Source organism: Streptomyces bugieae (genome assembly GCF_036352915.1).
GTDB classification, from domain to species: Bacteria; Actinomycetota; Actinomycetes; order Streptomycetales; family Streptomycetaceae; genus Streptomyces; species Streptomyces endophytica.
The window spans coordinates 1-57,671 of record NZ_JAZBJP010000005.1; the positions used below are offsets into that span (position 1 = coordinate 1).

The 57,671-nt window shown below is 73.4% G+C and carries 40 protein-coding genes (1 of these 40 running past the window's edge); 23 read left to right on the plus strand and 17 right to left on the minus strand.

Annotated features, from left to right (window positions below; all coding sequences use genetic code 11):
- From V2J85_RS13140 to V2J85_RS13150, 3 genes are all read right to left on the minus strand, one after another.
- Positions 1–3,011: WXG100-like domain-containing protein (locus V2J85_RS13140; RefSeq protein WP_474064961.1), on the minus strand; the 3,011-nt coding region annotated here is incomplete at its 3' end.
- A gap of 170 nt (positions 3,012–3,181) precedes the next feature.
- A complete protein-coding gene (locus tag V2J85_RS13145) occupies positions 3,182–3,565 on the minus strand; it encodes a WXG100 family type VII secretion target (protein WP_261951326.1) in 384 nt (127 codons plus the stop codon).
- A 96-nt stretch (positions 3,566–3,661) separates the two neighbouring features.
- Complete coding sequence (locus V2J85_RS13150) at positions 3,662–5,449, minus strand: PucR family transcriptional regulator (RefSeq protein WP_330821679.1); 1,788 nt, start codon at positions 5,447–5,449, stop codon at positions 3,662–3,664.
- Between the two features lie 242 nt (positions 5,450–5,691).
- Here V2J85_RS13150 and V2J85_RS13155 point away from each other — a divergent pair, with 242 nt between their 5' ends.
- Both V2J85_RS13155 and V2J85_RS13160 read left to right on the plus strand, forming a co-directional pair.
- Positions 5,692–7,125, plus strand: a complete 1,434-nt coding sequence (locus tag V2J85_RS13155) for a sodium:solute symporter family protein (RefSeq protein ID WP_261951328.1) — start codon at positions 5,692–5,694, stop codon at positions 7,123–7,125.
- A 79-nt stretch (positions 7,126–7,204) separates the two neighbouring features.
- Positions 7,205–8,905: a thiamine pyrophosphate-binding protein gene (locus tag V2J85_RS13160; RefSeq protein ID WP_261951329.1), complete on the plus strand. Its 1,701-nt coding sequence runs from the start codon at positions 7,205–7,207 to the stop codon at positions 8,903–8,905.
- Positions 8,906–8,983: 78 nt separating this feature from the next.
- Here V2J85_RS13160 and V2J85_RS13165 read toward each other — a convergent pair whose 3' ends face one another.
- Both V2J85_RS13165 and V2J85_RS13170 read right to left on the minus strand, forming a co-directional pair.
- Positions 8,984–11,101: a YhgE/Pip domain-containing protein gene (locus V2J85_RS13165; protein WP_330821680.1), complete on the minus strand. Its 2,118-nt coding sequence runs from the start codon at positions 11,099–11,101 to the stop codon at positions 8,984–8,986.
- The gene (locus V2J85_RS13170; protein ID WP_261951331.1) at positions 11,073–11,882 is read right to left on the minus strand and encodes an ATP-binding cassette domain-containing protein; all 810 of its coding nucleotides are present in this window, start codon (positions 11,880–11,882) and stop codon (positions 11,073–11,075) included. The genes V2J85_RS13165 and V2J85_RS13170 overlap by 29 nt, the downstream gene beginning before the upstream one ends.
- A gap of 230 nt (positions 11,883–12,112) precedes the next feature.
- Here V2J85_RS13170 and V2J85_RS13175 point away from each other — a divergent pair, with 230 nt between their 5' ends.
- From V2J85_RS13175 to V2J85_RS13185, 3 genes are all read left to right on the plus strand, one after another.
- Positions 12,113–14,947 (plus strand): discoidin domain-containing protein, encoded by a 2,835-nt coding sequence (locus V2J85_RS13175; RefSeq protein WP_330821681.1) that lies wholly within the window; start codon positions 12,113–12,115, stop codon positions 14,945–14,947.
- A 179-nt stretch (positions 14,948–15,126) separates the two neighbouring features.
- Positions 15,127–18,978, plus strand: coding sequence for an ABC transporter ATP-binding protein (locus tag V2J85_RS13180; protein WP_330821682.1), 3,852 nt, complete (start codon positions 15,127–15,129; stop codon positions 18,976–18,978).
- A 177-nt stretch (positions 18,979–19,155) separates the two neighbouring features.
- Complete coding sequence (locus tag V2J85_RS13185; RefSeq protein WP_261951334.1) at positions 19,156–20,577, plus strand: S28 family serine protease; 1,422 nt, start codon at positions 19,156–19,158, stop codon at positions 20,575–20,577.
- A gap of 82 nt (positions 20,578–20,659) precedes the next feature.
- On the opposite strand, the gene V2J85_RS13190 is transcribed toward V2J85_RS13185, so the two are convergent.
- The 4 genes from V2J85_RS13190 to V2J85_RS13205 form a co-directional block, all read right to left on the minus strand.
- On the minus strand, positions 20,660–22,486 hold the full coding sequence (locus V2J85_RS13190) for a glycoside hydrolase family 3 protein (RefSeq protein WP_261951335.1): 1,827 nt from the start codon (positions 22,484–22,486) through the stop codon (positions 20,660–20,662).
- A 93-nt stretch (positions 22,487–22,579) separates the two neighbouring features.
- Positions 22,580–23,530, minus strand: coding sequence for a sugar phosphate isomerase/epimerase family protein (locus tag V2J85_RS13195; protein WP_330821756.1), 951 nt, complete (start codon positions 23,528–23,530; stop codon positions 22,580–22,582).
- 125 nt (positions 23,531–23,655) lie between these two features.
- Complete coding sequence (locus V2J85_RS13200; RefSeq protein ID WP_261951336.1) at positions 23,656–24,684, minus strand: bifunctional helix-turn-helix transcriptional regulator/GNAT family N-acetyltransferase; 1,029 nt, start codon at positions 24,682–24,684, stop codon at positions 23,656–23,658.
- A gap of 26 nt (positions 24,685–24,710) precedes the next feature.
- Complete coding sequence (locus V2J85_RS13205; protein WP_330821683.1) at positions 24,711–25,793, minus strand: LacI family DNA-binding transcriptional regulator; 1,083 nt, start codon at positions 25,791–25,793, stop codon at positions 24,711–24,713.
- A 268-nt stretch (positions 25,794–26,061) separates the two neighbouring features.
- On the opposite strand from V2J85_RS13205, the gene V2J85_RS13210 reads away from it, so the two are divergent.
- From V2J85_RS13210 to V2J85_RS13230, 5 genes are all read left to right on the plus strand, one after another.
- Positions 26,062–27,213 (plus strand): Gfo/Idh/MocA family protein, encoded by a 1,152-nt coding sequence (locus tag V2J85_RS13210; protein WP_261951338.1) that lies wholly within the window; start codon positions 26,062–26,064, stop codon positions 27,211–27,213.
- Between the two features lie 47 nt (positions 27,214–27,260).
- A complete protein-coding gene (locus tag V2J85_RS13215; RefSeq protein WP_261957116.1) occupies positions 27,261–28,409 on the plus strand; it encodes a dihydrodipicolinate synthase family protein in 1,149 nt (382 codons plus the stop codon).
- Complete coding sequence (locus V2J85_RS13220) at positions 28,406–29,347, plus strand: sugar phosphate isomerase/epimerase family protein (protein WP_330821684.1); 942 nt, start codon at positions 28,406–28,408, stop codon at positions 29,345–29,347. Before V2J85_RS13215 ends, V2J85_RS13220 begins: the two co-directional genes overlap by 4 nt.
- A gap of 256 nt (positions 29,348–29,603) precedes the next feature.
- Complete coding sequence (gene recD2, locus V2J85_RS13225) at positions 29,604–31,814, plus strand: SF1B family DNA helicase RecD2 (protein WP_261951340.1); 2,211 nt, start codon at positions 29,604–29,606, stop codon at positions 31,812–31,814.
- 177 nt (positions 31,815–31,991) lie between these two features.
- On the plus strand, positions 31,992–33,281 hold the full coding sequence (locus V2J85_RS13230; protein ID WP_261951341.1) for a citrate synthase: 1,290 nt from the start codon (positions 31,992–31,994) through the stop codon (positions 33,279–33,281).
- Between the two features lie 563 nt (positions 33,282–33,844).
- Here the strand turns inward: V2J85_RS13230 and V2J85_RS13235 are convergent.
- On the minus strand, positions 33,845–34,132 hold the full coding sequence (locus tag V2J85_RS13235; protein ID WP_261951342.1) for a heavy-metal-associated domain-containing protein: 288 nt from the start codon (positions 34,130–34,132) through the stop codon (positions 33,845–33,847).
- A 196-nt stretch (positions 34,133–34,328) separates the two neighbouring features.
- Between V2J85_RS13235 and V2J85_RS13240 the strand changes: the two genes are divergently transcribed.
- Positions 34,329–34,952, plus strand: coding sequence for a DedA family protein (locus V2J85_RS13240; protein WP_261951343.1), 624 nt, complete (start codon positions 34,329–34,331; stop codon positions 34,950–34,952).
- Here V2J85_RS13240 and V2J85_RS13245 read toward each other — a convergent pair.
- Positions 34,888–35,952, minus strand: a complete 1,065-nt coding sequence (locus V2J85_RS13245) for a Gfo/Idh/MocA family protein (protein WP_330821685.1) — start codon at positions 35,950–35,952, stop codon at positions 34,888–34,890. The two genes, V2J85_RS13240 and V2J85_RS13245, sit on opposite strands and share 65 nt — an antisense overlap.
- 209 nt (positions 35,953–36,161) lie before the next feature.
- Here V2J85_RS13245 and V2J85_RS13250 point away from each other — a divergent pair, with 209 nt between their 5' ends.
- Positions 36,162–37,223 (plus strand): LacI family DNA-binding transcriptional regulator, encoded by a 1,062-nt coding sequence (locus tag V2J85_RS13250; protein ID WP_330821686.1) that lies wholly within the window; start codon positions 36,162–36,164, stop codon positions 37,221–37,223.
- 42 nt (positions 37,224–37,265) lie between these two features.
- On the opposite strand, the gene V2J85_RS13255 is transcribed toward V2J85_RS13250, so the two are convergent.
- The 5 genes from V2J85_RS13255 to V2J85_RS13275 all read right to left on the minus strand — a co-directional run bounded on the left by V2J85_RS13255 (position 37,266) and on the right by V2J85_RS13275 (position 42,430).
- Positions 37,266–38,216: a 2-dehydropantoate 2-reductase gene (locus V2J85_RS13255; RefSeq protein ID WP_261951346.1), complete on the minus strand. Its 951-nt coding sequence runs from the start codon at positions 38,214–38,216 to the stop codon at positions 37,266–37,268.
- 57 nt (positions 38,217–38,273) lie between these two features.
- Positions 38,274–38,465, minus strand: a complete 192-nt coding sequence (locus V2J85_RS13260) for a helix-turn-helix transcriptional regulator (protein WP_030415392.1) — start codon at positions 38,463–38,465, stop codon at positions 38,274–38,276.
- A gap of 258 nt (positions 38,466–38,723) precedes the next feature.
- Positions 38,724–40,136: a sugar porter family MFS transporter gene (locus tag V2J85_RS13265; protein WP_261951347.1), complete on the minus strand. Its 1,413-nt coding sequence runs from the start codon at positions 40,134–40,136 to the stop codon at positions 38,724–38,726.
- 266 nt (positions 40,137–40,402) lie between these two features.
- Positions 40,403–41,440, minus strand: coding sequence for a Gfo/Idh/MocA family protein (locus tag V2J85_RS13270; RefSeq protein WP_261957117.1), 1,038 nt, complete (start codon positions 41,438–41,440; stop codon positions 40,403–40,405).
- A gap of 69 nt (positions 41,441–41,509) precedes the next feature.
- A complete protein-coding gene (locus V2J85_RS13275; protein ID WP_261951348.1) occupies positions 41,510–42,430 on the minus strand; it encodes a sugar phosphate isomerase/epimerase family protein in 921 nt (306 codons plus the stop codon).
- A 350-nt stretch (positions 42,431–42,780) separates the two neighbouring features.
- Here V2J85_RS13275 and iolC point away from each other — a divergent pair, with 350 nt between their 5' ends.
- The 10 genes from iolC to V2J85_RS13325 all read left to right on the plus strand — a co-directional run bounded on the left by iolC (position 42,781) and on the right by V2J85_RS13325 (position 55,241).
- Positions 42,781–43,773, plus strand: coding sequence for a 5-dehydro-2-deoxygluconokinase (gene iolC / locus V2J85_RS13280; protein ID WP_330821687.1), 993 nt, complete (start codon positions 42,781–42,783; stop codon positions 43,771–43,773).
- Between the two features lie 114 nt (positions 43,774–43,887).
- Positions 43,888–44,775, plus strand: coding sequence for a Cgl0159 family (beta/alpha)8-fold protein (locus tag V2J85_RS13285; RefSeq protein ID WP_261951350.1), 888 nt, complete (start codon positions 43,888–43,890; stop codon positions 44,773–44,775).
- 30 nt (positions 44,776–44,805) lie between these two features.
- Positions 44,806–45,822 carry a 5-deoxy-glucuronate isomerase gene (gene iolB / locus V2J85_RS13290; protein ID WP_330821688.1) on the plus strand — a complete coding sequence of 339 codons (1,017 nt, stop codon included), beginning with the start codon at positions 44,806–44,808 and terminating at the stop codon, positions 45,820–45,822.
- Entirely contained in the window at positions 45,822–47,708 is a 1,887-nt protein-coding gene (gene iolD, locus V2J85_RS13295; RefSeq protein ID WP_330821689.1) for a 3D-(3,5/4)-trihydroxycyclohexane-1,2-dione acylhydrolase (decyclizing), read from the plus strand. Before iolB ends, iolD begins: the two co-directional genes overlap by 1 nt.
- A gap of 66 nt (positions 47,709–47,774) precedes the next feature.
- Positions 47,775–49,268, plus strand: coding sequence for a CoA-acylating methylmalonate-semialdehyde dehydrogenase (locus V2J85_RS13300; RefSeq protein ID WP_261951353.1), 1,494 nt, complete (start codon positions 47,775–47,777; stop codon positions 49,266–49,268).
- Between the two features lie 158 nt (positions 49,269–49,426).
- Positions 49,427–50,557: a hypothetical protein gene (locus V2J85_RS13305; protein WP_261951354.1), complete on the plus strand. Its 1,131-nt coding sequence runs from the start codon at positions 49,427–49,429 to the stop codon at positions 50,555–50,557.
- Between the two features lie 63 nt (positions 50,558–50,620).
- Positions 50,621–51,154: a GNAT family N-acetyltransferase gene (locus tag V2J85_RS13310; protein WP_261951355.1), complete on the plus strand. Its 534-nt coding sequence runs from the start codon at positions 50,621–50,623 to the stop codon at positions 51,152–51,154.
- A gap of 159 nt (positions 51,155–51,313) precedes the next feature.
- The gene (locus V2J85_RS13315) at positions 51,314–54,046 is read left to right on the plus strand and encodes an alpha/beta fold hydrolase (protein WP_330821690.1); all 2,733 of its coding nucleotides are present in this window, start codon (positions 51,314–51,316) and stop codon (positions 54,044–54,046) included.
- A gap of 23 nt (positions 54,047–54,069) precedes the next feature.
- Positions 54,070–55,002, plus strand: a complete 933-nt coding sequence (locus V2J85_RS13320) for an ABC transporter permease (RefSeq protein ID WP_330821691.1) — start codon at positions 54,070–54,072, stop codon at positions 55,000–55,002.
- A gap of 98 nt (positions 55,003–55,100) precedes the next feature.
- Positions 55,101–55,241 carry a hypothetical protein gene (locus V2J85_RS13325; RefSeq protein WP_261957573.1) on the plus strand — a complete coding sequence of 47 codons (141 nt, stop codon included), beginning with the start codon at positions 55,101–55,103 and terminating at the stop codon, positions 55,239–55,241.
- Between the two features lie 33 nt (positions 55,242–55,274).
- On the opposite strand, the gene V2J85_RS13330 is transcribed toward V2J85_RS13325, so the two are convergent.
- Positions 55,275–56,297 carry an alpha/beta hydrolase gene (locus V2J85_RS13330; protein WP_261951358.1) on the minus strand — a complete coding sequence of 341 codons (1,023 nt, stop codon included), beginning with the start codon at positions 56,295–56,297 and terminating at the stop codon, positions 55,275–55,277.
- A 300-nt stretch (positions 56,298–56,597) separates the two neighbouring features.
- Here V2J85_RS13330 and V2J85_RS13335 point away from each other — a divergent pair, with 300 nt between their 5' ends.
- Positions 56,598–57,671 carry the 5' portion of an FUSC family protein gene (locus V2J85_RS13335; protein WP_330821692.1) on the plus strand. The gene runs 1,038 nt beyond the window's last position, so only the first 1,074 of its 2,112 coding nucleotides appear in the window; the start codon lies at positions 56,598–56,600; its stop codon lies off the right edge, out of view.

Genomic DNA, 57,671 nt, shown 5'->3' on the forward strand with positions numbered 1-57,671 from the left:
GGGTCGGGGTGGGGTTGGGGTCGGCCGTCGTCGTCCTTGGGGATGGCGTTCTCGACGTGCTGCTGGTGCTCGTCGGTGGGGCCGTCCAGCCCGCCGGGGCGCTCGCGGTTACGGGTGTCGGAGGCGGCGGGGGGATCGTTGGGGGGCTCGTGCCGGGGGTGGTCGTGGTCGGCCTGGTCGGTGGGGGTGCCGTGGTCGGTGGGGGTGCCGGTGTCGGTGTGGGGGTGGGTGTTCTGGTCGTGCGGGGTGTTGTCGGGGGTGGTGGGGTGGCCGGTGTCGGGATGGTTGGTGTCGGGGTGGTTGGTGGTTGGCTGGTTGCCCGGCTGGTTGCCCGGCCCGTTGTGACTGTTCGGGTGCTGTTGGCCGGTGCGGTCGTTCGGGGTGTCGTGGCCGTTCGGGGGCGCGTCGGTACGGGTCGGCTGCGGTTCGGGGCGCCGGGGGTCCGGGCGGGTGGTGTCGGGCCGGGTGGTGTCCGGGCGGGTGGTGTCGGGCCTGGTGGTGTCCGGGCGGGTGGTGTCGGGCCTGGTGGTGTCCGGACGGGTCGAGTCGGGGCGCGGCTGGGCCGGGGCCGGGCGCTGCTGACGCGGGTCGGGGCGCCCGCCGGAGGGCGTACGCGGGTCGTCCGGGCGGCGCGGCCCGTCGAGCCGGGGGTCGTGGGCGGGGCGGTCCGGACGGCGCTGCTGGGTGATGTCGTGGACCGGCTGGGTGCCGTCGGGGCGGCGGTTGGGCGGGGTGTTCCCGGGGCTCCCCGCGGGCGGGTTGGCGCCGCGCGGGGGTGCGGTGTTCGACGTCGGGGTGGCGGTCCCGCTCGGTGTGGCGGTGTGCGGAGCCGCGTTCGGAGCCGCGTTCGGTGTCGTCGGCCCGGCCTGCGGGGGCATGGCGGTGGGCATGCCGACCACCGGTCCCGGCGACTGCGGGCCGCCCTTCGGTGACTGCTGGGGCGCGGTGGGCGAGTGGCCGCCGGGATCGGCCGCCGGGGTGGGCGGCGGGGCGGTCAGGGTGTCGGCGGACTGGGTGGTGACGGTGGTGTCGTCGTCACGGCCGTGCGGCGCGGGGTCGCCGGGGGTCGGGTCCCGGTGACCGGTGGGCGACGGCCCGGCGGACGCCGCGTGCGGTACCGCCCCGCCCTGCGAGGGCACGCTCACGTGCGGGGTGCTCGGACGTCCGCCGCCCGCACCGGAGTTGCTGCCGTCCCCGTCGTGCGAAGGGGTGCCGCCGCCGTCGCCGTTGTGGGGGGCGGAGGTGGGGGCGTCGTGGGAGGCGGCGGCCGGTTGCCCCGGGGGCGCGTGGTCCGGGGCCGGCGCCGGGGTCGGGCCCGGGTGGGACGACGTGCCGGAGTCGGGCGTTGGTGCGGAGTGCGGCGACGGTCCGGAGTCGGGGCTCGGTGTGGAGTGGGGCGACGACGGTCCCGCGTCGGGTGTCGGTGTGGAGTGCGGTGCTGGTCCCGCGTCCGGCGTTGGCGTGGAGTGCGGTGCTGGTCCCGCGTCGTGGGGCGGTGCCGCGTCCGGGTGGGGGGACGGGCCCGGCGTGGGCTGCGTACCGGCCGGGTCCGGGTGCGGGCGGGCCGCGTCCCCCGCGTCGGGGATGTGTCCGGCGCCCGGTGCGGGGCTGCTGTCCGGTGTCGGTGTGGGGGAACTCCCGTACGGGTTGTGGTCGTTGCCGCCCGTATAGCCCTCGTCGAAGGCAGTGCGCTGGTCCGGGGGCGGCAGCGGTTGGGCCCGGGGGGTCGGGTGGTCGCCGTCCGGGCGTGCGGAGCTGTCGGGGCTGGTGGCCGGGCCGTTGCTCGAACCGGCCCCGGAATCCGGCGCGGGCCGGGACCCGGAGTCCGATCCCGAACCGGATCCCGACCCGGAGTTCGACCCCGCCCCCGACCCCGACCCCGAGCCGGAGTCGGACCCACGGCCCGTGTCGCTGTGCGAGGGGCCCGAATTGCCGCTACCGGAACCGGAGTTGGAGTCACCGGAGCCACCCCCCGACCCCGATCCCGACCCCGATCCCGACCCCGAGCCGCTCCCCGTCCCTGAACCCGTACTCGAACCCGTTCCGCCTCCGGCCCCGGACCCGGCCCCGGACCCGGACCCGGACCCGGACCCGGACCCGGACCCGGACTCAGACCCGTGCCCGGAGCCCGCCGACTCGTTGGACGACCCCGATCCGCTGCCGCTGCTCCCGCTGCTCCCGCTGTTCCCGCTGCTCCCGCCGTCTCCGCTGCTTCCGCCGTCTCCGCTTCCGTGTTCGCCGCCGCTCTCGTGGTCCCCGCCGCGCCCGGCGGCGTGGTCCAGGCCGCCGCGGGCGTGGTGGCCCGCGCGGGCGCCTGCGCCGTCGCGCAGCGACTCCGTGAAGGTCTGGCCGGAGTTCTTGGCCGCCTCGATACCCGCGTCCGCGCCTGTCTTGAGGCTGCGGCCGACGTCGAAGCCCTGCTGGGCCCCGAAGTTCATGTTCATGCCCTGGGCGATGGCGTCGGAGATCATGGCCTCCAGCGCGGAGACGGCGGGCTCCTTGATCGTCTCCATGATCGCCTCGACCAGCGCCTCCCGCGCTTCCTTGAGGATGCGCCGGACGATCAATCTGGTCGCTTGTGTGGCGCCCGCCGCGCCGATCTCCGACAGGCCGAGCGTGAACGGTGCCGCCGCTTGTGCCGCGATGATCTCTGCCGCCAGGATCGCCAATTGGGCGATCACCGCGACTTTCATCCCGACGATCACCACCGACCCCGCGTCCATCGCGAAGGCGATCAGCTCGGCCGCCGTGCGCGCGTCGTCGAGGTAGCCCGAGCCGTTGCCGGAGAACTTCTCCCAGGTCTTGCTGAAGCCGTCGATGCTGTCGCCGGAGTTCGCCGAGAGGACGTTGCCGGCGGCGGTGACGCCCTCGGACTGCAACTGCTCGACGGCGTTGGCGAACTCCCGCCAGGCGCTGGCGGACTCGTTCATCTTGTCCTCGTCGCCCGTCGGCCAGTCGAAGCCGAGCATCTCAAGGACCCACTCCAGCCAGTCCGGCAGCATGAGCGACATGGCGGCAATCCCCCGTACGTGGAAGCGGTCAAGCGGTGACGGCGCGTTCAGGAAAGGAGCGGGAGGGGCGGGAGGGGCGGGAGGAGCGAAAGCGGCGAAGGCAGTGGGTGGCCCGGCGGTCGGTCGGGCCTGGAGGGACACCCCCGCGGAGAGCCCCCAGGTCTGCGGCGCTAGGTCTGCGGTGCCTTGAAGTTGCTGATCAGCTGGCTCTGCGCCTCGGCGTTGGCGACGTGCTGCTTCATCAGCGAATCGTTGAAGTCCTCGTCGGCCTGGTGGTTGTCGGCCATGGTGTTCAGCGCGCCGCCGATTTCCTGGAGCTTGGCGGCCAGATGGCCCATCGACTCGTACATGCCGTCGCGCAGGCCCTCGTAGACGACGCCGAACTTCTCGCCGATGTCGTCGTCGCCCCACGGCGGGGTGTCCTGGCCCTCCAGGCCGGTCAGCGTGTTCTTGAGCTTCTCCACGGCGGACTGGTAGCGCTGCCCGACGTTGGTGAAGTCCCGTCCCCCTGACTTCAGCGACGGGATGTCCGCCTGTAGTCCCTCTCCGGCCATCTGTGCCCCCCGTTCCCCACGCTCATCGACAGGTTGCAGGACAACGTGGCGCAAAGTTTAGTCCTGGACTCCCTTATGCATTCAAGGAGTTGACTGTCACAACGCTGTCACCGACGGGCCCGGACGGCTGCCGCCGACAGCCTCCGTTCCGGCGCGGTCGAGGCAGCGGAGGGCGAACCACAGCTCCATGCGGACGTCGGTGTCGTCCAGGTCGGTGTCGAGGAGCGTGGCGATACGGGCGATGCGCTGGCGGACGGTGTTGCGGTGGATGGCCAGCGCGGTCGCCGTGCGGTCCCAACTTCCGTGCAGGGAGAGCCAGGTGTGCAGCGTGGTGACGAGTGCGGGGGAGGCGGCGAGCGGCGCGAGCAGGGCCCGGGCGTGCCGGTGGGCGTCGTCGGGGTCGACGAGGGCGGCGAGTCCGGGCCGGTCGGGGGAGGGGCGGCGGACAAGGGCGGAGCGGTGGGCGAGGGCGCGGCGCAGTGCGGTGGCGGCGTGCCGGTCGGCGGCGGGCAGCTCCTCGACCGGGACCGGGGCGCTGACGCCGAGGGTCCAGCCGGGCTGTGCGCCGATCTCCCGGTCGGCCGGGACCAGGGCCCGGAGCCGTCGCCCGGACGACGCCGGTTCCGGTGTCACGAGAGCGGTGCCCAGCGCGGCGGCCAGCGCGGCCGCGTCCGCCTCCGGTGCGGCGGTTTCTCCGCGGCGCTCGGCGTGCACCACGGTCCAGCGGGGCGCGCCGAGCAGCGGAGCGACCTCGGCCGGCCGGGCACCCAGGAGCAGATGGGCCAGGGCGGCGGAGTGCCCGGTGTCGGCCGCACCGCGGGCCGCGGCCGGGCCGGTGATCAGCGACAGCAGCACCGCGGCGACGCCCGCGATGGTGTGTGCGGGTGGATCGTCCGGGTCCGCGGCGACCACCAGCGCATACGCCTCCTGCCCGGCGGCGCGTCCCGTCAGGGCGTACGCGGACAGCTGGGTCCCCGGGAGCGTGTCGGTGGCGGAGGACGGCCCCCCGGCCGTGGCCCGCGCCCCGCCTCCAGTACTGGCCGCGGCCCGCGCCCCGCCCCCGGCACCGGCCCCGGAGTGCGTCCCCGTCCCGACCCCGGCCTCCCGGCCCCCGGGCCCGGCCACGTCGCCGCTCCCGACGCTGCCGCCCCCGGCGACGCCGCCCCCGACGACCTGCGCGAGCCGGCCGGCCGCGGTGCGTACCCGGTCGGTGGGGCGGGGCCCGGCCGAGCCGTGTTCCGTGCCGTCCGCGCCGAGCAGCGCCGTCCAGCCGTGGACGTGGCGGGCCAGCGCGCGCAGCACGGCGCGTGCCGGATCCGGCCGGGCGGCGGCCGCGGCCAGCGCGCGCTGCGCCTCGCCGATCCGGGTCAGCTCCCGGTGGCGGGCCTTGGTGACGGCCTGCCACACGGCGCTCTCCACGGCCGTGAACGGGGTGCCGGCCGGCACCTCCACCAGCGGCAGGCCGTGCCGGTCGCAGGCCTCCACCAGTGCGGGCGGCACCGCCTCGTGCACCGGCGCGATCCCGAAGCCGAGTGCGGCGGCGCCGGCCGCGACCGTGCGGGCCGCGTACCCGTCGAGGTACGAGGCCAGGGCCGCTTCCGGGTCCGCGCCCGCGGCCCCGGCGGTCACCTCCGCCAGGTGCACGCCCGCCGTCAGCAGCAGCTCGCCGCCCAGGAGGTACGGCACCGGGTCGGCCATCTCGGAGGTGTGCACCCAGTGGAGGGTGACGCCCTCCCGCGGCCCCGCGAGCTGGCGCAGCCCGAGATCCGCCCGGGCGAGGAGACCGGCCAGCGGCACCGGCGGCGTCGACGGCGCGGTGGTCACCGGCGGGCCGGACGGCGGGTGCGGCGCCTGGGCGGACGGAGGCGGAACAGGAGGCGGCATGTGCGGACCCTCCACAGGAGCGGCCGATGGGTGGAGGAAACGTACACTTCAGCGTCGCCGCGCCGCCTCCTAGGGTCAACCCCCGAGACGAGTCCGCGGGACGGCGAGCCTTCGAGGCGGTCCCGAGGCCGAGTCCCCGGGAGGCGGGCCGCTCTTCCCCCGTGCGTGCCCGCCTCTCTCCCCCTCCCCGTGTCTCCTCCCCACACCCCCTCTCCCCTCGGCGTAGCTGGAAGGGATGGCCCATGGCTGTCGACTATGCGGTGATCGTGCTCTATCTGGCCGGAATGCTCGCCATGGGCTGGTGGGGCATGCGCCGCGCCAAGTCGAAGAGCGAGTTCCTGGTGGCCGGGCGCCGCCTCGGGCCCGCGATGTACTCCGGCACCATGGCCGCGATCGTGCTCGGCGGCGCGTCCACGATCGGGGGCGTCGGCCTCGGCTACCAGTACGGCCTCTCCGGTGCCTGGATGGTCTTCACCATCGGCCTCGGGCTGCTCGCCCTGTCGGTCTTCTTCTCCGCGCGGATCGCCCGCCTGAAGGTCTACACCGTCTCCGAGATGCTGGACCTGCGCTACGGCGGCCGGGCCGGGGTGATCTCCGGCGTCGTCATGTGGGCGTACACCCTCATGCTGGCCGTCACCTCGACCATCGCGTACGCCACGATCTTCGACGTCCTCTTCGACCTGAACCGCACCGTCGCGATCATCCTCGGCGGCTCGATCGTCGTCGCGTACTCGACGCTCGGCGGCATGTGGTCGATCACGCTCACCGACATGGTGCAGTTCGTGGTCAAGACGATCGGCGTGCTGCTCCTGCTCCTGCCCATCGCGGTGGTCAAGGCGGGCGGCTTCGCCGAGATGAAGGCCAAGCTCCCGACCTCGTACTTCGACCCGCTGGGCATCGGCGGCGAGACGATCTTCACCTACGTGCTGATCTACACGTTCGGCATGCTCATCGGGCAGGACATCTGGCAGCGCGTCTTCACGGCCCGCAGCGACCGGACGGCGAAGTGGGGCGGCACGGTCGCCGGCACCTACTGTCTCGCGTACGCCCTCGCCGGTGCCGTGATCGGTACGGCGGCCAAGGTGCTGTACCCGAAGCTGGGCAGCCCGGACGACGCCTTCGCGACCATCGTCAAGGACGAACTCCCCGTCGGAGTGCGGGGGTTGGTGCTCGCGGCCGCGCTGGCCGCGGTGATGTCGACGTCGTCCGGCGCGCTGATCGCCTGCGCGACCGTGGCCAACAACGACATCTGGTCGCGGCTGCGGGGTGCCGTGCGGCCCGCCGGCGAGGAGCACGACGAGGTCAGGGGCAACCGCGCCTTCATCCTCCTCATGGGCCTCGCGGTGATCGGCACGGCCATCGCGCTGAACGACGTCGTCGAGGCCCTGACGGTGGCCTACAACCTGCTCGTCGGCGGGCTCCTGGTCCCGATCCTCGGCGGTCTGCTGTGGAAGCGCGGCACGGTGCAGGGCGCGCTGGCCTCGGTGTCGGTCGGCGGCCTCGCGGTCATCGGCCTGATGGCGGGCTACGGCATCCTCGCCAACGAGCCCGTCTACTACGGCCTGCTCGCCTCCCTCGTGGCCTATGTGGCGGTCAGCTTGGCGACCCGGCCCACGGACGCGGCGGTGCTCGCGGTGTGGCGGGCACGGCTGCAGGCCAGCCCGTCCGACGCTTGACCCGACGACGCGACCACCCCCAGCAGACGCCGCGACACACGACGAGCCGGCCCCGAGACAAACGGAGAGTCACCCGCCGATGAGCACCACCGCACCCGCCCCCACCCCGTCGCCGACGGACCCCCCGCGCACCGGCGGCGACCTGGTCGTCGAGTCGCTGGCGGCACTCGGCGCGGACACCGTCTTCGGGCTGCCGGGCCAGCACGCGCTCGGGGTGTTCGACGCGCTGCGCCGGTCCGCGCTGCGGTACGTGGGGCTGCGGGTGGAGAACAACGCGGGCTTCGCCGCCGACGCCTACGCCCGGGCGACGCACGGGGTCGCGCCGCTGCTGGTCTCCACCGGGCCCGGCGCGCTGATGACGCTGCCCGCGCTGCAGGAGGCGGCGGCCGCTTCCGCCGCCGTCCTGGCCATCGGCAGCCAGGTCCCGCTGGCCGGGATCGGCGGCGGCCGCCACGGTTATCTGCACGAACTCACCGACCAGAGTGCCGCGTTCCGCGATGTGGTGAAGTCGGTCCACACCGTCCGCACCGCCTCGCAGATCCCGTCGGCGGTGGCCGCCGCCTGGGAGTCGGCGCTGAGCGCGCCGCACGGCCCGGTGTGGCTGGAGATCCCGCAGGACGTGCTGCTGGCGCCGGTCGACGTGCCGCCGGTGGCCGGGCTCGCCGTGACCCCGCGGGTGCCGGCGCCCCGGCCGGAGCTGATCCGTGCGGCCGCCGGGCGGCTGACCGCGGCCCGCCGCCCGGTGATCCTGGCCGGCGGCGGGGTCGTACGGGCCGGGGCCGAGGCGGAGCTGCTGGCGCTGGCCGAGCGGCTGCGGGCGCCGGTGGCCACGACGTTCGGCGGCAAGGGCGCGTTCCCGTGGGAGCACCCGCTCTCCCTGCGGTCCTGGCTGGAGGACCGGCACACCACCGACTTCCTGGAGGACGCCGACACCCTGCTGGTCGTCGGGTCGGGGCTGGGCGAACTCTCCTCGAATTACCACACGTTCCGCCCGCGCGGCCGGGTCGTCCAGATCGAGGCGGACCTCGGCAAGCTGGAGTCCAACCACGCCGCGCTGGGCATCCACGCGGACGCCCGGCAGGCACTGGCCGCGCTGGTCGAGGAGACGGCCGGCGCCGCGGCCGGGGCGGAGGCCGTCGTGCCGCCCGCGCCCGGGGCGGCCGGGTCTCCGGAGGCCGCGGTGGCCGGTGTGCTCGCCCGGGTACGGGACCGGCTCGCCGCCCAGGACCTCGGTCTGGAGCAGCAGGTGCTGGCCGCCGTGCGGGAGGCGCTGCCCGAAGAGGCGGTCAGCTGCTGGGACATGACGATCCTGGCCTACTGGGCCTGGTCCGCCTTCGATCCGCGGCGCACCAACGCACTGCATTCCGCGCAGGGCGCCGGCGGTCTGGGGTACGGCTTCCCGGCGGCGCTGGGGGTGGCCGTCGCCGATCCGGAGCGGCCGGTCCTGGCGGTGTCGGGGGACGGCGGCGCCATGTACTCGATCGCCGAGCTGGCCACCGCGCGCCAGTACGGCCTGCCGGTGACCTGGCTGATCGTCGACGACGGCGGCTACGGCATCCTGCGCGAGTACATGACGGACGCCTTCGGCGAGGCCACCGGCACCGAACTGAGCCGCCCGGACTTCGTCGCCCTGGCCGAGTCGTTCGGCGTTCCCGCGGTCCGTACCGACCCCGGACGGCTCGGCGCCGACCTGGCCGCGGCGCTCGCCGCCCCGGGCCCCTCGGTCGTCGTCCTGCCGGCCCGGCTGCGGATGTTCGCGCCGACGCACCTGCCGGCCTGACGCGGGGCCGCACCGGCCGGAACGCGCGGGTGCGGTGCCGGAGGACCGGCACCGCACCCGTCGATCGGAGGGCTGTTCCTACAGGCTGAGCTCCGGGTGCAGGTCCTTCATCCGTACGACCTGGCGGCTGCGCGCCGCGAGGGCGGTGAGGGCCAGGGCGCCGAGGGTGAAGGCCGCGAGGACCACACTGCCCTGCCACACGACGGCGAGGTCGCCGCCGGTGATCAGCCGGCGCAGCCCGTCGACGACGTAGCTCATCGGCAGGAAGGGGTGCAGGGCGGCGAAGAAGCCGGGGCTGGTCTGCACCGGGTAGGTGCCGCCCGCCGAGGTCAGCTGGAGCATCAGCACGACCAGGGTCAGCACCCGGCCGGCCGGGCCGAAGAAGGCGCTCAGCAGCTGGATGATGGCCGTGAACGCGGCCGTGGCCAGCACCAGGAAGCCGATGGTGGCGGCCGAGCGGGCCATCTGGAGGCCGAGTCCCCAGTGGAGCACGGCCATCAGGGCCAGCACCTGGACGACGCCGACGGCGAAGGCCGGCAGCCAGGAGCCGAGCGCGATCCGCCAGCCCGGGGCGCCCGCGGCCAGCGCGCGCTTGCCCAGCGGCTGCAGCAGCATGTACGCGACCATCGCGCCGACCCAGAGGGACAGCGGGATGAAGTACGGCGCGAGGCCGGTGCCGTAATTGGGCGCCTTGTGCAGCGACTTGGCGGCCAGCGCGACCGGGTCGGCCATCACCTCGGTGCGGGCGTCGCGGTCCTTCTTGTCGTAGTCGGGGATCTTGCTGACGCCGCTGTGCAGCCCGTCGGCCAGCTCGTTCGTGCCGTCCTTCAGCTTGAACAGGCCGCCGGTGAGCTTCTCGGCGCCGTCCTTGGCGGTGCCGAGCCCGCTGTGGACCTTGCCGGCGCCGTCGGCGACCTTCCCGGCGCCGTCGGCGAGGGTGTTGATGCCGTCCGCGAGCAGCCCCGCGCCCTGGGAGACCTTGTGGGCACCGGAGTTGAGCGCGTTGATCTTCTCGATCGCGGCGTCCGCGCGGTCGGCGATGCCCGGTGCCTGGTCGGCCACCGTCACGGCGACCCGGTGCAGATCACGGAGCTTGGTGTGCAGCTGCCCGAAGTCGGTGCGGCCGATGGTGTCGTTGACCTTTTCCGCCGCGTCGGCCGCGACGGCGGTGCCGTCCGCGATGGCCTTCAGCTTGGGGCAGTCGGGGTCGGTGGCGACGACGCCGCAGCGCTCGCGGTACAGCTCCGCCGCGTCGTCGGCGTTCTTGCGCGCCTGGCCGGCGGCCCGGGCCGAGTCCCCCGGAAGCTTGCTGAGGTCCTCGTCGAGCCGCTGGGTGAGGTCGGCGACCGTCTGCGCCTTCTCGCCGATCTCCTTGCCGTGCGCCCTGAGGTAGGGCAGGTCCTTCTTGGCGATGCCCTGCACCTTGTCGGCGAGCTGCTGGGTGCCGTCCGCGACCTGACCGGCGCCCTGGCTGAGCTGCCGGGCCTTGGAAGCGGCCTTCGTCGTGCCGTCGCTGACCTGGCCGGCGCCCTTGCTGACCGCGCCGGAGCCCTGGTCCAGCTTGCCCAGCCCGTCGGCCAGTTCGCCGGTCTTCTCCTTCGCCGTGCCGACGCCGTCGTCGACCTTCCCGGCGCCGTCGGCGGCCTCGGCCGTCTTGTCGTGCAGGTCGGAGAAGGACACGAAGATCTTGTCGAGCATGCCGCGGGTCGACGTCGCCGAGGTCTTCGCGCGGATCTCGGAGAAGACGGTCTTGGAGATCGAGCCGACGATGTAGTTGTTGGCGTCGTTCGTCCGGACCTGGAGGGCCCCGGTCTGCGGGTCGTCGCCGGAGCTGGAGGCGATCCGCTTGCTGAAGTCCGACGGGACGGTCAGGGAGAGGTAGTACGTGCCGTCCTCGACGCCCTTCGCGGCGTCCTCGGCGCTGACCTCCTCCCAGTCGAAGGTCTTGCTGTCCTTGACGTTCTTCGCCAGTTCGTCGCCGGCGGCGATCTTCTTGCCGCCGGCGGTGGCGCCCCGGTCGTCGTTGACCAGCGCCACCGGGATCTTGTCCAGGCGGGCGTAGGGGTCCCAGAAGGAGCAGAGGTAGAGCGCCCCGTACAGCAGGGGGATCAGCATCAGGGCGACCAGCCCGAGCCGGGGCAGCTTCCCCCGGCCGAAACGCCTGAGCTCAAGCGCGGCCAGCTTCGGCGAACGCATGCGCCGCTTCCTCCTCGGTGGTGTGGGGGGTGGTGCCCGGGCCGTCCTGGGCCGGGGCGGGGTCCGCGGGCCGCGCGGTGCCCGCGGGTGTGGTGCGGACGATCAGCGCGTCCGCCGGGGCGTCGCTGCCGGCCGCCACGACGGTGGTGCCGGCCAGTGCGAGGTCCCGCAACAGCTGCCAGGCCAGGGCGCGTTCGGCCGGCGACAGCTTGAGGTCGACGTCGTCGACGGCGAGCAGATGCGGGTCGTGCATGACCGCCAGCGCGATCGACAGCCGCAGCGCCTCCAGCCGTTCCAGGTCGCGGACGGTGGTCCGCAGGCCCTTGGCGAGGGTGTCGGGGTCGAGTCCGGCGGCCGCCAGCGCGGCGTCGATCCGGGCCCGGGCGGCCTCCTTGTGGCGCTTGCCCCAGGGCAGCAGCCCGCCCGGTGAGTTGGTGAGACGACGGCCCAACAGGGCCTGTTCCTTGAGGTGTTCGCCGACGGTGAGGGCCGGTTCCAGTTCGGCGACGCCCGGGACGTGGGCGAGTGCGGTACGGCCGCGGACCGTACCCATCCGCTTGGGCAGCGGGAAGCCGGCGACCGTGGCCGAGCCCTCGGTGATCCGCATCCGGCCGGTCAGGGCGAGCAGCAGGCAGGTGCGCCCGGAGCCCGACGGGCCCTCGACGGCGATCAGCGAGCCCGGCTCGGCGGTGATGTCGACGCCGCGGAAGGCCCAGCCGCGCGGGCCCCGCACTCCTATCCCCGTGGCGTGGACCGCCGCCCCCTTGCGGGTGGTGTTCACAACCCCTCCCCTTTTGGTCTGACTGGTCAGTCTAAAAGTGTGCCGTATCCGGGACCCTTTTGACCAATCGGAGGCCTTTGGCGCACGCGAGCGGCAATCCGTCCCCCTTGAGGCCGTGACCCGAACGGGGGAGTCGGCTTAGGGTTCCCCCATGGCGGGGGCCTGATGATGTTCACGTGGCGCCCGTGGCGCGACCCGCGGCACGGGCTCTTCATGGATGACGGAGAACCATGGAAGATTCGACACGTCACCCCGCCCGCCTGCCGTCCCGGGATCCGCTCGGGCCGCCTCCCGGCCGCACCGGCCACCGCTCCCGCAGGGCCCTCGCACCGCTCCTCGCGGCCGCCCTGGTCGCGGTCCTCGCACCGGTCTCCGCCTCGGCCGCCGCCCCGGTGGCCAGGCCGTCGCCGGAACCGGCCGGCGGCCCGCACGGCCCCTGCCTGACCGGCCACGACGGTGACGGCTGGACCGCCACCTCCGACAAGATCGACCCGGCGGACAGCTACCACGCCTTCGTCGGCAACGGCTATCTCGGCCAGCGCGTCCCGCCCAACGGCACCGGCTACGCGGCCCCCGGCGGCCAGACCGGGTGGCCCCTGAAGACGCCCGCCTACGACGGCTCGTTCGTCTCCGGGCTCTACGCCAAGGGCCCCAAGGACGTCCAGGGCCGCCAGGCCATCGCCGCGCTCCCCACCTGGACCACGCTGAACGTCGCCACCGGCGGCGCCCACCCCGACACCTTCTCCTCGGCCACCGCACCCGGCCGGATCTCGCACTACCGCCAGTCCCTCTCGCTGCGCTGCGGCTTCGTCCGCACCTCGCTGACCTGGACGGCCGCCGACGGGCGCCGCACCGACCTGGTCTTCGACGTGCTCACCGACCGCACCGACGCGCACACCGGCGCCGTACGGCTGCGCATGACGCCCCACTGGAGCGGCGCCGCCACCGTCACCGACGCCCTCGACGGCCGCGGCGCCCGCCGCATGTCGGCCTCCGGTGCCCCCTCCGCCTCCACGGACGCCTCCGGCGGCACCATGGACGTCGGCTTCCGCACGGACGGCACCCGTACCGAGGGCGCGGTGGCCTCCACCCTGCGACCCGGCCCCGGCGTCCGGGCCACCGCGCCCGGCACGGCCCCGCGGTCCGGCCGGACCGCCTCCCTCAGCAACCGCCAGCAGGTGACCTTCCCGGTCCGCGGCGGCCGCTCGTACGAACTGGCCAAGTACGTCGGCGTGGACACCGCGCTCACCTCGCACCACCCGCGCGCCGCCGCCGACGCCGCCTCCCGCCGGGCCGCCCGCCGCGGCTGGCAGGAGCTGTTCGCCCGGCACACCGCCGCCTGGCGGCAGTTGTGGCGCAGCGACATCGAGGTCAAGGGGCAGCGCGACCTGCAGACCTGGGTCCGCTCGGCGCAGTACGGCCTGCTGTCCAGCGTCCGCGCCGGCAGCCGCAACAGCATCGGCCCCACCGGCCTGACCAGCGACAACTACGCCGGTGAGATCTTCTGGGACGCCGAGACCTGGATGTACCCGGGCCTGCTCGCCACCCACCCCGACCTCGCCCGGTCGATCGTCGACTACCGCTACAAGACCCGCGCCGGCGCCCGCGAGAACGCCCGCAAGCTCGGCTACGACGGGCTGTTCTACGCCTGGACCAGCGGCAGCAAGGGCGACCTGTGGAACGAGTGCCACAGCTGGGACCCGCCGCACTGCAGGACCCAGAACCACCTGATGGGCGACATCTCCCTCGCCACCTGGCAGTACTACCTCGCCACCAAGGACACCGCCTGGCTGCGCTCGCGCGGCTGGCCGGTCCTGAAGGGCATCGCCCAGTTCTGGGCCTCCCGCGCCACCCGCAACGCCGACGGCAGCTACTCGATCAAGAACGTCGCCGGGCCCGACGAGTACAGCAACGGCGTCAACGACGGCGTCTTCACCAACGCCGGCGCCGCCACCGCGCTGCGCCACGCCACCCGGATCGCCGCCGTCCTCGGCCAGAAGGCCCCGGCCTCCTGGAACACCATCGCCGACAAGCTGCGCATCCCCTACGACGCGAAGCGGAAGGTCTTCGAGCAGTACGCCGGCTACAAGGGCACCACCATCAAGCAGGCCGACACCGTGCTGCTGATGTACCCGCTGGAATGGCCGATGTCGCAGGCCCGGGCGGCCCGCACGCTGGACTTCTACGCCGCGCACACCGACCCGGACGGCCCGGCCATGACCGACTCGGTGCACGCCATCGACGCGGCGGGCATCGGCGAGGCCGGCTGCTCCACGTACACCTACCTGCTCCGCTCCATCAAGCCGTTCGTGCGCGGCCCGTTCGCGCAGTTCTCCGAGGCGCGCGGCAACAAGGCCGGCGCCGACGACCCGCACGCCGGCCGGCCCGCACAGGACTTCCTCACCGGCAAGGGCGGCTTCCTGCAGACCTTCACCCACGGTCTGACCGGGCTGCGGCTGCGCGAGGACCGGGTGCACCTCGACCCGCTGCTGCCGCCGCAGCTCGCCGACGGCGTCACCCTGCGCGGTCTGCACTGGCAGGGACGGACCTACGACATCGCGATCGGCGCGCACCAGACCACCGTGCGGCTGACCTCGGGTGCGCCGATGCGGATCGAGTCGCCCCAGGGCGAGCAGATCGTCAGCCGCGGCGTACCGGCCGTCCTCAAGACCCGCCGGCCCGACCTGGCCGCCACCACGAACGCCGCCCGCTGCACCCCGGCGACCGCCACCTCCGAGGAGCCCGGCATGTACGCGGTCGGCGCGGTGGACGGCAACGCCACCACGGGCTGGGTGCCGGGCGCGGCGGACGGCACCCTCACCGTCGACCTCGGCCGGGCCACCCGGATCGGCAAGATCACTCCGCACTGGACCTCGGCCCGCCCGAAGTCCTCCCTGGTCCAGGTGTCGCGGGACGGCACGCACTGGACGAACGCCGGCTCGGCCGGCCACGGCCCGGTCCGGTACGTCCGGGTCACGGTGCACGGCGACCGGACGCCGGCCGCCGACGGCAAGCCCCGGCCGCACCCGGGCATCTCGGAGCTGACCGTGCAGCGGCTGAACTGATCACCCGCTCCCCGTGAGCACGCCGTGCGCCGGCCGGTCCTTCTGGGCCGGCCGGCGCACGGCGTCTATCGCACGGCGCACGATCCGGTCCGCAACCACCGGATTGTTGCAGCGGGATGAAATTCACACCTGGCGGTGTTGGTGCCTTGCGGTAGACGTCGAGGCGTGGGAGGCACCGGGTGGCGGGGACGGACACGGAGACGACAGGGGCCGGCTGGGCACGGCGGCTGATCCGGGACTGCTGGCAGTACCGGAAGGACGTGCTGCTCGCCCTCGGGGCCTCGCTGGCCGGGATGGCCGTGATGGCCCTGGTCCCGCTCGTACCGAAGCTGATCATCGACGACGTCATCGTCAGCCACCGGCGGGCCCTCGCCCCCTGGGCGAGCCTGCTGATCGCCGCCGCCGTGGTCGTCTACGTCCTCACCTATCTCCGCCGCTTCTACGGCGGACGCCTCGCCCTGGACCTCCAGCACGACCTGCGCACCCGTATGTACGGCGCGATATCCCGGCTCGACGGCCGCCGTCAGGACGAGCTGAGCACCGGCCAGGTCGTCGGCCGCGCCACCAGCGACCTCCAGCTGATCCAGAGCCTGCTGTTCATGCTCCCGATGATGATCGGGAACGTCCTGCTCTTCGTGATCTCCCTGGTCGTGATGGCGGTGCTCTCCCCGCTGCTCACGGTCATCGCGCTGGCCGTCGCGCCCGCCCTGTGGTTCATCGCCAAGCGCAGCCGCGCCCGGCTCTTCCCCGCCACCTGGTACGCCCAGAGCCAGGCGGCCGCGGTGGCCGGCGTCGTGGACGGCGCGGTCTCCGGCGTCCGGGTCGTCAAGGGCTTCGGGCAGGAGGAGCAGGAGACCGGCAAGCTCCGCGAGGCCGGCCGCCGGCTGTTCGCCGGCCGGCTGCGCACGGTCCGCCTCAACGCCCGCTACACCCCCGCCCTGCAGGCCGTCCCCGCGCTCGGCCAGGTCGCGATGCTGGCCCTCGGCGGCTGGATGGCCACCCGCGGCGAGGTCACCCTCGGCACCTTCGTCGCCTTCTCCACCTACCTCGCGCAGCTGGTCGGACCGGTCCGGATGCTCGCGATGATGCTGACCGTCGGACAGCAGGCCCGGGCCGGCGTCGAGCGGGTCTACGAGCTGATCGACACCGAACCGGCGCTGACGGAACGGCCGGACGCCCACGAGCTGCCCGCCGACGCCCCGGCCACCGTCGAGTTCGACGGCGTGACCTTCGGCTACGGCACCGGCGAGGGCAGCCGCCCGGTCCTCGACGGCTTCTCGCTGCGCATCGAGCCCGGCGAGACGGTCGCCGTGGTCGGCACGTCCGGCAGCGGCAAATCGACCGTCTCGCTGCTGCTGCCCCGCTTCTACGACGTCTCCGCCGGCCGCGTCCTGGTCGGCGGGCACGACGTCCGCGACCTCACCCTCGCCTCGCTGCGCGCCGCCATCGGCCTGGTCCCCGAGCACAGCTTCCTGTTCTCCGACTCCATCCGCGACAACATCGCCTACGGCCACCCTTCCGCCACCGACGCCGAGATCCGCGCGGCGGCCCGCGCCGCGCAGGCCGACGACTTCATCTCCGAGCTCCCCGGCGGCTACGACACCGAGGTCGGGGAGCAGGGACTGACCCTCTCCGGCGGCCAGCGGCAGCGCATCGCCCTGGCCCGCGCGATCCTCACCGACCCCCGGCTGCTGGTCCTCGACGACGCCACCTCAGCCGTCGACGCCCGCGTCGAGCACGAGATCCACGAGGCGCTGCGCGGCGTCATGGCGGGCCGCACCACCCTGCTCATCGCGCACCGCGCCTCCACCCTGGCGCTCGCCGACCGGGTCGCCGTCCTCGACGGCGGGCGGCTGGTCGACGTCGGCACCCAGGAGGAGCTGGCGGAGCGATGTCCGCTCTACCGCGAGCTGCTGACCGACCCGGAGGAGCTGGGCGGCGTCGAGCGGGACCCGGCGGGCGAGCTGGCCGGCGCCTTCGACGGCGAATTCGCGGCGAGCGGGCTGCTGGAGTACGCATACGCACCCGGCAGCGACGAGCCGCAGGCCGCCGAACCGGAGACCACCGCGCAAGCCGACACCATCACCCCCGAGCTGTGGGTCCGCCGCGAGCAGGATGCCGAGGCCGGCGCGGCCGGGGTGGCGCCCCGCGCGGCGGCCGCCACCGGACCCGGCATGGCCGCCGCGACCGCCGGCCTGCCCGCCACCCCCACCCTGCTCGACCAGGTCGCCGCGCTCCCGCCGGCCACCGACACCCCGGACGTCGACGAGGACCGGGCCGTTGGCCCCGAGCGCTCCTACGGCCTGCGCCGGCTGCTGCACGGCTTCGGCGCCCCGCTGGCCGTCGCCCTGGCCCTGGTCGCCGTGGACGCCGTCGCCGGGCTGCTGCTGCCCGTCCTGATCCGGCAGGGCATCGACGAGGGCGTCCGCCGCGGGGTGCTGGCCGGGGTGTGGACGGCCGCGGTGCTCGCCCTGGTCGTGGTCCTCGCCCAGTGGGCCGCCCAGTTCGGCGGCAACCGCATGACCGGCCGCACCGGCGAGCGGGTGCTGTACTCGCTCCGCCTCAAGATCTTCGCGCAGCTGCAGCGCCTCGGCCTCGACTACTACGAGCGCGAGCTGACCGGCAAGATCATGACCAGGATGACCACCGATATTGACGCCTTGTCGACATTCCTGCAGACCGGACTGGTCACCGCCCTGGTCTCGATGCTGACGTTCTTCGGCATACTCGTCGCCCTGCTGGCCATCGACCTCCAGCTGGCGCTGGTCGTCTTCGCCACCCTCCCGCCGCTGGTCATCGGCACGTACTTCTTCCGCAAGCAGAGCGTCAAGGCGTACGAACTCGCCCGCGAGCGGATCAGCACCGTCAACGCCGACCTCCAGGAGAGCGTCGCCGGCCTGCGGATCGTCCAGGCGTTCCGCCGGGAGCGGAGCGGCGCCGAGCGGTTCGCCGCCCGCAGCGACGCCTACCGCCGGGCCCGGGTCCACGGCCAGTTCCTGATATCGATCTACTTCCCGTTCGTGCAGCTGCTGTCGTCCGTCGCGGCGGCGCTGGTGCTGATCGTCGGCGCGAACCGGGTGAGTGCGAACACCCTGACCGCCGGCGCGCTGGTCGCCTACCTGCTCTACATCGACCTGTTCTTCGCCCCCGTCCAGCAGCTCTCCCAGGTCTTCGACGGCTACCAGCAGGCCTCCGTCTCGCTGGGCCGCATCCAGGAGCTGCTGCGCGAGCCGACCTCCACCCCCGCCGCCGAACGCCCCCGCGAGGTGCCCGGGCTGCGCGGCGAGCTCACCTTCGACGACGTCCACTTCCGGTACGGCTCGGGCGACACCCCCGCGCTGGCCGGGGTCAGCCTCACCGTCCCCGCGGGCCAGACCGTGGCCTTCGTCGGCGAGACCGGCGCCGGCAAGTCCACCCTGGTCAAGCTGGTCGCGCGGTTCTACGACCCGACCTCGGGCGCGGTCCGCGTCGACGGCACCGACCTGCGCGAACTCGACCTGACCGGCTACCGCCGCCGCCTCGGCGTGGTCCCCCAGGAGCCCTACCTCTTCGCCGGCACGGTCCGCGACGCCATCGCCTACGGCCGCCCCGACGCCACCGACGCCGAGGTCGAGGCCGCCGCCCGCGCCGTCGGCGCGCACGCCATGATCGCCACCCTGGAGGGCGGCTACCTCCACGAGGTCGCCGAACGCGGCCGCAACCTCTCCGCCGGCCAGCGCCAGCTGCTCGCGCTGGCCCGCGCCGAACTCGTCGACCCGGACGTGCTGTTGCTCGACGAGGCCACCGCCGCCCTCGACCTCGCCACCGAGGCCGTCGTCAACCAGGCCACCGACCGCCTCGTCGGCCGCCGCACCACCCTGGTCGTGGCCCACCGCCTGACCACCGCCGCCCGCGCCGACCGGGTCGTGGTCCTCGACCGCGGCCGGATCGCCGAGGACGGCAGCCACGCCCAACTCCTCGCCCGCGACGGCCGCTACGCCGAGCTGTGGCGCACCTTCACCGGCGAGGGCGAGGAGGAGCTGGTGGCCTGACCGGGAGGCGCCCCCGGCCCGGCGTCCCCGGCCCGGCAGCCGCGCCCGGCCGCCGAGGCCCGGCCCCCGCCGCCCCGTGCCCCGGCCGCCGGTCCCCGGACGGACCCCGGGGGCTGGTGGTGCCCCCGGTGCGCCGATAGGTTCAGCCCGACCTTTGCAATCCCAAGGGGAGGGTGCATGCGCAAGGCCACCAGATGGCTGCTGTCGCTCGCCGTGCTCATAGGCACGGCCACAGCCGGCAGCGCCACGGCGGGAGCGGCCACCGCCGCCGAGCCGAAGACCAAGGACATCAAGGACCGGATCCTCGCGATACCGGGCATGAGCCTCGTCGAGGAGAAGCCGGTCGACGGCTACCGGTACTTCGTCCTGAACTACACCCAGCCGATCGACCACGAGCACCCGTCCAAGGGGACCTTCCAGCAGCGGCTGACCGTGCTGCACAAGTCCGTGGACCGCCCGACGGTGTTCTTCACCTCCGGCTACAACGTCAGCACCACGCCGTCCCGCAGCGAACCCACGAAGATCATCGACGGCAACCAGGTCTCCCTGGAATACCGGTACTTCACCCCGTCGCGGCCCACGCCCACCGACTGGAAGAAGCTCGACATCCGGCAGGCCGCCACCGACCAGCACCGCATCTTCCAGGCGCTGCACCGCATCTACGGCAAGAACTGGATCGCCACCGGCGGCAGCAAGGGCGGCATGACCGCCACCTACTACCGCCGCTTCTTCCCGCACGACATGAACGGCACCGTCGCCTACGTCGCGCCCAACGACGTGAACAACGACGAGGACTCCGCCTACGACCGGTTCTTCCAGCACGTCGGCACCGCTCAGTGCCGCGCCGACCTCGCCGCCATCGAACGCGAGGCCCTGCTGCGCCGCGGCGAGATGGTCAAGCGGTTCCAGGACTGGGCCGACAAGGAGAAGCAGACCTTCACGAACACCGGCAGCGCCGACCGGGCCTACGAAGTCATGGTCACGGACCTGGTGTTCGGGTTCTGGCAGTACCAGCCCGCCGAGACCGCCTGCGCCGAGGTGCCCAAGCCCACCGTCTCCACCGACGAGCTGTGGAAGTGGATGGACAAGGTCGGCGGCTTCGACAGCTACACCGACCAGGGCATGGAGCCCTACCTGCCGTACTACTACCAGGCGGGCACCCAGCTCGGTGAACCCGGCTACGGCTACCCGAACCTGGCCGGCCTGCTGAAGTACCCCGGCATCAACAACTCCCGCACCTTCGTGCCGAAGGACATCCCGATGCGCTTCGACAAGCGCGCGATGCCCGACGTCGACCACTGGGTGCGCCACCACGCCCGGCGCATGATGTTCGTCAACGGCCAGTTCGACCCGTGGAGTTCGGAGCACTTCGAGCTCGGCAAGGGCGCCCGTGACGCGTACGTCTTCACCGTCCCGGGCGGCAACCACGGCTCCAACATCGCCAAGCTGAAGGACGCCGACCGCACCAAGGCCACCGCCGAACTCCTCGCCTGGGCCGGTGTCCCGGCGCCCGCGGGCACCACCCCGGCTCCGCTGGCCCACCCCGACAAGAAGCTCGACAAGCAGGAGAACCGCCGGATGCCGATGCTCCGCCCCTGACGGGCGGACCGGCTCCGGCTGACGGACCGACGGGCCGGCGCGCTCCCCGCGACCACGGGGAGCGCGCCGCACCCGTACCGGCTCAGTACGACAGGCCGTCCCCGATCTGGAACAGCGCCTTGTCCGGGACGTCGGCGCGCATTATGGCCACCGGCAGCCGGCCCACCGGATCCCGCCGCCCGGCGATCACCCGGGCCGCCGCCCGCAGCTCCACATCCGTCCACGAATAGCTCGCCAGCGCCGCCTTGACCCCGTCCAGCTGCGCGATGTCGTAGGGATTGCGCACCGCCAGCTGCACCACCGGCTTCCCGGTGGCCAGCAGCGCCTCGACCAGCTTGCGCTGCGGCGAGTCGGCGGTCACGTTGTACGTGGCCACCACCACCGCGTCCCGCTCGGCCAGCGCCGCCACCGCTTCGTCGATCTGCGCGGACGTCGGCGACATGCCCGTGGACCGCGCGGTGGCCGTGAAGCCCTGCTCGTCCAGGGCCCGCGCCAGGACCGTGGTGGGCGGACCGCCGGTGCCGGACGGCGCGGCCGCGTCGACGCCCACCACCAGCACCCGCCGCTCCCGCCGGCGGGACAGCGGCAGCACCCCGGCGTCATTGCGCAGCAGCGTCGTCGTACGGTCCGCGATCCGGTCCGCGGCCGCCAGATGGCCCCGCGTCCCGACGACCCGGTCCACCGCGCCCTGGGTGGTGTACGGGTCGTCGAACAGCCCCCGCCGCTGCTTCAGCAGCAGGATTCGCAGCAGCTTCGCGTCGAGGTCGTGCTCGGACAGTTCCCCGTCCCGGAGCGCCTTGAGGACGGCGCCGTGCGCCACCGACAGGTCCGGCGGGTTCAGCAACTGGTCCACGCCCGCCTTGAGCGCGAGGACCGGCACCCGGGCGTCGCCGTACTTCTTGCGTACGCCCTCCATGCCCAGCGAGTCCGTCACCACCACCCCGTCGTAGCCGAGGCGTTCGCGCAGCAGACCGGTGAGGATCGGCCGGGACAGCGTCGCCGGGTCCTCGCTCGCGTCGAAGGCCGGCACGACGATGTGCGCCGTCATGATCGAATCGATCCCCGCGGCGATCGCGGCCTTGAACGGCGGCGCGTCCAGCCGCTCCCACTCCTCGGCGGTGTGGTGGATGTACGGCAGCCCCACATGGCTGTCGGTATCGGTGTCGCCGTGCCCGGGGAAGTGCTTGGCGCAGGCGGCCACCCCGCCGTCCTGATAGCCCCTCACCTGCCCGCCGACCATACGGGCCACCGCCTGCGGATCGGCGCCGAAGGACCGTACGCCGATGACCGGGTTGGCCGGGTTGACGTTCACGTCCGCGTCCGGCGCGTAGTCCTGCCGGATGCCCATGGCGGCCAGCTCCTGCCCGGCGATCCGGCCCGCCGTCCGGGCGTCGTCGCGGGAGCCGCCGGCGCCGAGCGCCATCGCGCCGGGGAACAGCGTCGCGGGCGCGCCGACCCGGGCCACTATGCCGTGCTCCTGGTCCGTGGAGATCAACACCGGTACGGGCACGCGCAGAGCGGCCGCGGCCTTCTGGATGCCGTTGGACAGCTCGGCGATCTGGTGCGGCTCCCGGGTGTTGTGCGCCCAGCCGAAGTAGATGATGCCGCCGACGTGGTACTTCGCGATCAGCTCCGCCGCGTTGGCGACCCCGATCTCCTTCTGGTTGGCGGCCACGTCGGCCGGGTCGGGGTCGGTCGCCGAGTGGCCGTAGACCCGCATCACGAACAGCTGGCCGACCTTCTCCTCCGGGGTCATCCGGGCGATCAGGCGGCGCAGCCGGTCCCGGGCGGCGGCATCGGGGGCGGGCCGGCGGCCGGTGACGGGCGCCGCCACGGCGGGCCCGGCCCCCGCCGCGCAGGCGGCGACGGCACCGGCCGCGGTGGTCAGAACGGTACGTCTGGAGTGCATCCGCGCTCCTTCCGGAGGGCTTCCTCGACCTGGTACAGGACTCGTTGAAGGAAACTTCCAAGGAGACACGGATAGCCGGAAAACTATTGTCGGTCAATCACTCCGGTCGGGGGTGCCGCCCTCCTCTTGCACGCCGGCCGGGGGTGTGGGAGGGACCGCGGCGGCGTCACCCGCTGCGGAGGCACCGGCCGCCACCCCGTCGAGCACCTGCCGCAGATGGTCCCGGCCCGCGGCCAGCAACCCGGGCAGCTCGGGCGCCTCCGGGAACCAGCGCTTCTCGTACTCCCAGCACAGCCAGCCGCCCGTCCCCAGGCCGTAACCGCCCTCCGGCGCGGGCACCGGGCCGTGCGCCGCCGCCGGCTCCGGCCCGAGTGCGGCCAGCGCGGACGCCAGCGGCAGGGCGCCCGCGCCGAGCGGCACCGGACGGGGATCCGCGGCCGACACCACGTCCTTGACCTGCACATACCCCAGATACGGAGCGAGCGCCGCCCGGGTGTCGGCGGGCCGCTCACCACCGCGCCAGGTGTGCAGCACGTCCCACAGCGCGCCGACGCTGCGGTGCCCCACCAGGCCCAGCACCCGCGCGGCGGCCGCGCCCGTGCCGTGCGAGTCATGGGTCTCCAGCAGCACCCGGACGCCCCGCTCGGCCGCGAGCGGCGCCACCGCGGCCAGCCGCCGGGCGGCGTCCGCGTCCGCCCCGTCCGCCGGCCGCTCCCCGCCGCCGGGGAACACCCGCACATACGGCGCCCCCAGATCCGCGGCGAGCAGCACCAGCTCGGACAGCTCCTGCGCCAGCTCCTCCTCACCCGCCGCGTCCCGCTCGGTCGCGACCCGGGCGTACCCGGCGACGGCCAGGATCTCCACCCCGGCCGCCGCGAACTCCGCGCGCACCGCTGCCCGCTCCCGCGCCCCGATCAGCGGATGCACCGGCTCCTCCGGATGGGCCCGCAGCTCCACCCCCTGATAGCCGGCCCCGGCGGCCAGCCGCACCACGTCGGCGACCGGCATGCCCGGCACCCCGAGTGTGGAGAACGCCAGTCGCAGGGGGGGTGCCGCCGCCCGGCCCGGACCGCCGGCCGGGGTGCCGCCGCCCGGACCGCCGTCGCCGCCCGTGCCCTTCGTGCCGTCCGTTCCGGTCATGCCCGCGCTCCTCCTCTTACGTGGCGTCCCTACGTGCCCGCCCCGCGCAGTGACAGCCGCCAGTCCTGGCCGACCAGGTCCTGCCCGAAGCTGTGGTGCGGTGTCTCCGAGACCAGCTCGAAGCCGGCCCGCTGATAGATCCGGCGGGCCGCGCCGAGGACGGAATTCGTCCACAGCACCATCTCCTCGTACCCGGCGTCCCGCGCGAAATCGACACAGGCGTCGACGAGTTGCCCTCCTATGCCATGGCCCCGCGCGCTCGGCTCCACCAGCAGCAGCCGCAACCGGGCCACGCCCGGGCGGCCGTCCCGTACGCACATCACCGCGCCGGCCCGCGCACCGTCCAGCTCGGCCGTCCAGGTGCGGTCCCACCGCGGGTCGAAGCCCTCGGCGTACTCCGCGACTATGCGGGCCACCAGCGCCTCGTAGCTCAGGTCGAAGCCGTACTCGGCGGCGTAGAGCGCGGCGTTCCGCTCGACCATCCAGCCGAGGTCGCCGGGGCGGGTGGTGCGCAGGGTGACCGCGGGGGAGGAGGCGGGAGGTGCCTCGCCGGTGGCCGCCGGGTCGTCGCCGAGCAGGGCGCGGATGGTCCGCATCGCGTCCGTCAGGCGGGCCCGGTCCGCCGCCGGAAGGTGCCGCAGCAGCGAGCCCGCGGCCTCCTGGGAGCGCTCCTCCAGCAGGGCGGCCGCTTCCCGGCCGCCCCCGGTGAGCGTGATCCGCTGGCGGCGCGGGTCCCGCTCGGACCTGCCGCGGCTGATCAGCTCCCGTTCCTCGAACTTGCCGAGCAGCCGGCTGAGATAGCCGGCGTCCAGGGACAGCGAGGCGCGCAGGTCCGCCGCGTCCACCCGCTCCTGGTGGACGAGTTCGTAGAGCACCCGCGCCTCGGTGAGGGTGAACGGGGTGTAAAGGTGCCGGCCGTAGTCGAGCGCGCCGATCAGGTTGGTGTAGAAGCGGTTGAATCTGCGCAGTTCACGGACGTCGGCGGCGGGATCGGACGCCGCGGCGGAGCCATCCGGCCCGCTGCCGGACCGGGGCTCGGAGGGTGCTTGGGTTGTCATCGTCGACCACCTCACCATTGACTGAGTCAAGGATAACGAACCGAGGTCGATCCGCGCACCATCAATTCCGCCGGCAGCGTCGCCAGCCCGCCCGGCGGCCGCTCCTCGCGCCCCGTCACCAGCCGGCCGGCCCGCGCTCCGGCCTCCGCCAGCGGCAGTCGCACGGTCGTCAGCGCGGGCGCCGCGTCCGCACTGAACGGCAGATCGTCGAAACCGGCGACCGACACGTCCTCGGGGACCCGCAGCCCCCGGTCCCGCAGTGCCGCACACACCCCCAGCGCGGCGGTGTCGTTGGCCGCCACGACGGCCGTCAACTCGCTGTCCCGGCGCAGCAGTTCCACCGCGGCGTCGTACCCGGAGCCGCGGTCGTAGGCGCCGTGCACGACGCGCCGCGGCGGGTCCTCGATGCCGTGCGCGGCCAGCGCCGCCCGGTGGCCCGCCAGCCGTTCCGCGGTGGTGGTGCGGCCGGCCGGTCCCGCCACACAACCGATCCGGCGGTGCCCGAGCGCGATCAGATGCCCGGTCAGCCGCTGCGCGCCGCCCCGGTTGTCGAACGCCAGGGCGGTGAGCGGCGCCCGCGATTCCGGTTCCACCCCCGATTCCGGTTCCGCGCCCGCCTCTTGGACGGGGCGCCCGCAGAGCACCACCCGGGTGCCCGCCCCGGACAGCCGCGCCAGCCCGGCCGCCAGCGCCCTCGCGTGCGCCGGGTCCTCCGAGGCGCTGCCGGTCAGGACGACGCCCGCCGCCCGCTGCCGCTGCAGGAGCGTGAGATAGGTCAGTTCCCGCTCGGGCGAGCCACCCGTATTGCAGACCACGGCCAGCTTCTCGCCACCGGGACCGGACGCCCCGCTCAGCTCCGTCTGGACCGCACCGGCGAGGATCCCGAAGAACGGGTCGGCGATGTCGTTCACCAGGATGCCCACCAGGTCCGAACTGGCCGCCGCCAGCGCGCTCGCCGGGCCGTTGACGACGTACTCCAGCTCCTCGACGGCCCGCAGCACCCGGCCGCGGGTGCCCGCCGCGACCGGGTAGTTGCCGTTCAGCACCCGCGAGACGGTCGCCGCCGAAACCCCCGCGCGGGCCGCCACGTCCGCCAGCGTCACCGTCATCGCGCGCTCCCCGAGGCCCCGGCCGCGCTTCCCGTTCCCGCCCCGGTTCCGGTTCCGGTTCCGCTCACGTCCCACCCCGTCATGTCCCACCCGTTCCCGTCCGGCCCGTTCACGTCCCACCCCTTGTCGGCTGTCCGCCGCGCAGGCTGGCGTCCCCCACGATGCCACGATAGAAAGCGCTTACTGCACCCTCCGTTCCACTGCACCACGCCGCTGCTCCACCCGCCACCGAGGAATCCCCCCGTCCGAGGGGGAGAGAGGCCGGGCCGTGACACGCAGGACCGTACGCATCGCCATGAACGGCGTGACCGGGCGCATGGGCTACCGCCAGCACCTGGTCCGCTCCCTCCTCGCCCTGCGCGACCAGGGCGGACTTCCCCTGGACGACGGCACGGTCATCTGGCCGGAGCCGGTGCTGGTCGGCCGCTCCCCGCACGGACTGCGGGCCCTGGCCGAGCGCCACGGCCTCACGGAAACGTCCGTTGACCTCGACGCCGTGCTGGCCGACGACACCATCGAGATCTACTTCGACGCCCAGGTCACCGCCGCCCGCGAGGAGGCCGTGAAGAAAGCGATTGCTGCCGGCAAGCACCTCTACGTCGAGAAGCCCACCGCGAGCAGCCTCGCCGGCGCCCTCGAACTCGCCCGGCTCGCCCAGGAGGCCGGCGTCAAGAACGGCGTCGTCCAGGACAAGCTCTTCCTCCCCGGCCTGCGCAAACTCCGCCGCCTCGTCGAGGGCGGCTTCTTCGGACGGATCCTGTCCGTACGCGGCGAGTTCGGCTACTGGGTCTTCGAGGGCGACTGGCAGCAGGCCCAGCGCCCCTCCTGGAACTACCGGGCCGAGGACGGCGGCGGCATCGCGGCCGACATGTTCCCGCACTGGGAGTACGTCCTGCACGAGCTGTTCGGCCCGGTCCGGACCGTCCAGGCGCAGCTGACCACCCACCTCCCGCGCCGCTGGGACGAGTCCGGCACGCCGTACGACGCCACCGCCGACGACGCCGCCTACGCCGTGTTCCAGCTGGCCGACGGCGTCGTCGCGCAGATCAACTCCTCCTGGGCGGTCCGGGTGCACCGCGACGAACTCGTGGAGTTCCAGGTGGACGGCACCGAGGGCTCGGCCGTCGCCGGGCTGCGCGGCTGCCGGGTGCAGCACCGCTCCGTCACCCCCAAACCCGTCTGGAACCCCGACCTCCCGGCGGCCGAACCCTTCCGCGCGCAGTGGCAGGAGGTCCCCGACAACGCCGACTTCGACAACGGCTTCAAGGCGCAGTGGGAGCTCTTCCTGCGGCACGTCGTCCGCGACGAGCCCTGGCGCTGGGACCTGGCGGCCGGCGCCCGCGGCGTCCAACTGGCCGAACTGGGCGCCCGGTCGTCGGCGGAGGGCCGCCGCCTGGACGTCCCGGAGCTGGGCCGGTGACCGCCCCGGCGCCCGGCAGCGCCACCTCCGGGCCCGCGGCCGCCCCGGTGCCCCAGGCCCGTCCCCCGTTGCGGTCCCGCACCGTCTTCGCCGCCGCCCACGTCGTCGCCGATCCGTACGCCGACACCACCCCGGACGGGCCGGCCGCCCTCGACTGGGACGCCACCCTCGCCTTCCGCCACCACCTCTGGTCGCACGGCCTGGGCGTGGCCGAGGCGATGGACACCGCACAGCGCGGCATGGGACTGGACTGGGCCGTCGCCGCCGAACTCATCCGCCGCTCCGGCGCCGAGGCCCGCGCGGCCGGCGGCCGGCTGGTCTGCGGCGCCGGCACCGACCAGCTCGCCGGCGGATCGCTCGCCGGGATCCGGGCCGCCTACGAGGAGCAGCTCGCCGTCGTCGAGGGGGCCGGCGCACAGGCCGTCCTGATGGCCTCCCGGGCGCTCGCCGCCGCGGCCCGCGGCCCCGAGGACTACCTCGACGTCTACGGCCACCTCCTCCGCCAGGCCGCCGCACCCGTCGTCCTGCACTGGCTGGGCCCGATGTTCGACCCGGCGCTGGCGGGCTACTGGGGATCGGCCGACCTGGACGCGGCCACCGACACCTTCCTGGAGCTCATCGCCGCTCACCCCGGCAAGGTCGACGGCGTCAAGATCTCCCTGCTGGACGCCCGGCGGGAGATCGCGCTGCGCCGCCGCCTGCCGCGGGGCGTGCGCTGCTACACCGGCGACGACTTCCACTACCCCGAGCTGATCGCGGGCGACGACCAGGGCTTCAGCGACGCCCTGCTCGGCGTCTTCGACCCGCTGGCCCCGTTGGCGGCGCAGGCCGTCCGCCTCCTCGACACCGGCGACCCGGCCGCCTTCCGCGAACTCCTGGACCCCACCGTCGCGTTGGCCCGCCACCTCTTCCGGGAACCCACCCGCTACTACAAGACCGGTGTCGTCCTGCTGGCCTGGCTGGCAGGCCACCAGTCGCACTTCACCATGGTCGGCGGCCTGCAGTCGGCCCGCTCGCTGCCCCATCTGCGCCGCGCCCACGAACTCGCCGCGGCGCTCGGCCTGTTCCCGGACCCGGACCTCGCCGCCCACCGGATGCGCCGGCTGCTGTCCGTCTACGGCGCCGAGGACGCCTTCCCGGCCCCGGGCACGGCCCCGGCCCCGGGCACGGCGAAGCGGAGCGGAGCCCCCGCATGACCGACGACCTCACCGATCTCTCCGGCTCCACTGATCTCACCGACCTCACCGGGTCCACCGGTCTCTCCCGCCTGAGCCTCAATCAGGAGACCCTCCGGCAGTGGTCGCTGCCCGAACTCGCCGACGGCTGCGTACGGGCCGGCGTCCCCGCCGTCGGGCTGTGGCGCGCGCCCGTGCAGGCGTACGGCGTGACCGCGGCCGCCCGGCTCGTCCGCGCGGCCGGGTTGCGGGTCAGCAGCCTGTGCCGGGGCGGGTTCCTCACCGCGCTCGACCCCGGTGAACGGGCGGCGGCCCTGGACGACAACCGGGCGGCGGTCGACGAGGCCGCCGCCCTGGGGACGGACACCCTGGTGCTGGTCTCGGGCGGGCTGCCGGCCGGCAGCCGGGACCTGCCCGGCGCCCGGGAGCGGATCGCGGACGCCCTGGGGGAGTTGGCGCCGTACGCCGTGGAACGGGGCGTACGGCTGGCGATCGAACCGCTGCACCCGATGTACGCGGCGGACCGGTGCGTGGTCTCCACGCTCGCCCAGGCGCTGGACCTCGCCGAACGGTTCCCCGCGGACCGGGTCGGGGTGGTCGTGGACACCTACCACCTGTGGTGGGACGACACGGCCGGGGCGCAGATCGACCGCGCCGGGGCGGCCGCCCGGATCGCCGCCTTCCAGCTGGCCGACTGGGTCACCCCGCTCCCGGAGGGTGTCCTGCTGGGCCGCGGGCAGTTGGGGGACGGCGTGGTGGATCTGCGCTGGTTCCGGGAGCGCGTCGAGGCGGCCGGCTACCGGGGGCCGATCGAGGTGGAGATCTTCAACCCGGCGCTGTGGGCCCGCGACGGCACCGAGGCACTGGCCGAGATCGTGGACCGTTTCCGCCGCCACGTCGCCGCCCGGCCGGAGTCCGGACCGGCGGCGCCAGGTGAACGGAATTCGTACAAGGGGTGACGGGGAAATAACTCTGCGGATGCGCGCAACCGTTCGCGGTCCGGAGAAGTCATAGCTGTCGCTGGCCCAGGAGGGGGAGGGATCCGGGGGGATCCGGGGCCGGTGTGGGAGGGGGAATCGAGGGGCCCGACCTTGGGGGGACGGGCCCCTCGATGGTGGTCCCGCCGACGCCGCACCACCGGGCCGCGACGTCCGGACCGCGCGCCGAGGGCGAGGTCCCGGCCGCGTTGTCGGACCCCGGCGGTACCGTCGGGGCATGGTCAACGCAGCCGTGGTGGAAGGGGTCCTGGAGCGGATCACGTACGCCAACGAGGAGAACGGCTACACCGTCGCGCGGGTCGACACCGGCCGGGGCTCGGGCGATCTGCTGACCGTCGTGGGCGCGCTGCTGGGGGCGCAGCCGGGGGAGTCGCTGCGCATGGAGGGCCGTTGGGGTTCGCACCCCCAGTACGGCAAGCAGTTCCTGTGCGACAACTACACCACGGTCCTGCCCGCCACCGTCCAGGGCATCCGCCGCTATCTGGGCTCCGGTCTGATCAAGGGCATCGGCCCGCGCATCGCCGACCGCATCGTCGAGCACTTCGGCACCGACACCCTCGACGTCATCGAGACCGACCCCGGGCGCCTCGTCGAGGTGCCGGGCCTGGGCCCCAAGCGCACGAAGATGATCGGCGCGGCCTGGGAGGAGCAGAAGGCCATCAAGGAGGTCATGGTCTTCCTCCAGGGCGTCGGGGTCTCCACGTCCATCGCCGTGCGGATCTACAAGAAGTACGGCGACGCCTCGATCTCCGTCGTCCGCAACCAGCCCTACAAGCTCGCCGCCGACGTCTGGGGCATCGGCTTCCTGACCGCCGACCGCATCGCCCAGGCCGTCGGGATCCCGCACGACAGCCCGGACCGGGTCAAGGCGGGCCTGCAGTACGCCCTGTCGCAGTCCACGGACCAGGGGCACTGCTTCCTGCCCGAGGAGCAACTGATCGCCGACGCGGTCAAGTTGCTCCAGGTGGACACCGGCCTGGTGATCGACTGCCTGGGCGAGCTGGCCGCGGAGCCGGAGGGCGTGGTGCGCGAGAAGGTGCCCGCCGGGGAGGACGGCGCGGAGGTCACCGCCGTCTATCTGGTGCCGTTCCACCGCGCGGAGATCTCGCTCGCCGGGCGGCTGACCCGGCTGCTGCGCACCGACGACGACCGGATGCCGGCGTTCCGGGACGTCGACTGGGACAAGGCGCTGGCCTGGCTGGCCCGCCGTACGGGCGCCGAGCTGGCGCCCGAGCAGCAGGAGGCGGTGCGGCTGGCGCTGACGCAGAAGGTCGCGGTGCTCACCGGCGGCCCGGGCTGCGGCAAGTCCTTCACGGTCCGCTCCGTCGTCGAGCTGGCCCGTGCCAAGAAGGCCACGGTCGTGCTGGCCGCGCCCACGGGCCGGGCCGCGAAGCGGCTGTCGGAGCTGACCGGAGCCGAGGCCTCCACGGTCCACCGCCTCCTGGAGCTCAAGCCCGGCGGGGACGCCGCCTACGACGCGGACCGGCCGCTGGACGCCGATCTGGTGGTCGTCGACGAGGCGTCCATGCTGGACCTGCTGCTGGCCAACAAGCTCGTCAAGGCGGTCCCGCCGGGCGCCCATCTGCTGCTGGTGGGCGATGTCGACCAGCTGCCGTCCGTCGGGGCCGGCGAGGTGCTGCGGGACCTGCTGGTCCCCTCCGGCCCCGTGCCGGCCGTCCGGCTGACCCGGATCTTCCGGCAGGCCCAGCAGTCCGGTGTGGTCACCAACGCCCACCGCATCAATTCCGGCGTCCCGCCGCTGACCACCGGCCTGACCGACTTCTTCCTCTTCGCGGAGGAGGACAATGAGGAGGCCGGGCGGCTCGCCGTGGACGTCGCGGCCCGCCGCATCCCGGCGAAGTTCGGTCTCGACCCGCGCCGGGACGTCCAGGTGCTGACCCCGATGCACCGCGGCCCGGCCGGAGCGGGCGCGCTGAACGGTCTGCTCCAGCAGGCCATCACCCCCGCCCGCCCCGACCTGCCCGAGCGGCGCTTCGGCGGCCGGGTCTTCCGGGTGGGCGACAAGGTCACCCAGGTCAGGAACAACTACGAAAAGGGCAGCAACGGCGTCTTCAACGGCACGGTGGGCGTGGTCACCGCCCTGGACGAGGTCGAGCAGCGGCTGACGGTCCGCACGGACGAGGACGAGGAGGTCCCGTACGACTTCGACGAACTCGACGAACTCGCGCACGCCTATGCCGTGACGATCCATCGCTCGCAGGGTAGTGAGTATCCAGCGGTGGTGATTCCGGTCACCACCAGCGCCTGGATGATGCTGCAGCGCAATTTGCTGTATACCGCCGTCACCCGGGCAAAGCGTTTGGTGGTGCTGGTCGGCTCCCGGAAGGCCCTCGGGCAGGCCGTACGCACGGTTTCCGCCGGTCGGCGGGGTACGGCGCTGGCTCACCGGCTCGCCGGGGCGATGTGATGTCACTCCTCTTTCCCAATCGGGGCGAACGGGAGCAGGATGGGACACTGGCGCGGCACTGAGTGCCGTAATGAGGCCCTATGGCCGACCCCGAGTGCACATCCAAGGTCCAAATGGGGGAAGGTATAGGCAGTCAGGGCACCTCGAAGAAGAGGCACAACGTCGGTGAGGGATGACGTGAGCGACAACTCTGTAGTACTGCGTTACGGGGACGGCGAATACAGCTACCCGGTCGTCGACAGCACTGTCGGCGACAAGGGCTTCGATATCTCGAAGCTGCGCGCCGAGACCGGTCTGGTGACCCTGGATTCCGGTTACGGCAACACCGCGGCATACAAATCCGCGATCACCTATCTCGATGGTGAGCAGGGAATTCTTCGTTACCGCGGGTATCCGATCGAGCAGCTCGCGGAGCGCAGCACGTTCGTCGAGACCGCGTACCTCCTCATCAACGGTGAGCTGCCCACCGTCGACCAGCTGTCGGCCTTCAAGCAGGACATCACCTACCACACCCTGCTCCACGAGGACGTCAAGCGCTTCTACGACGGCTTCCCCCGGGACGCCCACCCGATGGCCATGCTGTCCTCGGTGGTCAGCGCGCTGTCGACCTTCTACCAGGACAGCCACAACCCGTTCGACGAGCAGCAGCGCCACATCTCCACGATCCGGCTGCTGGCCAAGCTCCCGACGATCGCGGCCTACGCCTACAAGAAGTCGGTCGGCCACCCGGTCGTCTACCCGAGCAACGACCTCGGCTACGTCGAGAACTTCCTGCGGATGACCTTCTCGGTGCCCGCCGCCGAGTTCGAGCTGGACCCGGTCGTCGTCAGCGCCCTGGACAAGCTGCTGATCCTGCACGCCGACCACGAGCAGAACTGCTCGACCTCCACGGTCCGCCTGGTCGGCTCCTCGCAGGCGAACCTCTTCGCCTCGATCTCCGCCGGCATCAACGCCCTGTGGGGCCCCCTGCACGGCGGCGCCAACCAGTCCGTGCTGGAGATGCTGGAGCGCATCCAGCGCGACGGCGGCGACGTCGACGCCTTCATCCGCAAGGTGAAGAACAAGGAAGACGGCGTGAAGCTCATGGGCTTCGGGCACCGCGTCTACAAGAACTTCGACCCCCGGGCGAAGATCATCAAGGCGGCGGCGCACGACGTCCTCTCCGCGCTCGGCAAGTCCGACGAGCTGCTGGACATCGCCCTCAAGCTGGAGGAGCACGCGCTCTCCGACGACTACTTCGTCTCGCGCAAGCTCTACCCCAACGTCGACTTCTACACCGGTCTGATCTACCGGGCCATGGGCTTCCCGACCGAGATGTTCACGGTGCTCTTCGCGCTCGGCCGGCTCCCCGGCTGGATCGCCCAGTGGCACGAGATGATCAAGGAGCCGGGCTCCCGCATCGGCCGCCCGCGCCAGATCTACACCGGCATCGTCGAGCGCGACTTCGTCCCGGTCGAGCAGCGCTGACACCCTGGGCTCACTCTCTCGGGCAGCACGCCGGGAAGTGAGCCACAAAAAAGCAGGAAGCGCCCCGCCTCCGGATCCCCCCACGGGTCCAGAGTGCGGGGCGCTTCCCTTGTCCCGGTTGGATTCCCCCCACGGGATCCGTCCGGGCGTTCCGGGTTGCACCGCGCTCCGCCGGGACGCGCACATCGGGAGGGCCGCTCAAAGCTCCCCGGGCACGTCGCCCCGGCCACGCGTAGCCGTGGCACGGTCCCCCAAGACCGACACGGCTGGTGCAGTGCAAGCCCCGCCGGGGTGCCTGCACTGCCCGGTTAGACTCACGACCCCCCTCAATGGTTACGTTCAGATGAGTGTGATCTGGGTCTCTTGCCATATGGGGGCGAATGCGGTCAAGGCCCTCGATCTGGAGATCGGGGCCCTGGGGTATGGGTGGTGTGTCCCGGAGTGTGGACATTGTGTCGACTGTAGGGATTATGTGAAGGTTTGAATGGTTGCGCGCGCCGGCGCGGGCCACAACCCCCGAGGGTGGCGACCCGCGCCCGCACCCGCGGGCCGGCGAACCGGAATCAGGCCGCCCGGCCCACCAGCTCGTAACCCGCCTCGTCGACGGCCGCCCGCACCGCCTCCTCGTCCAGAGGTGCCTTCGAGGTGACCGTCACGAGCCCGGTGGCCGCGACCGCCTGCACCGCGCTCACGCCCGGGATCTCCGAGATCTCCGACGACACCGCCCCCTCGCAGTGGCCACAGGTCATGCCGGTGACCTGGTACGTCGTGGTGACCGCGCCGGCCTGGACGTCGGTGGCGCCGGAGTGGCAGGAGCCTTCCGGGGTGCAGCAGGAGCTGTTCTCAGTCATGGGTTCTCCTCGTGATGCAGATGCCGAGCTTCTGTCCGAGCTTCGACCGACCTTGGTCACCCTATACCCCTAGGGGGTATATATCCAAGTGAGGGCACGCCGGTTTCCGGCGGGGGCACGCCCGCCGCGTTGCCGGGTACCCCGTCGCGCGTCAGCCTTGGGATACGGACTCGGAGCCGATCCGAGGAGGCGGCGCATGGCCGTACTCGCCTTCTACGCCCTGCTGGCGCTCACCACCCTGCCGCCGTTCGTCCCCAACTCCGCCCTGCTCGTCTCCGCCGGCGTCCTCGCCTCCCGGGGCACGCTCTTCCTCCCCCTCGTCCTGCTCACCGTGGCGGGCAGCGCCCTGACCGGGGACCTGCTGATGTTCCTCGCCGCCCGCCGCTTCGGCGCGCCCGTACGGGACTGGATGCGCCGCAACCCGCGCCGCCGCGCACTCCTGGACTGGACCTCCCTGCGCATCGAGCGCTACGGCGTCCCGTTCGTGATCGCCGTACGGTTCCTCCCCAGCGGCCGGGTCGCCGGCGCGCTGGCCTCCGGCGTCCTGCGCTACCCGCTGCACAAGTACCTCCTCGGCGCCGGCATCGCCGAGGCGTCCTGGGCGGCGTACTCGGTCGGCCTCGGCTACCTCGGCAGCGCCACCGCCGGTCGCCCGCTGTACGCCGCCGCCCTCGGCCTGGGCGTCTCCTGCGCGGTCGCCGCCGTCGCCAGCGTCCTCCAGTGGGCCTCCCGCCGCCGGGCGGCCCGCCGCGCGGCTACCGCTCCCGGCCCGCCGTGCCCGCGTCCGCCCGACCGCTCGGGGCTGCCGGACCGGCCGTAGCGCGGACCTCGGCGAGCGCCACCGGCGCACCGGACCGCCGGGACCGCTCGCACGCCTCGGCCACGTACAGCGCCTCCAGCGCGTCCGCGGGCGGGCACGGGTTCGCCGCCCGGCCCGCGGCCACCTCGGCGAAGACCCCCAGCTCGGTCACGTACGCATCGTGGAAGCGCTCCATGAACGTCGCGTACGGGGCGGCCGCCCGCCGCCACGACAGCCGCGGCTCCGCGGACGGCAGCGGCGCGCGGTCGTCGAGCCCCACGATCCGGGCGCCCCGCGAGCCGCACACCTCCAGGCGGACGTCGTGCCCCGCGCCGTTGTAGCGGGTCGCGGTGACCGTCGCCAGGGTGTCGTCGTCGAACCGCAGCAGCGCCGCACAGGTGTCGACGTCGTCGCCGTCGGCGAAGAAGGACGCACCGCGGTTGGCGCCCTGCGCGTAGACCGAGACCACCTCGCGGCCGGTGAGCCAGCGCAGCACGTCGAAGTCGTGGATGGAACAGTCCCGGAACAGCCCGCCCGAGGTGGGGATGTACCCGGCCGGCGGCGGGCTCTGGTCGCTGGTGCAGGCGCGCAGCGTGTGCAGCCAGCCCAGCTCGCCCGAGCGCAGCGCCTCACGGGCGGCCCGGTAGCCCGCGTCGAAGCGCCGCTGGAAGCCGATCTGGACCGGCACCGAGCCCGCCCGGGCCCGCTCCACGACGCCGATGGTGCCCGCCACGTCCAGGGCGACCGGCTTCTCGCAGAAGACCGGCACGCCGGCGTCCAGCGCCTGATGGATCAGGGCGGCGTGCGCACTGGTCGCGGCGGTGATCACCACCCCGTCCAGGCCGTCCGCGTACAGCTCCGGGATGTCCGCGGCCGCGCGCACGCCCAGCGTCTTCGCCAGCGACGCGGCCCGCGCCGGGTCGGCATCGGCGACCACCAGGTCGGTGACGCCGGGAACCTGCTGAAGGGTCTTGGCGTGGAACGCGCCGATGCGCCCGGTGCCGATGAGGCCGATCTTCACTTCTCGGTCCTTCCAGGAGGTGGCGGTGACGGCCGTGGTCGGACACGTGTTGGAACGGTCCAACGGTGGTCGTTCCGCGCACCCTGCATGTCCTGATGTCCGCATGTCAACCCTCCGCGCAGGCCGGATGGCCCTCGTCGGGGAGGTCGAAGGGGGGCCGACCGTCCGGACGTTGACGGCCACCTGCGGCGATGGCAGGATCCCGGTCCATGGAACGGTCCAACGAGCGCGGTGACGACCCGCGGGCGGCCGCCGGCCGGCCCCCGACGATCCGCGGCGTCGCCGAACGCGCCGGCGTCTCCAAATCCCTGGTCTCGCTCGTCCTGCAGGGCTCACCGCGGGTCAGCGACGCCAAGCGGCGGGCCGTCCAGGACGCCATCGACGAGCTCGGCTACCGGCCCAACGCCGCCGCCCGCAGCCTCGTCGCCCGCCGCACCCACACCGTCGGCGTGCTCCTGAACGACCTGCGCAACCCCTGGTTCGTCGACCTCCTGGACGGCCTGAACTCGGTCCTGCACGCCCACGGCCTGCGCATGCTGATGGCCGACGGCCGGCTCGACCGGCGCACCGGCCAGGACGTCGCCCGCACCTTCCAGGAACTGCGGGTCGACGGCCTCGTCGTCGTCGGCACCCTCCCGGACACCGACGGCCTCGCCGAGGTCGCCGAGCGGCTGCCCACCGTCATCGCGGGCAACCACGAACCCCGGCTCCCGCACGTCGACATCGTCGCCAACGACGACGAACGCGGCGCCCGGCTCGCCACCGAGCACCTGATCTCCCTCGGCCACCGGCGGATCGCCCACATCGCCGGCCGCGGCGTGGTCGGGACCCTGCGCCGCCGCGGATTCGAGGCCGCCGTACGCGCCCACGGCCTGCACACCGCCGCCGTGGTGGAGAGCGCCGACGGCACGGAGGAGGGCGGCTACCGCGCCGCCGTACGGCTCCTCAACCCCGCGCGCCGCACCGAACGCCCCACCGCCGTCTTCGCGTTCAACGACATCTCCTGCGTCGGTGCGCTCTCCGCGGCCCAGGAACTCGGGCTGACCGTGCCCGTCGACCTCTCCCTCGTCGGCTACGACAACACCTACCTCGCCCGTATCCGCCACCTCTGGCTGACCTCGGTCAACAACGCCAGCCACGACGTCGGCCGGCGGGCCGCCCGCTGCCTCCTCGACCGCATGGCGGGCAAGGGCGCCCCGGCCGGTCACCAACTCGTCGCCCCGGAACTGGAGATCAGAGGGTCCACGGCGCCGCCGCCCGGAGCCGCGTAGGCACCCGGATTCCCACGGCGCGACACGCCCGCCGGCGTCCGGCTACTCCTGCCGCCCCGCCCGCAGGTCGCGGTCCACCGCCCGCAGCAGCACCAGCAGCATCCGGTTCAACGGCGTCTCGATGCCGTGCCGTTCGGCCGCCCGCACCACCGCGCCGGTGAGGTACTCGTGCTCCAGCGGACGGCCCGCGAGCCGGTCGTACAGCATCGACGAACCACCGTCCGGAGGCGCGTGCGCGTACAGCTCCAGCGTCCGCGCGATGTCCGCCTCACCGATGTCCGCCCCCTCCGCGCGGGCCACCGCCGCCGCCTCCCGCAGCAGATCGCGGCTGAGCGCCGCCATCTCCGGATCCGCGAAGACGCCGATCCGCTGCTGGAGCAGCGCCGTGAGGGGGTTCGCCGCGAGGTTCGTGAACAGCTTGCGCCAGACGGCCGTGGTGAAGTCCGGCACCGGATGCACCCGCAGCCCCGTACCGGCCAGCAGCGCGGCGAACCGGTCCGCCAACGGGCCCTCGGGAACGTGCAGTTCACTGGCGACGTGGTGGCGGACCCGGCCGGGCGCGATGCGCTCGGCGGAGATGTAGACCACGGTCGGCAGGACCGCGGTCCCACGAGGAACGAGCGGCACCACCCGCTCCTCCTGGTCGATGCCGTTCTGCAGCACCGCGACGACGGTCTCGGGGCCGCACAGCCGCCGCAGCCAGCCCTCGGCACTCGCGGTGTCCTGCGCCTTGGTGGTCAGCAGCACCCAGTCGACCGGTGTCACCCGCGCCGGATCGGTGACGATCCGCACCGCGGCGGCGCGGACCTCGCCGCCGCTCTCGACGGCGAGGTCCCGCAACGGACTGCGGACGCACAGCGTGACGTCCAGACCCGCCCACCGGGCGAGGGCGGCGACGTACCCGCCGATCGCACCGGCCCCGATCACCGCGACCCGCGCGGGCGCGGCGGCGGCCCGGTCCGGCACGGAGGCGGCCTGGGGTGTCTGGGCCATACCTCGATCGTAGCCACGCGGCCGGGCGTCACACCCGTACCGCTTCGGGTGGCGTCACTACCGGCCGCCCCGGCCCGGCCGCTGCGCCACCCACGTTCTGACCGTGTCCGCGAACCAGTACGGTTTCCCGCCCTCCACCAGGTCCGGTTCGGGCAGCAGCCCGTGCTTGCGGTACGAGCGCACGGTGTCCGGCTGCACCTGGATGTGTGCCGCGATCTCCTTGTACGACCAGAGCCTGCGGTCGGTCATCTCTGCCACCTCCTGAGCGCCGCACGCGGGGCCGGCCCGGGGTGAGCCGGACGGAGCCGCGCACGGCCTGGTGATCACTGAGCCTGTGCCCGGACAACGACACTCGGTGACCACCGGCGAGGGGCTGTCGAGCGGTTGTGACCGAAGGCCCGGCGAACTGTGACAGCCGTGACGCACGCCGTACGCCTGTGACGGGAGGGAGATACCGGTCCCCACGGGGACCGTGGCCCTCACGGGACCCGTGCCCCCCACGGAGACTTATGCCTGCTCGCCCGCCGCCCTGCGCAGCTCGTGCTCCAGGTCCTCCAGGGCCAGCCCCTTCGTCTCCGGTGCGTAACGCCGGCAGAAGACCCAGGACAGCACGCACATCGCCGCGAAGAACCAGAACGTGCTGCTCGCGCCGACCGCGTCCAGCAGCACCGGGAAGACCAGCGCCACCGCGAAGTTGACCATCCACATCACGAACACCGCGGCGCCCATGGCCAGTCCGCGCACCCTGAGCGGGAACATCTCGGCGAGCAGCAACCACACCCCGGTGTTCAGCGTGGCCTGCATGAACGCCATGTACAGCACCATCAGGCCCAGCACCAGCACGCTGACGGCCGGCGAGTGCGGGAGGTGGAAGGCCGCCCCCAGCAGCGCGAGCGCCACCGTCATCCCCGCCAGCCCGCAGAGCAGCAGGGGACGCCGGCCGACCCGGTCGATCAGCGACATCCCGATCGCCGTGGCCACTACGGAGACCGCCCCGACGGCGATCGTGGCGGTGATGGCGGCGCCGGTGCCCAGACCGGTCGACGCGAGGATCTTGGGCGCGAAGTACACCACCGCGTTGACGCCGGTGATCTGCTGCACCGCCGCCAGCCCGATGCCGACCAGCAGCAGCCGCCGCACCCACGGCGTGCGCAGCTCCCGCCAGGCGCCGCGCCGGGCGTCCGCCTCCAGGCTGCGGGCGTGGTCGATCCGGGCCAGCTCGGCGGGTACGTCGGCGGCCGGCAGCGTACGGCCGAGCACCCGTGCCGCGTCCTCCCGCCGCCCCCTGCTGATGTACCAGCGCGGGGTGTCGGGCAGGAAGAACAGCCCGGCGAACAGCGCCACCGCGGGCAGCGCGGCGAGCCCCAGCATCCAGCGCCAGGCCGCCCACTGCGCCAGGACCGCGTTGAGGAGATACGCGAGCAACTGCCCGCTGACGATCATGAGGGAGTTGAACGAGACCAGCCGGCCCCGGATGTGCGGGGGCGCGATCTCGGACAGATACAGCGGGGTGATCACGGAGGCGCTGCCGACGGCCAGCCCGAGCACGAACCGCGCCACCGTCATGAACGGCACGGTGGGGGAGAGCGCGACGGCCACCGCACCCCCGATGAACACGGCACCGGCCCACAGCAGCGCATCGCGCCGGCCCAGCGCATCGGACATCCGCCCGCCGATCAGCGAACCGAACGCGGCGCCGATCAGCAGGGCACTGGTGATGACGCCCTCACCCAGCGACGTCAGGCCGAAGTGGCTCTCCATGAAGGGCAGCGCGCCGGAGATCACCCCGGTGTCGTAGCCGAACAGGGCGCCACCGAGGGCGGCGATGGCAGCGATGCCGACGATGAAGCGTTTGGCGTTCCGGTCCGGTGCGGCAGGACGCTGACCGGCGGGCGCCACCTGGCTGGTCACGGCGCCCATCGTCAGCCCCGCCGCGCCGTGGGGCCCGGCCGTGCCACGGCACCGGCGACGGGGACCGCATCCGCCCCCTCAGCGGGTGCTATGAGCGAGAGCGGAACGGCAACGGCAACGGCACGCGCGACATACGCGGGCGCGACATCCATGAGAACGGGGGCCTTTCGGTGCGGGTACGGGTACGGCGGGTACGGGTACGCGGGGGCGGGCGCGGCGGGTACGGGCACGCGGGGGCGGGCGCGGCGGGTACGGGTACGGCTACGGCCGCCGGCTCAGCGATACATCGCCGGGCGCTCGACCAGCTCCACCGTGACGCGCTCACCGGTGGCCTGGGCACGCACACCGGCCTCGCACACCGCGGCCGCGGCATAGCCGTCCCAGCAACTGGGGCCCTCGACCTCGCCGCGGCGGGTCGCGTTCACCCAGAGCTGCACCTGCCGGTCGTACGCGTCCTCGAAGCGCTCCACGAAACCGGGCGGAATGGCGCCGCCCCACCGGCCGGCGGTGTTGCTGAAGACGCCGCGGTCGTCACCGATCCGGGCGGTGCCGCCCTCGCAGACCGCCTCGCAGCTGACCTGGTAGCCGAAACCGCAGTTGACGAAGATCTCGGTGTCCACGACCTGGCCGCCGGCGGTCTCGAAGAGGACCAGCTGCGGGTCGCTGAGCCCCTCGGGCGCGTTCCCGGTGGGGGCGGGGCGCAGCACGCGTACGGCGGTGATCTCGTCGTCCAGCAGCCAGCGCGTCACGTCGATCTCGTGCACCACCGAGTCGTTGATCATCATCGCGTTGGTGAAGCCCGGCGGTGTGTCCGCGTTCCGGTGCCGGTTGTGCAACATCAACGGGCGACCGTAAGTCCCTTGCGAGAGAAGGGACTTGAGGCTCCGGTAATCCGCGTCGTAACGACGCATGAAGCCCACCTGCACGCGGCGGTGGCCCAGCGCCTGCTCGGCCTCCAGCACGCGCAGCGCGGACGCGGCGTCCGGCGTCAGCGGCTTCTCGCACAGCACGGGCAGATCGCGCGCGAACGCCTCCAGCAGCGCCGCCTCGTGCGCGGGACCGGGCGAGGCGATCAGCACCGCATCGACGGCCGGGTCGTCCATGGCGGCCGCGGGATCGGTGTACGGGGTGCACCCCTCGATGCCGTCCGCCAGACGCTTCACCCGCGCCGCGTCGATGTCCACCACCGCCGCCACCCGGGCCCCGCTGATCACCTCATCGATCCGCCGCACATGGTCCGCCCCCATCCGCCCGGTACCGATGACCGCCACCCCGAGCGTCCCGCGGGAACCCGCGCCACTGCGCTCACTCATACCGTCCTCCGTGCCGCTGCTGTGCTCCATGCCGTCCTCCATGTCGTCCTGCACTCCTCACACCCTGGCTCAGGCGCCGCAGGAGCGCAGGAAGCGGCGGGTGCGTTCGGCGATGGGGAACGGGCGGTCGGGCGGGCAGGGGTACATGTCCTGCTCGACGATGGCGAAGAGGTCGACGTTCAGTTCCTGCGCGGCTTCCAGGACGGGCGGCAGCGCGGGCACGCCGAGCGGCGGTTCGCACATCACGCCCTGCTGGACGGCCGGGCCGAACGGCGTGCCCTTGGCGACGACGTCGCTGAGGATGTCCGGGTCGACCTGCTTGAGGTGCAGGTATCCGATCCGTTCGCCGTAGGTGCGGATCAGCTTGACGCTGTCGCCGCCGCAGTAGGCGTAGTGGCCGGTGTCCAGGCACAGGTTGACCAGGTCGGAGTCGGTGACGTGGAGGAAGCGCTCGACGTGCTCCTCGGTGTCGATGTGGGTGTCGGCGTGCGGGTGGACGACGATGTCGAGCCCGAACTCGTCACGCACCCGCTTGCCCAGGCGCTCCATGCCCGTCGTGAGGTGCTTCCACTGCTCGACGGTCAGCTCGCGGGGTTCGAGCTCCTCGGCGGTCTTGTCGTCCCGCCAGAAGGACGGGATGACGACGAGGTGCCGGGCGCCCATGGCTTGGGTGAGGGTGGCGACCTCGGAGACGTGGGCCCAGGTCTTGTCCCATACGGACGGGCCGTGGTGCAGGGAAGTGAAGATCGTGCCGGCCGAGACCTTGAGGTCGCGGCGGGCGACCTCGTCGTGGAGCACGGCGGGATCGGTGGGCAGGTAGCCGTACGGGCCGAGTTCGATCCACTCGTAGCCGGCCCGGGCGACCTCGTCGAGGAAGCGCTGCCAGGGCACTTGCTGGTCGTCGTCGGGGAACCAGACTCCCCACGAGTCGGGGGCCGAACCGACGCGGAGACGGTCCAGGACGGGCGGGGCGGCATGGCGTGCGGGCATGCTGCGGCTCTCCTCTCGCCGGTCGGCGGTGACCGGGAAGGCGCGGGGTGGGGTTGTGGGGCACAGCCTCTCTGCCGCCCCGGGGAGTGTCAAGACTTCGTCCTGACATAAGGACGTAAGGACTTGTGGGCCGGATGAGGGTGCCGGGTGGGGGTGGGTGGCCGGGCCGGGGTTTCGCTTTGACGTCAGAATGTAAGGACAAACTGTTGACAGGGTCTGAGGGTCACCGTTAGACCTTTCCTCGGACGGGAGGGCGGAACCCCCGGTCCCGCTGAGCGCAAACCCGCTGAGCGAAGCGAATCCTTTTGCGTGAGAAGCAGGATGTGGCGCGCTGAGCCGAAGGGGCGTGTATGACCGAGTCGTACGACCTGATCACGATGGGCCGGATCGGGGTGGACCTCTACCCGCTGCAGACCGGTGTGTCGTTGGCGCAGGTGGAGACCTTCGGGAAGTTCCTGGGGGGCTCGGCCGCGAACGTCGCGGTGGCGGCCGCCCGGCTCGGGCGGCGGAGCGCGGTCATCAGCCGGACCGGCAGGGACCCGTTCGGGGACTTCCTGCATCAGGCCCTGCGCGGGTTCGGGGTGGACGACCGGTGGGTGACACCGGTCGCGGCCCACCCGACGCCGGTGACCTTCTGCGAGATCTTCCCGCCGGACGACTTCCCGCTGTATTTCTACCGGCGTCCCAAGGCCCCCGACCTCGACATCCGTCCGGAGGAGCTCGACCGGGAGGCGATCGCGGCCGCGCGGATCTTCTGGGTCACCGGAACGGGGCTGTGCGAGGAGCCGAGCCGCAGTGCCACCCTGGCCGCGCTGGAGGCCCGCGCCAAGTCCGGGCCGACCGTCTTCGACCTCGACTGGCGGCCGATGTTCTGGGGCGGCGAGGGGGGCGCCTCCGGGGACGGCGGGGCGACCGGCGCCGCGGCGCGGGCCACCGCCCGGCCGTATTACGAGGCCGCCCTGCGGCACGCCACCGTAGCGGTCGGAAACGTGGACGAGGCCGAGGTCGCCACCGGGCTGCGCGACCCCAAGGCGTGTGCGCAGGCGCTGCTGGACATGGGCGTCGAGCTGGCCGTCGTCAAACAGGGGCCCAAGGGGGTGCTGGCCGTGCACCGGGACGGCCGGGTCGCCGAGGTGCCGCCCACCCCCGTCGAGGTCGTCAACGGGCTCGGCGCCGGGGACGCGTTCGGCGGGGCGCTGTGCCACGGCCTGCTCTCCGGCTGGGAGCTGGAGCCGATGATGCGGTACGCGAACGCGGCCGGGGCGATCGTCGCCACCCGGCTCGCCTGCTCCTCCGCGATGCCCACGCGGGAGGAGGTCGAGGAGTTCCTCGCCGCCCGGTGAGTTCCTCGCCGGCCCGGTGAACCGGGGGTGACTCCCCGCCGTTCTCCCTGCCACCGCTGCGCCTCCCCGCCCCGCCGTCCCTCCCCGCCCCGCCCCCAGAAGGTGAGTTGACCCTTGTCCCCTCGGATCAGTGATCTCGCGACGTTGCGGGCGCGGCAGCCCGGAGCGGTCGCGGAGGCCGCCGCCCGGCGTACCCGTCGACCGCTCATCGGCGACAGCGGGCGGCTGATGATCGTGGCCGCCGACCACCCGGCCCGCGGTGCGCTCGCCGTGGGTGATCGGCGGCTCGCCATGGCCAACCGCCTGGACCTGCTCGAACGTCTGGTGCTCGCGCTGTCGCGGCCGGGGGTGGACGGGGTGCTGGCCACCGCCGACATCCTGGAGGACCTGCTGCTGCTCGGTGCCCTGGAGGGCAAGGTGGTGATGGGCTCGATGAACCGCGGCGGGATCGCCGGCGCGTCGTTCGAGATGGACGACCGGTTCACCGGGCACCGGCCGCAGGACCTGGCCCGGCTCCGGTTCGACGCCGGGAAGCTGCTGCTCCGCATCGACTACGACGATCCCGGGTCGCTGACCACGATGGAGGCCACCGCCCGCGCCATCGACGCGATGGCCGAGCGGGAACTGCCCGTCTTCGTCGAGCCGTTCCTGTCGTCCCGAATAGACGGCCGGGTCCGCAACGACCTCCGCCCGGAGGCGGTCATCCGCTCCGTCGCCATCGCCTCCGGCCTCGGCGGCACCTCCGCGTACACCTGGCTGAAGCTGCCGGTCACCGACGACCCGGAGGCGATGGCGCGGGTCTGTGAGACCACCACGCTGCCGGCGGTGCTGCTCGGCGGCGACGTCGGCTCGACCGTCCGGGAGCAGGAGGCCGCGTACGAGAAGTGGGCCAAGGCGCTGCGGCTGCCGACGGTGCAGGGCCTGGTCGTCGGGCGGTCGCTGCTCTATCCGGCCGACGGCGATGTCGCGGCCGCCGTGGACACCGCCGTCGGCCTGCTGTAAACGCCGCGATATCCGCAGGAGACTTGAGACATGACTGCTGAATTCCCCCCGAAGGGCAGGCCCCACCCCGAGGCCGGGACCGGCCCCGACGGCAGGCCCCACCCCGAGGCAGGGTTCCTCACCGGGCCCGGGGCCCCTCCCGGGGCAGCGCCCCGCCCGCCGGCCGATCTCCACCTCAAAGCCGGCGGAGCCGCCCGCGGTCCGTACGCCGTGGACATCGACCCGGAGCGGGCCGGCTGGGGGTATTCCTCGTTGCGGGTCCTGGAGCTGGCGCCCGGGGGGCACCACGCGTTCGACACCGGGGACAGCGAGTGGATCGTGCTGCCGTTGTCCGGCGGGTGCACGGTCGTGGTGGACAGCGGCGAGGAGTTCGAACTGCTCGGCCGGGACGACGTGTTCAGCGGGGTCACGGACTTCGCGTACGTGCCGCGGGACGCGCACGTGGGCATCGCCAGCGAGGCCGGTGGCCGGTTCGCGCTGACCGGCGCCCGGTGTGAGCTGGCGCTGCCGGCCCGTTACGGCGCCGCCTCCGACGTGCCGGTGGAGCTGCGCGGCCGCGGGAACTGCTCGCGGCAGGTGAACAACTTCGCCGCGGCCGGCACGTTCGCGTGCGACCGGCTGATCGCGGTGGAGGTGCTCACCCCGGGCGGCAACTGGTCCTCCTACCCGCCGCACAAGCACGACGAGTGCCGCCCGGGCGTGGAGTCCGAGCTGGAGGAGATCTACTACTTCGAGATCGCGTCCGCGCGCGGCACGGAGGGCGTCGGTTACCAGCGCGTCAGTCCGTCCGGGAACGGCCGCGGCACGGACGTGCTCGCCGAGGTGCGGGGCGGCGACGCGGTGCTGATCCCGGACGGCTGGCACGGGCCGTCGATCGCGACGCCCGGCCACGCCATGTACTACCTCAACGTCATGGCCGGCCCGGGGGAGGAGCGGGAGTGGCTGATCTGCGACCACCCCGAGCACGGCTGGATCCGTGACACCTGGCCCGACCAGCCCGTCGACCCCCGCCTTCCGCTCTACGACGCGCCCGTAGGAGACGTCTGATGAACGCCGCCCCGACGACCCGCCGCCTGACCGTCGCGCAGGCCCTGGTCGAGTTCCTCGCCCACCAGTACACCGAGCGGGACGGCCGGCGGCAGCGGCTGATCGGCGCCTGCTGGGGCATCTTCGGCCACGGCAACGTCGCCGGTATCGGCCAGGCGCTGCTGGAGTCCGGTACGGCGCTGCCGTATCTGCAGGGCCGCAACGAGCAGGCGATGGTGCATGCCGCGGTCGGCTACGCCCGGCAGTGCGACCGGCTGTCCGCGCACGCCGTCACCACGTCCATCGGCCCGGGCGCGACGAACCTGGTCACGGGCGCGGCGCTGGCCACCGTCAACCGTCTGCCGGTGCTGCTGCTGCCGGGTGACACCTTCGCCACCCGGCCCGCGGAGCCGGTGCTGCAGCAGCTGGAGGTGCCGCACGCCGGTGATGTGTCGGTCAACGACGCGCTGCGTCCGGTGTCGCGGTATTTCGACCGGGTGACCCGGCCGGAGGCGCTGATCCCGGCGGCGATGCAGGCGATGCGGGTGCTGGCCGACCCGGTGGACACCGGGGCGGTCACGCTGGCGCTGCCGCAGGACGTGCAGGCGGAGGCGTACGACTGGCCGGAGGAGTTCTTCGCCGACCGGGTGTGGCGGGTGCCCCGGCCGGCCCCGGACGCCGCCGCGCTGGCGGAGGCGGTGTGGGCGGTCCGCGGGGCCCGCCGGCCGTTGGTGATCGCCGGTGGCGGGGTGCACCACTCGGAGGCGGAGGAGGCGCTGCGGGAGTTCGCCGACGCGACGGGGATCCCGGTGGCGTCGACCCAGGCCGGGAAGGGCTCGCTGCGCCATGACCACCCGTGTGACGTGGGCGGGATCGGGCACACCGGTACGGCGACGGCGGACACGCTGGCCCGTGAGGCGGATCTGGTGATCGGCGTGGGCACCCGCTACACGGACTTCACCACCGCGTCGGCGACGCTGTTCGCGGACCCGGGGGTGCGGTTCGTCAACCTCAACATCGCCGCCTTCGACGCGCACAAGCTGGGCGCGCTGTCGCTGGTCGCCGATGCCCGGGCGGGCCTCGCGGCGCTGACGGGCGCGCTGGCCGGGCACCGGGTGGCGAAGGAGTACGAGGCGGCGTACGGGGCGGCGAAGGAGGAGTGGGAGCGGCGGGTGGACGCGGCGTACGGTGCCGCGGACGCGTCGGCGCGGCCGTCCCAGACGCAGGTGCTGGGGGCGCTGGACGCGCTGGTGGACGACTCCGACATCGTGATCAACGCGGCCGGGTCGCTCCCCGGTGATCTGCACAAGCTGTGGCGGGCCCGGTCCCGCCGGCAGTACCACCTGGAGTACGGGTACTCCTGCATGGGCTACGAGATCCCGGCGGCGATCGGGGTGCGGCTGGCCGCGCCGGACCGTCCGGTGTGGGCGCTGGTCGGCGACGGTACGTATCTGATGAATCCCACCGAGATCGTCACCGCGGTGCAGGAGGGCATCAACTTCACGATCGTGCTGATCCAGAACCACGGGTACGCGTCGATCGGCGGGCTGTCCGAGGCGACCGGCGGTGAGCGGTTCGGGACGGCGTACCGCTTCCGGGCCGGGGACGGTACGTACACGGGGGCGCCGCTGCCGGTGGATCTGGCCGCGAACGCCGCCTCGCTCGGGATGCGGGTGATCCGGGCCGCGACGGTCGGTGAGCTGCGGGCGGCGCTGGCCGAGGCGCGTGGCGCGAACCGGCCCACATGTGTCTATGTCGAGACCGAAACGGCCGACACTGTGCCGGGCGCGCCGGAGGCGCAGGCCTGGTGGGATGTTCCTGTTGCCGAGACCGCGACGCGTCCGGCGGCGGTCGCCGCGCGTGCGGCGTACGACCGGCAGGCCGCCGGGCGCCGCCGCCACCTCTGACCCACGTTCCCCATCGTCACAGCGAAGTCGTCACAGCGAAGTCGTCACCCCAGAAAGGCCCCTCGCATGAAGACCATCAGCCACTGGATCGGCGGTAAGCCCGTCGAGGGCGTCTCCGGCAACTTCGGTCCGGTCTACAACCCGGCCACCGGCGCCCAGGAGAAGCAGGTCGCCTTCGCCTCGGCCGGAGAGGTGGACGCGGCGGTGCGTGCCGCGAAGGAGGCGTTCGCGACGTGGGGCACCAGCTCCCTGGCGAAGCGCACGTCGGTGCTGTTCAAGTACCGGGAGCTGGTCGACGCACACCGTGAGGAGCTGGCCCGGCTGATCACGGCCGAGCACGGCAAGGTGCATTCGGACGCGCTCGGTGAGGTCGCCCGCGGCCTGGAGATCATCGAGCTGGCCTGCGGCATTCCGGAAAAGCTGAAGGGCGAGCTGTCCACGCAGGTGTCCACGCGGGTGGACGTGGCGGCGATCCGCCAGTCGCTGGGTGTGGTGGCGGGCATCACGCCGTTCAACTTCCCGGCGATGGTCCCGATGTGGATGTTCCCGATCGCGATCGCCTGCGGGAACACGTTCGTGCTGAAGCCGAGCGAGAAGGTGCCGAGCGCGGCGTTCAAGCTGGCGGAGCTGGCGGCCGAGGCGGGTCTGCCGGACGGTGTGCTGAACGTCGTCAACGGCGACAAGGTGGCGGTCGACGCCATCCTGGAACACCCGGACATCGCCGCGGTCTCGTTCGTCGGTTCCACGCCGATCGCCCGGTACATCCACACCACCGGTACGGCGAACGGCAAGCGGGTGCAGGCGCTGGGCGGCGCGAAGAACCACATGCTGGTGCTGCCGGACGCCGACCTGGACCTGGCCGCGGACTCGGCGATCAACGCCGCGTACGGCTCGGCCGGTGAGCGCTGCATGGCGATCTCCGTCGTCGTCGCGGTGGGGGACACCGCCGACCCGCTGATCGGCAAGATCAAGGAGCGGGCCGACAAGCTGCGGATCGGCCCCGGCGACGACCCGGCGTCCGAGATGGGCCCGCTGATCACCAAGGTCCACCGCGACAAGGTCGCTTCCTACGTCTCGGGTGCCGCGGCGCAGGGCGCGGACGTGGTCATCGACGGCACGGGCTACACCGTCGAGGGCTACGAGGACGGCCACTGGATCGGCGTCTCGCTGCTGGACAACGTCACGCCGGAGATGGACGCCTACCGTGACGAGATCTTCGGCCCGGTGCTGTCGGTCGTGCGGGTGGAGACGTACGACGAGGCGATCGCGCTGATGAACAACTCGCCGTGGGGCAACGGCACCGCGATCTTCACGCGGGACGGCGGCGCGGCCCGCCGCTTCCAGCTGGAGGTGGAGGCCGGCATGGTCGGCGTGAACGTGCCGATCCCGGTGCCGGTGGGCTACCACTCGTTCGGTGGCTGGAAGGACTCGCTCTTCGGCGACCACCACATCTACGGCAACGACGGCGTGCACTTCTACACCCGCGGCAAGGTCGTCACGACCCGCTGGCCCGACCCGTCGGACGGCGGCATCAACCTGGGATTCCCCAGCAACCACTGACAAATACCGCATGCCCCGACCCCCTGCCGGCCCGTTCCCGGCGGGGGGTCCGGTGCGTTCGGGGCCCTTGCTAACGTGCTCCCTCGCACATCGATGGGACGAGCGGCGCGCCGGGTTGGCGGGGCACCGGGAACAACGGGGGACGAATGCAGTCATCCATGGCGCTCACCAAGGGCGCCCGCATCACGGGCGGGGCGTTCTGCCTGCTCTTCTTCCTCTTCACGGCGTACTGGCTGGCCGTCGATCTGGGCGAGTTCGGCATCGACGGGATGTGGGGGTACTGGACCTTCCAGCGTCCCGCCGGCCTGAATCAGGTGACCGGGCCGTTCCATCTGGGGCTGGCGCTGGTGCAGTTGGCGGCGGTGTTCACGGCGTTCGCCGGGCAGCGGGTGGCCGGCGGGCTGCTGGCGGTGGCGACGACGCTGACCTTCGCCACGACGCTGCAGGCGATCGTCAGCGTCGGCAACCACACCAGTGACGACAAGTGGTTCCAGCACGCGGAGACCGGCACCTCGACCTTCGACGGGGTGTTCATCAGCAGCGGTCTGCTGTTCCTGCTGACCTTCGTCGCCGGGGTGGTGCTGCTCGCCGGAATGCGGGCGTGGCCCCGCCCGAAGCCCAGTGAGCCGCCGCTGCGGCCCGCCGGGCAGGCCGGTGTGGTGGCCGGGCTGGTGCTCGGTGCGATGGCGCTGTGCCTGGTCATCTGGCACGTCTACATGCTGGTGCAGAACGGCACCGGGTCCTTCGAGATGCTCTACCTCGGCCGGGGCGCGCTGCCGTCGCTGCTGAGCCTGGCGCCGGGCTGGTCGGGGCTGGTGTTCCTGGTCCTGACCGCGCTGGCGGCGCTCAACAGCCTGATGCGGGGCGGCGCGGCCCGCGGGCTGGCGATCGGGCTGTCGGTGGTGTCGCTGCCGGGCGCCGTGCTGACGCTGATCGGGCTGGTCGCCAACGGGTCGCTGTTCACGCTGAACGAGTCGATGCCGGGCCTGAGCGTGCTGAGCGATGTGCAGCTGCTGCTCGACCTGCTCGGTTCGGCGGCGCTGCTGGCGCTGATGGCGCGCGGTGAGCCGGTGGCCCCCGGCTGGCATCCGCCGGTCCCGGCGCCGCAGTTCGGGGTGCCCGGCTACGTCCCGCCGGCCGGCCCGCCGCAGCCGCCGGTGCCCGGCTGGCAGCCGCCGGTGCCGCCCGGTCCACCGGTGCCGCCCGGACCTCCGGTCGGCGGCCCGCCGCTGCCGCCCCCGGGCAACCCGCCGCAGCCGCCGGGCGGTTTCGGCCCCGCCCCGTACTGACGTGTCGTTCGCCGGGGTAATTCGCTGGCCAACGGGCGGTGCGGGTGCCACTGTCCGTCTTCTATGACGAACGACACGACGAACGACAACCCGGACGACCAGGACGGCGGCGCCGGCAACGCCATAGTCACCGAACGGCTGGTGCTGCGGTCCTGGCCCGCGGCCGATCTCGCCGCGGTGCTCGCCGGCACCCGGCAGCCGCACTGGGCGGCGGACTTCCCCGACGAGGGCGACCGGGTCATCGCCGGTTTCATCGACGGCAACGCGGACGCCCGCGGCGCGTTCGGGCAGCGGCAGATCCTGGAGCGGGACAGCGGCCTGGTGGTCGGCGCGATCGGGCTGTTCTGGCCGCCGGCCGACGGCTCGGTGGAATTCGGCTACGGCGTGGTGCCGTCCCGCCGGGGACGCGGCTACGCGCCCGAAGCGGTCCGCGCGCTCGCCGCGTTCGCGCACACCGCGCCCGGGGTGGACACGGTGTACGCCAACGTCGAGCTGACGAACCCGGCGTCCGTCCGGGTCCTGGAGAAGGCCGGGCTGGAGCACTGCGGCGGCGACGGCGAGCTGGCCCGGTACCGGTGGAAGGAACCCACGGGCTGACGCCCGCCGGTCGCGGACGCCTCCTGCCGGGGGTTCGCGCGTACGGCCCCCGCGTACCGCATCCGTGGTAGTCGGGGACGAACCGTACTCCCCTTGGAGACCCCCGGGTTCACCCCGGGGTACCGGCCGCCCGCACCGCCCCGTACCTAGGATCGCGGTATGGATCTGAGGGGTTTCGGGCGGCGGGCACGGTCGCGTGCGACGCTGCGCGGGCGGCGCCTGTACGCCGCCGTGGGCGCGCTGGCCGTACTGACGGGGGGCGGCACCTGGGCGGCCGCCTCCTCGGACGCGGCGCCCGCCGTGCACCGCGAGGACCGGCTGCTGTCCCTGCCGGAACGTCCCGGCGGCTCGAAGGAGGTGCGGATCGACACCTCCTTCTTCACGTCGGGCCCGGCGTCCGGCCGGCGGCCCGCGGTGCTGCTCGGCCACGGCTTCGGCGGCAGCAAGGCCGACGTCCGTCCCGAGGCCGAGCGGCTGGCCCGGGACGGTTACGCCGTACTGACCTGGTCGGCGCGCGGATTCGGGAAGTCCACCGGGAAGATCGGGCTGAACGACCCGGACGGCGAGGTCGCCGACGTCCGCCGGCTGATCGACTGGCTGGCCCGGCGGCCCGAGGTGCGGCTCGACCGGCCCGGCGACCCCCGGGTGGGCGTGGCCGGCGCCTCGTACGGCGGGGCGGCATCGCTGCTGGCCGCCGGGTACGACCGGCGGGTGGACGCGATCGCCCCGCAGATCACGTACTGGAACCTCGCCGACGCGCTCTTCCCGCACGGTGTGTTCAAGAAGCTGTGGGCCGGGATCTTCTTCACCACCGGCCAGTCCGGCGCCCCCACCGGCGCGCCACGCACCCCGCCCGCCTCGTCCGGCGGCTGCGGGCGCTTCGAGCCGGCGCTGTGCCGGATGTACGAGCGGACCGCGGTCTCGGGCAAGCCGGATGCGGAGGCCCGCCGGCTGCTGGCGGCCCGCAGTCCGTCCGCCGTCGGTGACCGCATCAAGGTGCCGACGCTGATCATGCAGGGCCAGACCGATTCGCTGTTCACCCTGGACCAGGCCGACGCCGCGCAGCGGGCGATCCGCCGCAACGGGGCGCCGGTCGCGGTCGACTGGATCGCCGGCGGCCACGACGGCGGCGACCGGGAGACCGCCCGCCTGACGGGCCGTACGGCGGCGTGGTTCGACCGCTACCTCAAGGGTGACAAGGGCGCCGACACCGGGCCCGGGTTCCGGATCAGCCGGACCGGGGGAGTGGACTCCACCGACGGCGCGGTGCGGCTGCGCGGGGCGAGCGCGGACCGGTACGCCGGGCTGGCGCACGACCCGCGACGGATCCGGCTCACCGGCCGGACCCAGACCTTCCGCAATCCGGCGGGCTCCGGGCCGCCGGCGATCTCCGCGGTGCCCGGCGTCGGGGCGCTCGGTGATCTCTCCTCGCTCGGTTCCGGCGGGCTGTCGCTGGACTTCCCCGGCCAGTACGCCCGGTTCGAGTCGGCGCCGCTGTCCTCGGCGGTCCGGCTGACCGGCCGCCCCGAGGTGACCGTGCACGTACGGTCCGGCTCCCGGGACGCGGTGTTCTTCGCCAAGCTCTACGACGTCACCCCGGACGGCCGCCGCCAGGTGCTGCCCGCGCAGCTCGTCGCCCCGTACCGCATCGCGGACGCCCGCGCGGGCCGCACGGTGCGGCTGCAACTGCCCGCCGCGGACCACGAGTTCGCGGCCGGGCACCGGCTGCGGCTGGTCCTCGCGGCCACCGACCTCGGCTACGCCTCACCGACCGAACCCGCCGCGTACACCGTCTCGTTGAAGGGCGGCGGGGTGCTGGACGTGCCGACCGTGCCGCAGGTGCGCAGCGCGGCCGCGCCGCTGCCGGCCTGGACCTGGGTGCTGCCCGCCGCGGCCGCCGTGCTGGCCGGGCTGCTGCTGTTCACCGCCCGCCGCCGGACCGCGGCGCCGCCGCCCGAGCCGGCGCTCGCCGGGGTGCCGCTGGAGATCCGCGGCCTGAGCAAGCGGTACGCGGGGTCCGAGGACCGGTACGCCGTGCGGGAGTTGTCGTTCCGGGTGGAGCGGGGCCAGGTGCTGGGGCTGCTGGGGCCCAACGGTGCCGGCAAGACGACGACACTGCGGATGCTGATGGGCCTGATCGCGCCGGACGAGGGCGAGATGAGGATCTTCGGGCAGGCGGTGCGGCCGGGCGCGCCGGTGCTGTCGCGGGTCGGCGCGTTCGTCGAGGGCGCCGGGTTCCTGCCGCATCTGTCCGGCCGGGCCAATCTGGAGCTGTACTGGCAGGCGACCGGCCGGCCCGCCGAGGACGCGCACCTGGACGAGGCGCTGGCGATCGCCGGCCTGGGGGAGGCCCTGCAGCGGGCCGTCCGCACGTACTCGCAGGGCATGCGGCAGCGGCTGGCGATCGCCCAGGCCATGCTCGGCCTGCCCGACCTGCTGATCCTCGACGAGCCGACCAACGGGCTGGACCCGCCGCAGATCCGCGAGATGCGGGAGGTGATGGTCCGTTACGCCGCGGCCGGGCGCACCGTCATCGTCTCCAGCCATCTGCTGTCCGAGGTCGAGCAGAGCTGTACGCATCTGGTCGTGATGGACCGCGGGCGGCTGGTGCAGGCCGGGCCGGTCGCCGAGATCACCGGCTCCGGCGACACCCTGCTGGTCGGGGTCGCCGGGGAGGTCACCGACGCCGTGGTGGAGAAGGTGGCCGCGCTGCCGGGCGTGACGTCGGCGGTCCGCGCCGACGGCGGGCTGCTGGTGCGGCTGGCGGACGCCGCCGGCACGCCGCGGCTGGTGGCCGAACTCGTCCGGCTGGACGTCCCGGTGGACCGCGTGGCCCCGTACCACCGGCTGGAGGACGCCTTCCTCACCCTGATCGGAGGCGACGCAGGATGACCGCTGACCGGAGGGGACCGACGATGACCACCGACGACGGGGAACGCGCCACGACCGCGACCGGGCGCGGCACCGCGACGGCGACCGGGCCGGGGACGCCGCCCGGGGACGGGCGGGCGGCGGACTACCGGCCGCGCCGCACCCTGCCGCTGCGCGTGGAGGCCCGGCGGCAGCTGCTGCGCCGGCGCACCCTCGTCGTCGCCGCGGTGCTGGTGCTGCTGCCGTTCGTGCTGGTCGCGGCGTTCGCGATCGGCGGCGACCCGTCCACCCGCAGCGGCGGCGGCCGGATCTCGCTGATGGCCGCCGCCACCGCCTCCGGCGGGAACTTCGCCGCGACCGTGCTGTTCGTGTCCGCCGGGTTCCTGCTGGTGGTGCCGGTGGCGCTGTTCTGCGGTGACACGGTCGCGTCGGAGGCGAGCTGGTCGTCGCTGCGCTACCTGCTGGCCGCGCCGGTGCCGCGGGCCCGGCTGCTGCTGGCCAAGCTGACCGTGGCGCTGCTGTTCAGCGCCGCCGCGATGGTGCTGCTGCCGCTGGTCGCGCTGGGCGTGGGCACCGCCGCGTACGGCTGGGGGCCGCTGCAACTGCCCACCGGCGGGGCGCTGTCCGCGGGCGACGCGGTGGGGCGGCTGGCGGTCGTGGTCGGCTATGTCTTCGTCAGCCAGCTGGTCACCGCGGCGCTGGCGTTCTGGCTGTCGACGGTCACCGACGCGCCGCTGGGCGCGGTCGGCGGCGCCGTCGGACTGACCATCGTCGGCAACGTCCTGGACCAGGTCACCGCCCTCGGTGGCTGGCGGGACGTGCTGCCCGCCCACTGGCAGTACGCCTGGGCGGACGCCCTCCAGCCGACGGTGGAGTGGTCCGGGATGGTGCAGGGCGCGTCGGTGTCGGTGGCGTATGCGCTGGTGCTGGTGGCGCTGGCGTTCCGGGGGTTCGCGCGCAAGGACGTGGTGTCGTAGGGGCGCGGTGCGCGGGCGGGGGCCGGCCCGCGCACCGCTACCACCATTTGGTGCGAACGGCTGTCTGTCCGGGCACAGTGCTCATACGCATCGGCAAGGTGACCACCGCCCAGTCCGCCGGGGTCGGCTGGGCGACCGTCACCACCGTGTGGGGCGGCGGGAGCCGTAGCTCCTTCACCGCCTACGTGGGCCTGGATTCCCACCCCGTCGTGCTGCAGGACGTCGACTGCGGGCAGTGAGCCCGCGGCCGGCGCCCCGGCCCGGCCGCCGGGTCAGGCGGTCGGCCCCTGCATGTGCGCGCTGACCCAGCGCATGGTGCCCTCGCCCAGGCCCTGCACGTAGGTGGACGCGCTGTGCGTGCCGTTCGGCACTATCTGGAGCCGGGTGCGTACCGGACCGTGCCCGTACCGGGCGATGAACTTCCGGACCTTCGGCAGCACGGTGTACTCCTTCGAGCCGTCCTGGAAGGCCAGGTAGACCTCCGGTCCGCCGCGTGCCGTCAGGCGGCGGGCCAGTTCCTCGGGGTTGTTCTCCCGCTCCTCCCTGGCGTGGCCGTTCCACAGCGGGGAATCGGGCACGATGTCCGGCCCGTTGGGGATGGCCACCTTGAAGGTGCCGGGGTTCTGCAGGACGTTCTTCAGGGCCGCGAAGCCGCCCGAGGAGGAGCCCATGATGGCCCAGGCGTCACGGGTCTTGAGGGTGCGGAAGTTCTGCCGCACGAGGTCGGGCACGTCCTTGCTGAGCCAGGTGCCGATCTTCGGCTGGCCGGGTATGTCGCTGCCGTCGTAGTACTGCTTGTCGTTGGGGTTGAGGACCGGCATGACGACGATGAAGGGCAGGCTGGTGCCGTTCTTCGACCACCGGGCGAGGCTCTCCTCCAGCTTGAGGTCGGAGCCGATCCAGTAGTTGACGGGGTAGCCGTACGAGCCGGGCAGCGCCTCCATCACCGGGAAGCCCTTGTCGGCGTTGCGCTTCTCGTAGTACTCCGGCGGCGCCCAGACCCACACCTTGCCGGTGAAGCCGGACTTCGGGCCGTGCAGGGTGGTCACGCCGATCGGGGTGTTGCCGCCGGCGCCGCCGACCCGGCTCTCCTCCTGGAAGGTGATCGGCTTGCTGGGCCACTGCACCAGGGAGCGCTTCCCGTGGGGCGTGGTGTGCAGCGCGGCGCCCGTCTTGGGGCCGCCGCCGAAGCGTACGGGGGAAGGTGGGGAGGAGCTGGTGCCGCAGCCGGCGGTGGTGACGAGCACGGTCAGGGCGATCAACGCGACCACCGGACGGAACAGGGCTTTGCGCACGGGCCTTCTCCTTGGCGAACCTGCCGGGATGCGTCCCGGCCGACCAGCAAGAGGGCGCGGGGGCGCGCCCGGGTTTCCCCCGGTGGGTGTCGGGTTGCTCGCACCCTCGCCCGGAATTCGGCCTTCCCCTTCCTGACCTGGGGTGTTTTACGCCCGGCGGAAGGGCGGTTTACCAGGATTTTCCCGGTGGGCGGGGCGCTCGGGACGGGTCCGCGCGCGGGGGCGGACCCGCCGGGCCGCCGCGGGACGCCGGCCCGCCGCCGCCCCGGTACGCCCCGCCCTGCCCCGTATCCTCTCGTTATGACCTGGTCGCGTGCCCTGAAGGACGCCGCCCGCTCCGGGCTGACCATCGAGCGGACCAAGCTCACCCCGCTGATCGCGGTCCGCGGCACGGCCGGTGTCGCCCTCGTCATCGGCCTGTGCCTGTGGCGCGGCAACCCCACCCTCGCGGTCTCCTCCGCCTTCGGCGCGTTCTCCTCCGGCATCGTCACCTTCCAGCGCAGCATGCGGCCGCGCCCGGTGCTCGCGCTCGCCGTCGCCGGCGCGCTGGCGGTCTCCACCTTCCTCGGCTATCTGGCCGCCGCCCATGTCGCCGCGTTCGTCCTGCTGCTCGCCGGCTGGACCCTGCTGGCCGGGATGGCCTGGGCGATCGGCCCGATCTCCGGGCTGGCCGGCACCCAGACCGTGGCCATCATGCTGGTCACCGTCACCCTGCCGACCTCCGTCCTCGGCGCCCTGGAACACGCCGCCCTGATCTTCTTCGGCGGGCTCGTCCAGGCCACCCTGATCATCGTCTTCCCGGTCCGCCCCTGGGGCACCCAGCGCGACGCGCTCGCCGACGCGCTGGCCGCCGAGGCCGACTACGCCCGCCGGCTGCGGCACGACCCGGTCGCGCCCTTCGACCCGGCGCCCCTGATGGACGCCCGGCTCGCCGCCACCGTGACCGCCCGTCAGGCCCGCCGCCGCCCCGTCCAGCTGCACGGCCCGCGCGGCCTCGCCGAACGCGTCCGGCCGGTCCTCGCCTCCCTGGCCGACCCGGTCGTCGGCGCACCCCTGGAAGGCCCCGAACGCGACCGCGCCCGCGACCTGCTGGCCGCCGCGGCCACCGTCCTGGACGCCGTCGCCCACGCCGTACGGCACGCCCGGCCCGTACGGCTGCCGCCGGAGGCGATGGCCACCCTGGAGGTCCCGGCGACCGGCCCGATGCTGCACGGCCCCGCCCGGCGCTCCGCCTACCGCCTGATCTCCCTGCTCGCCGACGCCGTCGAGCTCACCGACGAGCCGGTACGCGCCACCCGCCCCACCACCGAGGCCGAACGCGGGCACCTGCTGCGCCCCAGCGTCCCCCGGCTCGTACCGGTCGCGCTGCGCTCC

What these genes read in the sequence shown, in the direction of transcription:
- V2J85_RS13145 (WP_261951326.1), bottom strand. Translation starts at nt 3,565, where the DNA reads ATGGCCGGAGAGGGACTACAGGCGGACATCCCGTCGCTGAAGTCAGGG.
- V2J85_RS13150 (WP_330821679.1), bottom strand. Translation starts at nt 5,449, where the DNA reads ATGCCGCCTCCTGTTCCGCCTCCGTCCGCCCAGGCGCCGCACCCGCCG.
- V2J85_RS13155 (WP_261951328.1), top strand. Translation starts at nt 5,692, where the DNA reads ATGGCTGTCGACTATGCGGTGATCGTGCTCTATCTGGCCGGAATGCTC.
- V2J85_RS13160 (WP_261951329.1), top strand. Translation starts at nt 7,205, where the DNA reads ATGAGCACCACCGCACCCGCCCCCACCCCGTCGCCGACGGACCCCCCG.
- V2J85_RS13165 (WP_330821680.1), bottom strand. Translation starts at nt 11,101, where the DNA reads ATGCGTTCGCCGAAGCTGGCCGCGCTTGAGCTCAGGCGTTTCGGCCGG.
- V2J85_RS13175 (WP_330821681.1), top strand. Translation starts at nt 12,113, where the DNA reads ATGGAAGATTCGACACGTCACCCCGCCCGCCTGCCGTCCCGGGATCCG.
- V2J85_RS13185 (WP_261951334.1), top strand. Translation starts at nt 19,156, where the DNA reads ATGCGCAAGGCCACCAGATGGCTGCTGTCGCTCGCCGTGCTCATAGGC.
- V2J85_RS13190 (WP_261951335.1), bottom strand. Translation starts at nt 22,486, where the DNA reads ATGCACTCCAGACGTACCGTTCTGACCACCGCGGCCGGTGCCGTCGCC.
- V2J85_RS13200 (WP_261951336.1), bottom strand. Translation starts at nt 24,684, where the DNA reads ATGACAACCCAAGCACCCTCCGAGCCCCGGTCCGGCAGCGGGCCGGAT.
- V2J85_RS13205 (WP_330821683.1), bottom strand. Translation starts at nt 25,793, where the DNA reads ATGACGGTGACGCTGGCGGACGTGGCGGCCCGCGCGGGGGTTTCGGCG.
- V2J85_RS13220 (WP_330821684.1), top strand. Translation starts at nt 28,406, where the DNA reads ATGACCGACGACCTCACCGATCTCTCCGGCTCCACTGATCTCACCGAC.
- recD2 (WP_261951340.1), top strand. Translation starts at nt 29,604, where the DNA reads ATGGTCAACGCAGCCGTGGTGGAAGGGGTCCTGGAGCGGATCACGTAC.
- V2J85_RS13235 (WP_261951342.1), bottom strand. Translation starts at nt 34,132, where the DNA reads ATGACTGAGAACAGCTCCTGCTGCACCCCGGAAGGCTCCTGCCACTCC.
- V2J85_RS13240 (WP_261951343.1), top strand. Translation starts at nt 34,329, where the DNA reads ATGGCCGTACTCGCCTTCTACGCCCTGCTGGCGCTCACCACCCTGCCG.
- V2J85_RS13250 (WP_330821686.1), top strand. Translation starts at nt 36,162, where the DNA reads ATGGAACGGTCCAACGAGCGCGGTGACGACCCGCGGGCGGCCGCCGGC.
- V2J85_RS13255 (WP_261951346.1), bottom strand. Translation starts at nt 38,216, where the DNA reads ATGGCCCAGACACCCCAGGCCGCCTCCGTGCCGGACCGGGCCGCCGCC.
- V2J85_RS13260 (WP_030415392.1), bottom strand. Translation starts at nt 38,465, where the DNA reads ATGACCGACCGCAGGCTCTGGTCGTACAAGGAGATCGCGGCACACATC.
- V2J85_RS13265 (WP_261951347.1), bottom strand. Translation starts at nt 40,136, where the DNA reads ATGGGCGCCGTGACCAGCCAGGTGGCGCCCGCCGGTCAGCGTCCTGCC.
- V2J85_RS13270 (WP_261957117.1), bottom strand. Translation starts at nt 41,440, where the DNA reads ATGAGTGAGCGCAGTGGCGCGGGTTCCCGCGGGACGCTCGGGGTGGCG.
- V2J85_RS13275 (WP_261951348.1), bottom strand. Translation starts at nt 42,430, where the DNA reads ATGCCCGCACGCCATGCCGCCCCGCCCGTCCTGGACCGTCTCCGCGTC.
- iolC (WP_330821687.1), top strand. Translation starts at nt 42,781, where the DNA reads ATGACCGAGTCGTACGACCTGATCACGATGGGCCGGATCGGGGTGGAC.
- iolB (WP_330821688.1), top strand. Translation starts at nt 44,806, where the DNA reads ATGACTGCTGAATTCCCCCCGAAGGGCAGGCCCCACCCCGAGGCCGGG.
- iolD (WP_330821689.1), top strand. Translation starts at nt 45,822, where the DNA reads ATGAACGCCGCCCCGACGACCCGCCGCCTGACCGTCGCGCAGGCCCTG.
- V2J85_RS13300 (WP_261951353.1), top strand. Translation starts at nt 47,775, where the DNA reads ATGAAGACCATCAGCCACTGGATCGGCGGTAAGCCCGTCGAGGGCGTC.
- V2J85_RS13305 (WP_261951354.1), top strand. Translation starts at nt 49,427, where the DNA reads ATGGCGCTCACCAAGGGCGCCCGCATCACGGGCGGGGCGTTCTGCCTG.
- V2J85_RS13310 (WP_261951355.1), top strand. Translation starts at nt 50,621, where the DNA reads ATGACGAACGACACGACGAACGACAACCCGGACGACCAGGACGGCGGC.
- V2J85_RS13315 (WP_330821690.1), top strand. Translation starts at nt 51,314, where the DNA reads ATGGATCTGAGGGGTTTCGGGCGGCGGGCACGGTCGCGTGCGACGCTG.
- V2J85_RS13320 (WP_330821691.1), top strand. Translation starts at nt 54,070, where the DNA reads ATGACCACCGACGACGGGGAACGCGCCACGACCGCGACCGGGCGCGGC.